The 57671-nt window shown below is 42.6% G+C and carries 51 protein-coding genes, 3 tRNA genes and 1 pseudogene (2 of these 55 running past the window's edge); 29 read left to right on the forward strand and 26 right to left on the reverse strand.

The genetic code is table 11. The features are described 5' to 3' along the window. The 4 genes from U5J89_RS03375 to U5J89_RS03390 all read right to left on the reverse strand — a co-directional run. Positions 1-250, reverse strand: partial view of a copper chaperone PCu(A)C gene (locus U5J89_RS03375; protein ID WP_322574196.1) — the 5' portion only. It extends 233 nt beyond the left edge of the window; only the first 250 of its 483 coding nucleotides appear in the window; the start codon lies at positions 248-250; its stop codon lies off the left edge, out of view. Continuing rightward, positions 247-834 (reverse strand): SCO family protein, encoded by a 588-nt coding sequence (locus U5J89_RS03380; protein WP_322574197.1) that lies wholly within the window; start codon positions 832-834, stop codon positions 247-249. Before U5J89_RS03380 ends, U5J89_RS03375 begins: the two co-directional genes overlap by 4 nt. Before the next feature lie 17 nt (positions 835-851). After that, a complete protein-coding gene (locus U5J89_RS03385; protein ID WP_322574198.1) occupies positions 852-1766 on the reverse strand; it encodes a cation diffusion facilitator family transporter in 915 nt (304 codons plus the stop codon). 220 nt (positions 1767-1986) lie between these two features. Then, positions 1987-3252 (reverse strand): M14 family metallopeptidase, encoded by a 1266-nt coding sequence (locus U5J89_RS03390; RefSeq protein ID WP_322574199.1) that lies wholly within the window; start codon positions 3250-3252, stop codon positions 1987-1989. A gap of 188 nt (positions 3253-3440) precedes the next feature. Between U5J89_RS03390 and U5J89_RS03395 the strand changes: the two genes are divergently transcribed. The 5 genes from U5J89_RS03395 to U5J89_RS03415 all read left to right on the forward strand — a co-directional run bounded on the left by U5J89_RS03395 (position 3441) and on the right by U5J89_RS03415 (position 12772). Beyond that, the gene (locus U5J89_RS03395) at positions 3441-5366 is read left to right on the forward strand and encodes a BamA/OMP85 family outer membrane protein (RefSeq protein WP_322574200.1); all 1926 of its coding nucleotides are present in this window, start codon (positions 3441-3443) and stop codon (positions 5364-5366) included. 86 nt (positions 5367-5452) lie between these two features. Next, the gene (locus tag U5J89_RS03400) at positions 5453-8077 is read left to right on the forward strand and encodes a hypothetical protein (protein ID WP_416208495.1); all 2625 of its coding nucleotides are present in this window, start codon (positions 5453-5455) and stop codon (positions 8075-8077) included. Continuing rightward, a complete protein-coding gene (locus U5J89_RS03405; RefSeq protein ID WP_322574202.1) occupies positions 8067-9830 on the forward strand; it encodes a translocation/assembly module TamB domain-containing protein in 1764 nt (587 codons plus the stop codon). Before U5J89_RS03400 ends, U5J89_RS03405 begins: the two co-directional genes overlap by 11 nt. A gap of 213 nt (positions 9831-10043) precedes the next feature. Then, entirely contained in the window at positions 10044-11144 is a 1101-nt protein-coding gene (locus tag U5J89_RS03410) for an aminopeptidase (protein ID WP_322574203.1), read from the forward strand. A 137-nt stretch (positions 11145-11281) separates the two neighbouring features. After that, complete coding sequence (locus U5J89_RS03415; protein WP_322574204.1) at positions 11282-12772, forward strand: N-acetylmuramoyl-L-alanine amidase; 1491 nt, start codon at positions 11282-11284, stop codon at positions 12770-12772. A 92-nt stretch (positions 12773-12864) separates the two neighbouring features. On the opposite strand, the gene clpB is transcribed toward U5J89_RS03415, so the two are convergent. From clpB to U5J89_RS03430, 3 genes are all read right to left on the reverse strand, one after another. Next, the gene (gene clpB, locus U5J89_RS03420; protein WP_322574205.1) at positions 12865-15498 is read right to left on the reverse strand and encodes an ATP-dependent chaperone ClpB; all 2634 of its coding nucleotides are present in this window, start codon (positions 15496-15498) and stop codon (positions 12865-12867) included. 284 nt (positions 15499-15782) lie between these two features. After that, a complete protein-coding gene (locus U5J89_RS03425) occupies positions 15783-16172 on the reverse strand; it encodes a type II toxin-antitoxin system VapC family toxin (protein WP_322574206.1) in 390 nt (129 codons plus the stop codon). Next, positions 16169-16426: an AbrB/MazE/SpoVT family DNA-binding domain-containing protein gene (locus U5J89_RS03430; RefSeq protein ID WP_322574207.1), complete on the reverse strand. Its 258-nt coding sequence runs from the start codon at positions 16424-16426 to the stop codon at positions 16169-16171. Before U5J89_RS03430 ends, U5J89_RS03425 begins: the two co-directional genes overlap by 4 nt. Before the next feature lie 109 nt (positions 16427-16535). Between U5J89_RS03430 and U5J89_RS03435 the strand changes: the two genes are divergently transcribed. Further along, positions 16536-17072, forward strand: a complete 537-nt coding sequence (locus U5J89_RS03435; RefSeq protein WP_322574208.1) for a macro domain-containing protein — start codon at positions 16536-16538, stop codon at positions 17070-17072. An 84-nt stretch (positions 17073-17156) separates the two neighbouring features. Here the strand turns inward: U5J89_RS03435 and U5J89_RS03440 are convergent, their stop codons facing one another. After that, entirely contained in the window at positions 17157-17936 is a 780-nt protein-coding gene (locus U5J89_RS03440) for a S1/P1 nuclease (protein WP_322574209.1), read from the reverse strand. A 101-nt stretch (positions 17937-18037) separates the two neighbouring features. Between U5J89_RS03440 and U5J89_RS03445 the strand changes: the two genes are divergently transcribed. Then, positions 18038-18418, forward strand: coding sequence for a DUF2784 domain-containing protein (locus U5J89_RS03445; protein ID WP_322574210.1), 381 nt, complete (start codon positions 18038-18040; stop codon positions 18416-18418). 84 nt (positions 18419-18502) lie between these two features. Here U5J89_RS03445 and U5J89_RS03450 read toward each other — a convergent pair whose 3' ends face one another. The 6 genes from U5J89_RS03450 to U5J89_RS03475 form a co-directional block, all read right to left on the reverse strand. After that, positions 18503-19525, reverse strand: coding sequence for a DnaJ C-terminal domain-containing protein (locus tag U5J89_RS03450; RefSeq protein WP_322574211.1), 1023 nt, complete (start codon positions 19523-19525; stop codon positions 18503-18505). Positions 19526-19701: 176 nt separating this feature from the next. Beyond that, complete coding sequence (locus U5J89_RS03455) at positions 19702-21207, reverse strand: Do family serine endopeptidase (protein WP_322574212.1); 1506 nt, start codon at positions 21205-21207, stop codon at positions 19702-19704. 157 nt (positions 21208-21364) lie between these two features. Then, positions 21365-21784 carry an Hsp20/alpha crystallin family protein gene (locus tag U5J89_RS03460; RefSeq protein WP_322574213.1) on the reverse strand — a complete coding sequence of 140 codons (420 nt, stop codon included), beginning with the start codon at positions 21782-21784 and terminating at the stop codon, positions 21365-21367. A gap of 433 nt (positions 21785-22217) precedes the next feature. Further along, on the reverse strand, positions 22218-23603 hold the full coding sequence (locus tag U5J89_RS03465; RefSeq protein ID WP_322574214.1) for a 3-deoxy-7-phosphoheptulonate synthase class II: 1386 nt from the start codon (positions 23601-23603) through the stop codon (positions 22218-22220). 123 nt (positions 23604-23726) lie between these two features. Then, positions 23727-24776: a WG repeat-containing protein gene (locus tag U5J89_RS03470; RefSeq protein WP_322574215.1), complete on the reverse strand. Its 1050-nt coding sequence runs from the start codon at positions 24774-24776 to the stop codon at positions 23727-23729. 92 nt (positions 24777-24868) lie between these two features. After that, entirely contained in the window at positions 24869-25522 is a 654-nt protein-coding gene (locus U5J89_RS03475; RefSeq protein ID WP_322574216.1) for a hypothetical protein, read from the reverse strand. A 140-nt stretch (positions 25523-25662) separates the two neighbouring features. On the opposite strand from U5J89_RS03475, the gene uvrA reads away from it, so the two are divergent. The 8 genes from uvrA to U5J89_RS03515 all read left to right on the forward strand — a co-directional run bounded on the left by uvrA (position 25663) and on the right by U5J89_RS03515 (position 34650). Beyond that, positions 25663-28521, forward strand: coding sequence for an excinuclease ABC subunit UvrA (gene uvrA / locus U5J89_RS03480; protein ID WP_322574217.1), 2859 nt, complete (start codon positions 25663-25665; stop codon positions 28519-28521). 416 nt (positions 28522-28937) lie between these two features. Then, the gene (locus tag U5J89_RS03485; protein ID WP_322574218.1) at positions 28938-29486 is read left to right on the forward strand and encodes a hypothetical protein; all 549 of its coding nucleotides are present in this window, start codon (positions 28938-28940) and stop codon (positions 29484-29486) included. 74 nt (positions 29487-29560) lie between these two features. Beyond that, a complete protein-coding gene (secD, locus tag U5J89_RS03490) occupies positions 29561-31378 on the forward strand; it encodes a protein translocase subunit SecD (protein WP_322574219.1) in 1818 nt (605 codons plus the stop codon). A 40-nt stretch (positions 31379-31418) separates the two neighbouring features. Next, positions 31419-32330, forward strand: coding sequence for a protein translocase subunit SecF (gene secF, locus U5J89_RS03495; RefSeq protein ID WP_322574220.1), 912 nt, complete (start codon positions 31419-31421; stop codon positions 32328-32330). A 43-nt stretch (positions 32331-32373) separates the two neighbouring features. Further along, entirely contained in the window at positions 32374-32730 is a 357-nt protein-coding gene (locus U5J89_RS03500) for an STAS domain-containing protein (protein ID WP_322574221.1), read from the forward strand. A 66-nt stretch (positions 32731-32796) separates the two neighbouring features. Further along, the gene (locus U5J89_RS03505) at positions 32797-34071 is read left to right on the forward strand and encodes an adenylosuccinate synthase (RefSeq protein ID WP_322574222.1); all 1275 of its coding nucleotides are present in this window, start codon (positions 32797-32799) and stop codon (positions 34069-34071) included. A gap of 160 nt (positions 34072-34231) precedes the next feature. Further along, a tRNA-Gly gene (locus U5J89_RS03510) sits at positions 34232-34303 on the forward strand. An 83-nt stretch (positions 34304-34386) separates the two neighbouring features. Next, positions 34387-34650 carry a GIY-YIG nuclease family protein gene (locus tag U5J89_RS03515; protein WP_322574223.1) on the forward strand — a complete coding sequence of 88 codons (264 nt, stop codon included), beginning with the start codon at positions 34387-34389 and terminating at the stop codon, positions 34648-34650. 168 nt (positions 34651-34818) lie between these two features. On the opposite strand, the gene U5J89_RS03520 is transcribed toward U5J89_RS03515, so the two are convergent. After that, positions 34819-36744 (reverse strand): potassium transporter Kup, encoded by a 1926-nt coding sequence (locus U5J89_RS03520; protein WP_322574224.1) that lies wholly within the window; start codon positions 36742-36744, stop codon positions 34819-34821. 425 nt (positions 36745-37169) lie between these two features. Between U5J89_RS03520 and U5J89_RS03525 the strand changes: the two genes are divergently transcribed. The 5 genes from U5J89_RS03525 (at position 37170) to U5J89_RS03545 (ending at position 40803) form a co-directional block, all read left to right on the forward strand. Further along, positions 37170-38048 (forward strand): mechanosensitive ion channel family protein, encoded by an 879-nt coding sequence (locus U5J89_RS03525; RefSeq protein ID WP_322574225.1) that lies wholly within the window; start codon positions 37170-37172, stop codon positions 38046-38048. Between the two features lie 79 nt (positions 38049-38127). Then, positions 38128-39630: an amidophosphoribosyltransferase gene (gene purF / locus U5J89_RS03530; protein ID WP_322574226.1), complete on the forward strand. Its 1503-nt coding sequence runs from the start codon at positions 38128-38130 to the stop codon at positions 39628-39630. Continuing rightward, complete coding sequence (yihA, locus tag U5J89_RS03535) at positions 39630-40220, forward strand: ribosome biogenesis GTP-binding protein YihA/YsxC (protein ID WP_322574227.1); 591 nt, start codon at positions 39630-39632, stop codon at positions 40218-40220. The genes purF and yihA overlap by 1 nt, the downstream gene beginning before the upstream one ends. A 21-nt stretch (positions 40221-40241) precedes the next feature. Next, positions 40242-40643, forward strand: a complete 402-nt coding sequence (mce, locus tag U5J89_RS03540) for a methylmalonyl-CoA epimerase (RefSeq protein WP_322574228.1) — start codon at positions 40242-40244, stop codon at positions 40641-40643. Positions 40644-40729: 86 nt separating this feature from the next. After that, positions 40730-40803 (forward strand) — tRNA-Pro (locus U5J89_RS03545). Positions 40804-41310: 507 nt separating this feature from the next. On the opposite strand, the gene U5J89_RS03550 is transcribed toward U5J89_RS03545, so the two are convergent. After that, positions 41311-41469 carry a zinc ribbon domain-containing protein gene (locus U5J89_RS03550; RefSeq protein ID WP_322574229.1) on the reverse strand — a complete coding sequence of 53 codons (159 nt, stop codon included), beginning with the start codon at positions 41467-41469 and terminating at the stop codon, positions 41311-41313. 69 nt (positions 41470-41538) lie between these two features. On the opposite strand from U5J89_RS03550, the gene U5J89_RS03555 reads away from it, so the two are divergent. Beyond that, positions 41539-41886 (forward strand): hypothetical protein, encoded by a 348-nt coding sequence (locus U5J89_RS03555; RefSeq protein WP_322574230.1) that lies wholly within the window; start codon positions 41539-41541, stop codon positions 41884-41886. Here U5J89_RS03555 and U5J89_RS03560 read toward each other — a convergent pair. Next, positions 41883-42710, reverse strand: coding sequence for a tetratricopeptide repeat protein (locus U5J89_RS03560; RefSeq protein WP_322574231.1), 828 nt, complete (start codon positions 42708-42710; stop codon positions 41883-41885). The two genes, U5J89_RS03555 and U5J89_RS03560, sit on opposite strands and share 4 nt — an antisense overlap. Before the next feature lie 214 nt (positions 42711-42924). Between U5J89_RS03560 and U5J89_RS03565 the strand changes: the two genes are divergently transcribed. Continuing rightward, complete coding sequence (locus tag U5J89_RS03565) at positions 42925-43431, forward strand: hypothetical protein (protein ID WP_322574232.1); 507 nt, start codon at positions 42925-42927, stop codon at positions 43429-43431. Here the strand turns inward: U5J89_RS03565 and U5J89_RS03570 are convergent. Then, positions 43423-44274, reverse strand: a complete 852-nt coding sequence (locus U5J89_RS03570) for an SDR family oxidoreductase (protein ID WP_322574233.1) — start codon at positions 44272-44274, stop codon at positions 43423-43425. The genes U5J89_RS03565 and U5J89_RS03570 overlap by 9 nt on opposite strands. 104 nt (positions 44275-44378) lie before the next feature. On the opposite strand from U5J89_RS03570, the pseudogene U5J89_RS03575 reads away from it, so the two are divergent. After that, positions 44379-44751: pseudogene (locus U5J89_RS03575) on the forward strand (co-chaperone GroES). Between the two features lie 249 nt (positions 44752-45000). Beyond that, complete coding sequence (locus tag U5J89_RS03580) at positions 45001-45897, forward strand: MBL fold metallo-hydrolase (protein WP_322574235.1); 897 nt, start codon at positions 45001-45003, stop codon at positions 45895-45897. A 176-nt stretch (positions 45898-46073) separates the two neighbouring features. Here the strand turns inward: U5J89_RS03580 and U5J89_RS03585 are convergent, their stop codons facing one another. Next, positions 46074-46706, reverse strand: a complete 633-nt coding sequence (locus U5J89_RS03585) for an ABC transporter ATP-binding protein (protein WP_322574236.1) — start codon at positions 46704-46706, stop codon at positions 46074-46076. A 175-nt stretch (positions 46707-46881) separates the two neighbouring features. Here U5J89_RS03585 and U5J89_RS03590 point away from each other — a divergent pair, with 175 nt between their 5' ends. Both U5J89_RS03590 and U5J89_RS03595 read left to right on the forward strand, forming a co-directional pair. After that, positions 46882-48456 (forward strand): hypothetical protein, encoded by a 1575-nt coding sequence (locus U5J89_RS03590; RefSeq protein ID WP_322574237.1) that lies wholly within the window; start codon positions 46882-46884, stop codon positions 48454-48456. Continuing rightward, on the forward strand, positions 48457-50007 hold the full coding sequence (locus U5J89_RS03595) for an acyl-CoA carboxylase subunit beta (protein WP_322574238.1): 1551 nt from the start codon (positions 48457-48459) through the stop codon (positions 50005-50007). It abuts the gene before it with no gap. Between the two features lie 59 nt (positions 50008-50066). Here U5J89_RS03595 and U5J89_RS03600 read toward each other — a convergent pair whose 3' ends face one another. The 3 genes from U5J89_RS03600 to U5J89_RS03610 form a co-directional block, all read right to left on the reverse strand. Beyond that, positions 50067-51548, reverse strand: coding sequence for a phytoene desaturase (locus U5J89_RS03600; protein WP_322574239.1), 1482 nt, complete (start codon positions 51546-51548; stop codon positions 50067-50069). Between the two features lie 86 nt (positions 51549-51634). Then, positions 51635-52297, reverse strand: a complete 663-nt coding sequence (locus U5J89_RS03605) for a septal ring lytic transglycosylase RlpA family protein (RefSeq protein ID WP_322574240.1) — start codon at positions 52295-52297, stop codon at positions 51635-51637. Positions 52298-52503: 206 nt separating this feature from the next. Then, positions 52504-52575: transfer RNA gene (locus U5J89_RS03610), tRNA-Thr, on the reverse strand. Positions 52576-52691: 116 nt separating this feature from the next. Between U5J89_RS03610 and U5J89_RS03615 the strand changes: the two genes are divergently transcribed. Then, entirely contained in the window at positions 52692-53309 is a 618-nt protein-coding gene (locus U5J89_RS03615) for a rhomboid family intramembrane serine protease (protein ID WP_322574241.1), read from the forward strand. A gap of 13 nt (positions 53310-53322) precedes the next feature. On the opposite strand, the gene serC is transcribed toward U5J89_RS03615, so the two are convergent. Both serC and U5J89_RS03625 read right to left on the reverse strand, forming a co-directional pair. Next, the gene (serC, locus tag U5J89_RS03620) at positions 53323-54402 is read right to left on the reverse strand and encodes a 3-phosphoserine/phosphohydroxythreonine transaminase (protein WP_322574242.1); all 1080 of its coding nucleotides are present in this window, start codon (positions 54400-54402) and stop codon (positions 53323-53325) included. Between the two features lie 26 nt (positions 54403-54428). Beyond that, positions 54429-55637: a DUF1015 domain-containing protein gene (locus U5J89_RS03625; protein WP_322574243.1), complete on the reverse strand. Its 1209-nt coding sequence runs from the start codon at positions 55635-55637 to the stop codon at positions 54429-54431. A gap of 165 nt (positions 55638-55802) precedes the next feature. Between U5J89_RS03625 and U5J89_RS03630 the strand changes: the two genes are divergently transcribed. Then, entirely contained in the window at positions 55803-56126 is a 324-nt protein-coding gene (locus tag U5J89_RS03630; protein ID WP_322574244.1) for a DUF1844 domain-containing protein, read from the forward strand. Beyond that, the gene (locus U5J89_RS03635) at positions 56126-56572 is read left to right on the forward strand and encodes an NUDIX hydrolase (protein WP_322574245.1); all 447 of its coding nucleotides are present in this window, start codon (positions 56126-56128) and stop codon (positions 56570-56572) included. The genes U5J89_RS03630 and U5J89_RS03635 overlap by 1 nt, the downstream gene beginning before the upstream one ends. Before the next feature lie 97 nt (positions 56573-56669). Here U5J89_RS03635 and U5J89_RS03640 read toward each other — a convergent pair whose 3' ends face one another. Together U5J89_RS03640 and U5J89_RS03645 are read right to left on the reverse strand one after the other, a co-directional pair. Then, on the reverse strand, positions 56670-57320 hold the full coding sequence (locus U5J89_RS03640; RefSeq protein WP_322574246.1) for an energy transducer TonB: 651 nt from the start codon (positions 57318-57320) through the stop codon (positions 56670-56672). A gap of 174 nt (positions 57321-57494) precedes the next feature. Then, on the reverse strand, positions 57495-57671 hold the 3' portion of the coding sequence (locus tag U5J89_RS03645) for a VanZ family protein (RefSeq protein WP_322574247.1). 228 nt of this gene lie beyond the right edge of the window; 177 of the gene's 405 nt are visible here — the last part of the coding sequence; its start codon lies off the right edge, out of view; it ends in the stop codon at positions 57495-57497.

A 57671-nucleotide genomic window follows, 5' to 3' on the forward strand; every position in this document is an offset into this window, starting at 1 on the left:
TTTCGGCGGCTTCACTACTGAATGAGAGTAACGTGTCGGTGGAGGCGGTGCCGTTGGAAATGCGCAGGTATGCAGCGCTTTTCCCTTGTTGTGAACCGGGACGTGCCCAGGCGTTGTCGAGGGTAATTTTTCCGAGAACGACTTCTTTTGTAGAGCCGGATTCGTCGGATGAATTCGACTCAGAACCACATCCTAAAAAAAGGAAGCAGCATGATAGAAAAATTGGCAATAGGTGTTTGATAGGTTTCATTCTGATCTGAGGTAATTAATGTCGTCTTTAACGTGTTCGGGTTTTACGCGGTGTGCAGGATATTCGGCTCGGATGTAGCCTTCGCGGTCCATGAGGTAGAGGGTATTGGAGTGGCGCATGGCGTAGTTGGTGCTGTCGTAACCGAGGGAGTCGATAATGGTTTTTTCGGCAACGATGTCGAGCTTGTTGAGCAGAGTGTCGCTGTCACGTGGGTGACTGGTGAGCATGGTGAATTGCTCGTTGAGCCCGTATAGATTCCGGTACTCTTTGAGGACAGAAGGCGTATCACGCTCGGGATCGAAGGTGATTTCGATGAAGTTAACGCCGGTGGTGTCGTCGAGCTTGCGCTGGATGTTGGTCATGTTGGCGGTGATAACGGGACACACGTCGGGGCAGTTGGTGTAGATAAATGTAACGAGCGAGATGTCTCCTTTAAAGTCGCCCGGAAAATTGACTAAGGTGCTGTCGGAGTCTCGGAGCTGGTAGGTATCTCCGCTTAGATCATAGAGGGCATCAGGTCCGCATGCTGTAAGGCCGGCGATTATGAAAAGTGAGACAAGTAGTGATTTGAGGGTTGAGCTCATAGTTGGTTGAGTCGGGTTTAGTTGCAGGGACTTTCGTGATATTCTTCGCAGGGTTCAAATTCGAATTCGAGAGTAGAATGGTGGATATTAAAATTGGTGCTCAGCAGATCTTTGAGCGATGATTTAATGGTTTCCATTTGGTTCATATTGTCTTCGTCAATAACAACATGGCTTTCTAACAAGATATTGTCTTCGTCGAGCCGCCAAACGTGCAGGTGATGGATATCGAGTACGCCGTTGACTTCTGCCATGGCTTGTTGCACGTTTGGGATCTGGATATCCGCCGGGGTGCTTTCCATCAAAATATTGATCGTCTGTCGCAGCATATAGTAGCTTTGCCAGAGAATGTACCCGGCAATGATGAGGGTGAGGATGGTGTCAATGATGTAAAGTTTGTACCAGAGAATTAAAACACCTGCAATAATGACACCTACTGATGAAAAGGCATCCGATAAAATGTGGATGTAGGCACTGCGAAGATTTAGATTTTCGGTGGAATCGCGGTACAGTAGAATAGCGGTGATAACGTTGCCAAGCAGACCGATGACGGCCACGATAAACATGACCATACCGTCGATGGGTTGGGGATCGTAGAACCGCTCAACGCCTTCTTTGATTAAGAAGAGGGCGATAATAACAAGCGTTACCAGGTTGATAAAGGCACCGATGATTTCGGCGCGCTTGTAGCCGAACGTTTTATCGCGGTTGGCTTCTTTTTTGGAAATTTTGCGAGCTACTAAGCTAATACCAAGCGAGGTGGTATCGTTTAGATTATGGAGCGCATCAGAGAGCAGGGCAAGACTGCCGGAGATGATACCGCCAATAAATTCCGCAGCAGTGATTATGAAGTTGAGAATGATGGAAATCCACAGACGTCCTTCGGTCTGATCTTTGCCGTGGTGGTGATGTCCGTGGTCGTGCGAATGTGCCATCAGTTTAAAAAAAGCTCGGTTGGGTTAAAGGGATTGAACTCCCGGAATGTATTGAAGCCTTGGCTTACAGGGAGTTCTACTCCCGATGCCGTTATATGAAGCTGATTATAGCAATCGAAGATAAAGAAATCATGAATAAATTTATTCGATTATTTGATAATGCTGGAAGGTAATGACACAACCCGCCGTGTGATTACTACAAATAATCTATCACATTAATTTACTTTTCTTGCTTTTTAAGTAGTTGTCGCATTATTATACGAGCACTTTCGCGGGTTACTGTTTCCATACTATCCCGAGGAGCAGTATCACTAATTTCATAGGTCACGGCATCGGCGCCGAAGGTATGGAAAATCCAGTTTTTAGTGATTGGCGAATTAGGCGGAAAGGGTTCCACTTCAATGGGATAGTCGGGGAACTCCTGTTTTAAAGTATCGATCCACTGGTAAGTGAAATCATCGGGAAACGTTTCAATTTCTCGATTAATGGGATAAAAAAGGTTTTCATCCGTAGAGTGGAAATCAATGCCATAATATACTTTGCGAAGGCTGTCATTTTTGAGAGCAAGTAAATCATTTCGGATAGCTCGCGGTTCCGGCTGGTTGAAATGCTCCCAGTCGCGATTAAGATCTACGCCGCGAGCATTATAGCGCCAGTGTCCCTGCTGCACGCCGTCGGGGTTAGCATAGGGATAGGCCCAAACTTCAAAGTTATTTCTGAAATCGCGAGCAAGTTCGGTATCAGAGGTGAGTTCATTGATAAATACCTCAGCGCCAAGAGCTCCGGTTACTTCAGGTGGATGAAGGCGACTGGTAATAATCATGACACCGCGCGGATGATCAGGATTTGCTTCGGAAATATGCAGCTTCAAAATTGGGCGGTTGTTATGAGAAAATCCTACGGTATCCTGTGAAACAAATGGTTTTTCTGTCAGTGAGTCGACCCATGTTTTATAATCATCCCAGGTAAAAAGCTCTTGGGCCGATACCCAAAGAGGTTTTCGCTCGAGATTAAGAGTTAGGGTAGCTGTACCCCGGGTAGTATCTGCGGAATAATTTGTGCTGTCGATACGCTGCCAATGTCGACTGTCTTTGCTGAGCTTCGGAATGTATCGGTGATCTCCGTGCTCATAATCCAGCTGTAACTTGATGGTATCCGGTTCAACGCTCCAGATCTGAAAAGCATACCAAGGACTGTTGTTGATGGCATCGCGTTCCGGTTTTATGGTGACGCGGTACAGTGAGTCGTTGACTTGATAAAAGTCGTTCATTCGCGCACCGGGAAAATCGTTGCTCACCCATATTTTACCGTCATTAACGCCAATAGCTCGTGTATAATGAGGATTCGTTTCTTTATCAGTAGTTTCGGTAACATCTTCGGGATCATAAGAGTAACCTGAAAACTCTTCAGAGGTTGAGCATCCCAAAAGGATCAACATGAGCAAGAAAACAGGGATCAAATAAGTTCCGTAAATAGGATTTGTCATAGTAAACGGGTTGTTATTGACTTTTGTACAGGGTCGAAAGTACTATTCAAAATAGTTAAAATCATTATTTGGTATTTAGTAAACGCTTAAAAGTGCTTTGTTAATCGTTAGATGAATTTTATTATTGATTAGCTTTTTTTGATCATATCTTCAGACTTAAAATTAAAATCCTCAAAAACTGGATTTGCGTGCGGCTACCTGGTCTATTGAAATATGTATTTTTGGCTGTGTTGATGATATTTTTATGTATTGAATCAGCTGCAGCCCAGGATATGTCGGATGATTCTGAGAGAGTGCCCCAGGTATGGAATGTTTCTTTTGAAGGAAATATCACTTATTCCGGGATGGTGCTTAAAAACCAGATTGCGACAGAAGCTCCGGGGTTTGGAGAGAAGCTAAAATTCTGGGATAAAACAGGTTTTGAGTTAAATGAGAAGGATATTAAGCGAGATGTAATTCGCATTCGCAATTATTATCAACGACGAGGATTTATAAATGTTGAGGTGGGATATCGTATTGAAACAACAAATAAAGAGTGGAAAAAAGAGGTATTTTTTACGATAAAGGAAAACAATCCCATCCGAATACATGATGTTGAGTATAAAATTAAGGGAGATGATAAAAATGTAAGGCAGGTTTGGGATAGCCGTGCTTTTTCTCGGGCACAAAACCAACATTCCTACCAGCGGGGGAATCGGTATGAAATGATAAAAGAACCTGAGGTCGTGGGGAAGTTTTCTGATGTGATCAAAAACCTTGGATACGCATATGTGGATGTTAATATTGATGCAGCTATAGATACCTCGGCACTTTCTGCTGATCTATCTATTGAAGCCGAGTTAGGTCCACGAACGTATATCGATTCTATAAAAGTAGAGGGTATCGAGACAGTTGATAAGGATTATGTGCTGCGCGAAGCCTCATTGGAACGGGGCAAAAAATATAGCCTTAATAAACTGCAGAAAGCGCAAAAAGAACTTTTTAATCATCACTTGTTTCGATTTGCTACAATTAGTATTCCCGACCAGCCGCAAGATTCAACACTAAACTTGCTAATGCGTATACGCGAAAAAGAACAGCGCTCAGTTGAGTTACTTGCAGGGTTTGGAACTGAGGATAAATTACGTGGCCAAGCCAGCTGGACTCATCGAAATGTTGCCCGTCGTGGTCATCGCTTTAGTGTAACTGCCCGAGGTTCATTTATTGAGCAGTACGTAAATATGAGCTATCAATTTCCCTATGTTTTTAATACCAAAAGCAGTTTTATCATATCTCCTTTTGGGCAACATTTGTTGGAGAGCAATTATGAACTGTTGCGGGCGGGTATTACCAACAGTTTTATTTATCAATATAGTCAAAATCTAACGGCCTCGGCCTCGTACGAATTTACCAAAAACCAAGAGCTTTCAAGGCAAAGAGATATTAGCTTGCCCGATACAACACTGGAATACGATCTGTCATCACTACAATTAACTGGCTATTACAGTCAGGGTTATGGTCGACAGCAGGAAGGATGGGTAATACAACCTTACCTTGAATCTTCGGGATTTTTTGGATTTGCTACCTTTAGCTTTCAAAAACTGTCTGCGGATATTCGTCGTTTTACGAGGCTTACGAGTTCAACAATGTTGGCCATGCGGGTGCAGGGGGGCGGATTGTTCCAGACTTCTTCAGATTCTTTGCCCAGTAACATCCGATTTTACCTGGGCGGAACGAATTCGGTTCGGGGTTGGTATCGCCATGAGTTGGGACCGAAGAGAGTGCAGGTCGACAGTACCGGTTTCAATGATTACATTCCACTGGGAGGCAGAGCTATGTTTGGTTTTAATGTAGAGATTCGTCAGGAATTGGGATTTTTAATTAACGGACTTGGAATGGCCGCTTTTTTGGACGGTGGACAAATCTGGGAAACTTTTGCACGTGCACCGCGGCGTCCGTTGCAATTTGGAATAGGCGGCGGACTTCGTTATAAGTCACCGCTGGGCCCGGTTAGGGTCGATATTGGATACAAGCTTAATCCTACCAATCAGGATTTAGATATATATCAGGGCACGAATCACGGCAGTGCGTGGAATCGTATTGGTATTCACTTTAGCATAGGGCAGGCCTTTTAATGGATAAGCCGAACAACAAATATAGCACCATAAAACGTTGGGGAAAGCGTTTGCTTTGGTTTTGCTTATCAGTTTTCGTAATGGGATTGATTCTGCGTTTATCCCTAAAGACGGCGTTTGTTCAGGATCGGGTTCGAAGTGCCCTCGTATCAACAGCAAATGAACAGCTCAACGCACAGCTGTCTATAGAAAAGTTGTCAGGGGATTTATGGAAAGACATAACGTTATCCCAAATTATTTTAACCCAAGGCGATGATACTATTGCACAAATCGATTCTGTACACACTACGTACAATATCTGGGCTTTATTGGGAGGAAAAATTGACGTAACTAATTTGAGTATTTATCAGCCTTCGCTGAATCTCCGGCAGGATACCGAAGGTTGGAATGTTAATCAATTGGTGGCCGAATCGTCTGATACAACGGAATCAGCAATGATGCCTTTCCGCATTTCAAAATTTGTATTAGATAACGGGGCTGTTTCTGTTGAATCCGATAGTTTGTCGCTGGGATCGAGTTATGAGATTAGGAAAATGAATATTGCCAGCAGCATTGGGTATGATGGCAAGATCTTCGAGCTCGATCTGCGTGACTTCTCTTTAAATGTAACCGAAAATGATCTGGATCAATCTCTGGACGTTCAAGCTTCGGCTTCGGCAAAAAATCGAAAACTGACTCTTGAAAAACTGGTTTTAGCAACGGGGCAGTCAGTAATTGAAGCCAGCGGATATACTAATATGGCTGATACGACTCTGCAGCTTGGAGTTGCTTCAACGCCGGTTTATTGGTCAGATATTGCAGGGATTATAGAAGAGTATCCCGTTCGGGAAAACGTGGATGTAACGTTTTCAGTTCGGGGAAATCCAGAGCAGTTCGACCTCGGACTTTTCATGGAGGGAGAGGGGATACGATCATTCGAAATGAACAGTCGCGTTGTTTGGCAATCTGAGCTAATCGTAGAGCGGGTTACAACCTCAGCCAAGTTAATAGATCTGGAGACACTATTAGCTAACACGACCTATCCGCGGTTACAAAACTTAGATCTTACCTTTAATGGTCAGGCAAATATTTTCGATTTGTCAAAAACGGCCGGTAAGCTTTCATTTTCGGCAGCCGATATTGAAAGCAGTCCCTATGGCTTACAAAAATTATCAGCTAAGGGTAAAATCGAAGATCAGTCTCTTGCATTAACGGTAGAAGCTGTTGAAGGTCAGCAAAGAATGGCAGTTGATTTATCGGCCCGGGATATTTGGTCGGAACAACCTTTGCTAAAAGGTAATGTTCTGGGTGAAAATATTAATCCGGGGTACTGGATGCAGGATACAACCTATGGCGGCAACCTGGCTTTTAATTTGACGTTTGAGGGCAGGAATTGGTATCCCCAGAAGGAGCCATGGGATTATACTTTGAGCATGCCGAAGGGGACGATATTGGGACATAATATCACAGATACTGAAGTGAATGGCCTTATTGGCAGCAATGATTTTACGGCAGATGGGGCAATGAATTTTCACGATGGACGTATTGAATTGGCAACATCATTGCAGGAGATCACAACAACGCCATCGTATGAATACCGGTTAAAAACTGAAGAATTAGATCTGGGTACTTTATTAGAAGGAGAGAATTTCAGCACGTCACTGAATGGGCTTATTACCGGAAAGGGAACGGGATTCGACCCTGCAAGCATGCAGCTACGGTCAACGGTGGAGGTTGATTCTTCTATCATAAATGGGGAGAAGGTTGATACTATATTTGCTGATTTTTCGATACGCGATAGTGTTGTAACCGTTGACAGTGCCCGGTTGCAAAGTGGTATTTCCGACGGTGTATTTAATGTTCGACTGAATATGCTGGATCCATATAAAGTGGAAAATGAATTATTTTTGGATCTGGTACTCAAAGATTTATCGTCGCTGGCTCCCTTGGCAAATGCTGATGAGTTACAGGCGGAGGGCGATATTATGGGGACATTAAGTCCGTATGAGAATAATGGTCTTCGATTTCTTGGGAAATTAGACATTCATGATATAGCGTATGACTCACTTTTTATCGCTGATCGTGCTCAGGGATCGGTGGATATCAATGTTGGAGATACGCTTTTTTACCTTACTGATTTGAATTTGCAGGAGCCGGTATTTTCGGGAATTCGGCTTCAGAATTTAAGTCTTAAAACAAAAGGTGATTACAGGGATGGAATTGCTAAAGGACAGTACGACTTTCAATTTACAAGTTCTACAGAGGGACGTATTGAACAGTCTGGAACGTATCATGTAGCAACAGATTCCATCAGGATAAAAACCAGTGAATTAAACCTGATCAGTGATTATCGAACTTTGACACTCGAGGAGTCTTTTGAATTGCGGTATCAGAATGATAGCCTCCGCATGGATACACTGCGCATTTCATCCGGGGACGGATCGTTTCTGGAAGTGGGATTACCGATAATCAGTACGGATGAACAGCGGGGTTTTGTAAAAGGGAATGATCTGAACACGGCTGTAATTCAAAGCAGCTTATTGGGAGAAACCTTTTTTGAGGGAATGCTATCGGGACAATTTAACATCGATCGCCGGGGTACCGACTTGCAGGCAACGGGCGATATGGTGTTATCAGAGATAAATTTTGAGGGTGCCGATTTTGACTCATTAACAATTTCTGCTGATATTGCCGAGGAGCGAATGGAGGGAGCTTTATCTCTTGAAGGATGATGGGGATGAGCTGATTAGCGGGCATACCCAGTTGCCTTTTAAGCTGGGTGATCCCGAGACGTTTGAAAAAGCCTTCTTTGAAGAGCCGGTATCGGGCGAATTGAGAGTATGGGATATTTCTATCGAGCGTTTTCAGTCATTTTTCGATGAGGTAGAAGATACTGAAACGAGCGGTGTCTTTTCGTTTTGGGGAACAATCGGTGGTACGGCAGGCGATCCCGAGTTTGATGCCGATGTGACCTTGAAAAATGCTATGCTCTCGGGCGTTGCCATCGATTCCATAACGGCAGGTGCGAATTACCGGCACGCTGATGAGGAGCTCACGCTGGATGCTTCCGTTATGTCTCTGAAGCAACGTGCTGCAAAAATTAGTGCTCGCTTTCCTTTGTTTATCGATATGAAAACATTTCAAGTAGATTTGCCGGAACAGAAAGATCATATTGCTGTCGATATTGAGACGGATGAGTTTAACTTAAGGGCGCTCAATGATTTTATTGATCCGTTGCTGTTAAGAGAGGTAAGAGGGAGTCTTGACGGTTCTGTGCAGGTTAAAGGAGCAGTGCAGGATTTAAAAACAGATGGATATCTGGAACTGAAAGGAGGGCAGTTCCGTCTGGTGCCGGCCGGAATTATGGTGAATAATATTGCCTCAACAATTAACTTTACTCCTAACCAAATCCGGCTTTCAAAATTTTCAGCTCAAAGCGGAGGCGGTGATATTCAGGCGAATGGTACAATTGAGCTGAATGAACTGATTCCCGGAGCCATGGATATCAAGATAAATGCTCAGAACTTTCGGGCGGCCAACACCTCTGAGTATAATGCAGTTATAAATCTTAATGCCCGAACGCAGGGAACAGTTACAAGTCCGGATATATCTGGAAGCCTCGATTTTCTGAGTGGTTTTATTAAACTGGATAACTTCGGTGAAAAGTCGGTTGAAAGTGTGCAGTTGGATACTGAGGGTCAGGAATCATCTTCGTTTAGTGTGTATGATTCTTTAGCCTTGGATATGGATATTGGATTTAATAGGCGGTTTTTTATCCGAAATGAGCGCTACCTCGAAATGGAGCTTGAATTGGATGGGGTATTGGATTTGGTTAAAAAAAGTGGAAGTGATCTGGAGCTTTTTGGAGATATGACCGCTCCGAATGGATATGCACGTCCCTTTGGGAAACGATTTGATCTTGAGGAAGGCGTTGTAACGTTCAGCGGTAATCCTGAAAATCCGCAGCTTCAGATTAGAACTAAATATGAGCCCCCACAAACTCAGGAAGATATTGTAATCTGGTACATCATTGAAGGTACCGTTGAGAAACCTCAATTTAGATATGAGAGTCAGCCACCGATGGAGCTCGAAAATATTATAAGCTATACGCTGTTTGGACAGCCTTTTTATGCACTGGACTCCTGGAAACAGGTCGTAGCGAGTTCCGGAAGTAATACTACGGCCGCAGATGTTGCCCTGGATGTTCTTTTGGATAGGGTGGAAGCACTGGCAACACAGCGGCTGGGCATCGATGTGGTGAAAATTAATAACACTCGGTCTGGTGGAGAAACAGGAACTTCTATAACTACCGGCTGGTATTTGAATCCTAAAGTATTCTTTGCTATCCAGAACGTTATTACGGGTTCAACGCCGGATACGGGTTTCTTGTTGGAGTATATGCTGCGTGAAGATCTGAAATTGATTCTGCGACAGGGAAATAATATTCGCCAGGGTGTGGATATAAGATGGAATTATGATTATTAGGTTTAGTAGTGAGTAGTGAGTTAAGACTGCTATTTTAATATTTGTGTCATCCTGAACTCGTTTCAGGATCTTTAAATAACAGGGTATATTAAGTTAAAATAGATTTTTTCATGATACCTTGCGTTTCTCTATGTAACTATGTGGAAAGGCTTTGGAAACCACGAAATACTTATAAAATAAGAGCTATTAATTTTTTGAGACTATAAATAAACCATGTATTCAAACGAAGACCGTCAATTAGCGAAAAAGATTTTAGAGTTCAGCTGTGAGCTGGAAAAGGGACAGAATGTGATGCTACAGCTTGTGGGGCTGAATGGCATTGGCCTGCTGCGGGCGCTGGTGGAGCACGCCCGTGAGATGGATGCTAATCCCTTTGTACAAATTGAAGACACTGAAATTCGCCGCATGCTTGTAGAAACCGGGGACAAAGAATTTTGGAAAGGGCAGGCAGAAAATGATCAGCTTCCCCTTATGAAGCATATGGATGCCTTTGTAGGTATTCGTGCAGCCCTTAATATTTATGAGCAGGCAGATGTAAGTAAGGAGGCAAACAAAGCCTATGCTGATCATTTTGTAGATCCCGTGCATTATAAAGAACGTGTCAATAATACCAATTGGGTAGTGTTGCGCTATCCTTCTGAAGCTTTTGCCATGAATGCCAAGATGCCCACCCAGCGCTTTAGGGAGTTTTATTATAAAGCATGTCTGCTGGATTATACCGAGCTGGCCGAAGCAATGAAGCCATTGCAAACACGGCTCGAAGAAACGGATATGATTCGGCTCGAAGGAGAGGGCACTGACATCGAATTTTCGGTCAAAGATCAAACCTGGATACCCTGCTTTGGGAAGCGAAACATTCCTGACGGAGAGCTTTTTTCATCTCCGATTTTGTCTTCTGTAAACGGGCATATTACCTATGCTCCCAGCGTATACCAGGGCAAGCCATTTGAGTACGTCAAGCTGGAAGTACGCGACGGCGTGGTTATTGATTCGGATTCATCAAACAATGAAGCACTTGAGGAAATCTTGGATACGGATGCCGGTGCGCGTCAGTTTGGTGAATTTAGTTTTGGATTGAATCCCATTATCGATGAGCCGATGTATGATATCCTTTTTGATGAGAAAATATACGGTTCGAATCACCTAACGCTTGGCAATGATTATGAGATTGCTCCCAACGGCAACGAGAGTAATATTCACTGGGATCTGGTGTGTATCGGTGCGGATGTATATTTAGACGGAGAAAAAATTCGCGAGGGCCGCAAGTTTGTTACCGATGATTTGAAAGGATTGAATCCCGAAAACTTGCTTTAAATAACAATATCCTGGGAATAAATTTCTGCGTTATAAATGCCTTTTTAATGACTGGTGATCTGAGGGAACTTATAATTGGATATCCCCTTAAAAATGTTTCAGTTTGGTATGGGCAATTACAATAGATATCCCAATCTATGAATTCGGTACAACATGTTTTCGGCTGTTTTTTGCTATTCTTATTTATAGCTTCGTCAGCGAATGGACAACAGAAAAATTCCAATAAATCCGGTTGGAAGGGGGATTCTTCAAAGATAAAGACCGAATATATCAGCTTCGATTTCAGTACTACGGAAAAGCTGAAAGCAGTTGATAATGCCACTCAAACTCCAAAAGGTATCCGGATAGAAAAAACGGATAAGCAGGGTACGCTTCTGTCTGATGAAATTGCAGTTCCTGTAGACAGTATTGCTCCTTTTTTGGCTGTTGGCAGCCGTTTGGTGCAACGGTCATCAGGAGAGGAATCACAAAATATTCAATTGCAAATTCGACATACGGCTGACCGGCAGCAATGGTCGGAATGGCAAACCATTGAAAAAGATGATCATCTTACTACCAGCCCGGATACGTTGGTTGGGAGACTGCAATTTTTGCCGGATTCAACCCGGTTATTGCAATTTAGAGTCGTTTTAGGGCAGGCTCAGAGACCAACGACGCTGCAATCGCTGAAGCTTTCATTTACTAGTCCGGGTGCTACTTCAACGGCGGTACTCCAAGAGCTAAAGAAGCAGGCTGCTAAACAGTCTGCAAGGCAGAAATCACAACTCAATGAGAATCAGGATTATCCGATGCCGGAATATGTGACTCGTACCGAATGGGATTGCCCTGATGGACAGGAACCAAGCGGTTCGGTATCTGCAACGGATGTAACTCATCAGATTATTCATCATTCCGCTGGGACGAACTCTTCATCTGATTGGCCGGCCGTAGTGCGAAGTATCTGGGATTATCACGTCAACACCAATGGCTGGAACGATATCGGTTATAACTGGCTGATTGATCCCAATGGAATTATTTACCAGGGACGTGGATGGATTAATGGAAACGATGAGGTACAGGGAGCTCATTTCTGTGGCACCAATTCGAATACAATGGGGGTTTGCCTGCTGGGAAATTTTGAAGAAGTACAGCCTTCTACAAATGCCTTGAATAATCTTGAAGAGCTGCTGGCATGGAAATCCGACGAGAAAAATATCGATCCGACCGAACGGAGTTTTCATGCGTCAAGTGGATTTCGTTTGTATACAATAAGCGGTCATCGAGATGGATGCAGCACTTTGTGTCCGGGCGAAAATTTATATGTACGCCTGCCCGAAATTCGTGATAATGTGTATATGAAGATTGGTGAAACTGCCGACACAGAAACCGATATAGCTTTGCAATATAATTATCCCAACCCGTTTTCAGAATCGACAACGATTAATTTTAGCCTTGAGAGGTCGGGAAAAGTGCGAATAACTATCTGGGATGTGGCCGGTCGAATGGTGGATGAGGTTACAGATCAATTTTATGAGGCCGACAGTCATGCTGAAATCTGGGATGCGTCAGCTTATGCCTCAGGCGTTTATTTCTGCAGGATGCAATTTGAAGACCAATTGCTTGTACAAAAAATGGTTTTAGTTAAATAATCGCCTTTTATGGCGAAACGTTGATAAAAATAAAATAGCGCGGGAACTAGTTCCCGCGCTATTGATCATTGTAACTGCTAACTATCAACTGTTTATTCTGCCCAGGCTTCGGCATCTTCATAAACTTCCGCAAACTCGATGCGTTCTCCGTCGTCACTTATGGTGGCCTCGAAGTGTGTTTCGCTCTCTTCTTCACGCTTGAGCAGTTCAGTAGCCAGCTCATCGATAATTTTCGTCTGGATCAGCCGCTTGAGTGGACGTGCGCCATAAACGGGATCGTATCCGCGTTCGGCCAGCCAGTCTTTGACATTATCAGAAACCGAAAGCTTGATGTCTTTTTTGTCGAGCATCTTGTGTACACGTCGCAACTGGATATCCACAATTTCGCGGATGTGTTCTTTCTCCAGCGGATGGAATACAATGACATCATCCACTCGGTTTAGGAACTCCGGACGAATCTGTTTCTTCAATTGATCCATCAATTGATCCTGCAGCTTATTATAAACTTCATCAGTAAATTCGCCACCGGTTTCTTCGATTTTATCCGAAATAAGGTGCGAACCGATGTTGCTGGTCATGATGATAATCGTATTGGTAAAGTCGACCGTGACGCCTTTGTTGTCGGTCAGGCGACCTTCGTCGAGTACCTGCAGCAACATATTAAAGACATCGGCATGGGCCTTCTCAATTTCATCAAGCAAGATTACCGAATACGGTTTGCGTCGCACCGCTTCGGTAAGTTGACCGCCTTCGTCATAGCCCACATATCCCGGAGGAGCACCAACTAATCGACTGACGCTGTGGCGCTCCATATACTCACTCATGTCGATGCGAACCATGGCGTCTTCATCATTGAAGAGAAAATCTGCCAGCGATCGGGCAAGTTCCGTTTTACCCACGCCCGTAGATCCGAGGAAGAAGAACGAACCAATCGGACGTTGTGCGTCCTGCAGCCCGGCGCGTGAACGACGTACTGCATTCGAAACTGTTTGTACAGCTGGATCTTGTCCGACGACACGCTTGTGTAGTTCTTCTTCGAGATTGATGAGCTTTTCACGCTCGCTTTGCAGCATCTTGCGAACCGGAATCCCGGTCCAACGCGAGACGATATCGGCAATATCCTCGTATTCTACTTCCTCTTTCAGCATCGCGCGGCCTTCCTGCACTTCCTCGAGCTTTTCCTGGGTGTCTTCCAGATCTTTTTCAAGCTGATTGATGGTGCCGTATCGCAGCTCAGCAACTTTCTCATACTTGCCTTCGCGTTCGGCTTTTTCGGCTTCATTACGAGCCGTTTCAATAGCTTGCTTTAGATCGCGCGTTTTCTTGATAAGATCCCGTTCGGTATCCCATTGATTGCGCATCGTGTTGCGCTTTTCTTCGAGATCCGCGAGCTCTTTCTCAATATTCTCGATTTTTTCCTCGTTTTGATCGCGTTTGAGTCCCTCGCGTTCAATTTCGAGCTGACGAATTTGTCGCTCAACCTGGTCGAGTTCTTCCGGCATCGAATCAATTTCCAGTCGCAAGCGTGAAGCTGACTCGTCGATAAGGTCAATTGCCTTATCCGGCAGGAATCGCTCGCTTATGTAACGGTGTGAGAGTTCAGCCGCAGCAACCAACGCCTCATCCCGGAGTTTTACCCCGTGATGGAGCTCATATCGTTCTTGGAGTCCGCGCAATATCGAAACCGTATCTTCAACGGATGGCTCATTGATCAAGACTTTCTGCATTCGTCGCTCGAGTGCACGGTCTTTTTCAATATGCTTGCGATATTCATCAAGCGTTGTGGCACCAATGGCATGCAGTTCGCCACGAGCCAGCGAAGGCTTCAAAATGTTGGCCGCGTCCATGGCGCCTTCTGTGGCACCGGCTCCTACAAGGGTATGAATCTCATCAATAAAGAGAATAATTTCTCCTTCCGATTCTTGAACCTCGTTGACGATGGCTTTGAGTCGTTCTTCGAATTCCCCGCGGAATTTGGTTCCGGCCATCAGCGCGCCCATATCAAGAGCTACAATGCGCTTGGTCTTAAGACTTTCGGGCACATCACCTTTGTTGATGCGCAGAGCCAGTCCCTCGGCAATAGCCGTCTTACCAACACCGGCTTCACCAATCAGAACGGGATTATTCTTGGTACGCCGCGATAGAATCTGCATAATTCGGCGGATTTCCTGATCACGACCGATCACCGGATCCAGCTTGTTTTTTTCGGCCAGTTCATTAAGGTCGCGTCCATACTTTTTTAGGGCATTGTATCGACTTTCGGCATTGGGATCGTCCACTTTTTGCGATCCACGAACATCTTCAAGCACTTTGAGGACATCGTCCTTTTTGACACCGTTTTCTTTCAACAGGCTGCCGGCTTCGCTCTTGGATTCCAGCATCCCGATAAGGACGTGCTCGGAGCTAATATATTCGTCGCCAAGACTGTCGGCCGAATTTTGGGCGTTATCGAATACCTCTTTCGAATCATTAGACAAGTATTGCCCGGAAACCGAAGCTCCTTTAACAACGGGCAGTTTATCGATGCGCTTCTCAAGTTCTGTTTTTAATTGCGGAATCCGCACGCCAAGTTTATTTAAAATGGTGTTGATGACGTTGTCGGTATCTGATAGAAAAGCCATGAGCAGGTGCGTTGGGCTCACCGCCTGGTGATTATTGCTGGAGGCCAGATCTACCGCTGCCTGCACAGCCTCCTGTGCTTTGAGTGTAAGTTTATCTAAGTTCATAATAGATCAATACTTAGTGAAAATTTCTTTTTGATTATTTCACTAATATTGGTGCCAATATCATACCGAATCTAAAAATATGTCTAAATTGCAGTGTTTGGAGGGGATCACTGACGGTTTGGGACTACAACTGTAATATTGAAGCGCAAACTGCCATTTCTGTGCAATAGGGAGTCGCATTGGCAGTTTGGAGCATTTAAATTGAGATAATGTATATAATGATCTAAAGCTCTTATTCTAAAATCCTGTTTGGGAGTCTATTTGAGGATTAAGATGCTAATCATTTATTGGAGCAATGAGAATGATCCTAACTGGGAGGCTTTCTTATCGAAGGTATAAGTAGAATCACATTTATTGGAAGTACCTAAAACCCCTATCAAACAATCAGAGAAGTCTGCTGAATTATTTTTAAAGAGGGTAATGGCTTCTTTTAGGTTATTAGCGTTTTCAAAATGAAAATGTTTGGTGTCCAATAACTCATCAAGAACAAAAATGATTTGCTGTTTGTTGAAATTGTATCCTCTTTCAAGAACCCAAACCAGCTCTACAAGAACGGGATAAGAAATAAAAAAGGTCAAATCTTGCTGAGAAAATAATTGGAAGACTTGTTCAAATTGTTCTTGGTCATCTTTTGTAAAGAAACGAACCAGAATATTTGTATCTAACCCTTTCATGAGTCCTTTTTATACTTTTCGGCTACGGCCTCTTTTACAGCTTGATTCATTTCTTCAACTGTTAATTTTTTTTGATTTGGTCGATGTAAAATCCCGGCTAATCTAAGGATGGATTTTTTATTGGATTTTATTATCCATTCTCCCTCTTCATTTTCTTTAAAAGTGAGTTTATCACCGGGATTTATATTTAGTTTCTCCCGAATTTTCTTGGGGATAGTAATTTGTCCTTTGCTTGTTACTTTTGCTTCTTCCATAATGTAGTGCTTTATTTAATTCCTTACTGCAAGTAAGAAATATGTTTTGAATTATACAACATCCTTTTTCGGTTATTATTATTGAATCGGGAGTAAAAAATATTTAGTGATGAAGAAAATAGAAGTTTCAGATATTACCATTGAACTTAAAAGAGGAGATATTGCCCATCAGCCTGATGTACAAGCGGTTGTGAATGCTGCCAATGCTGAATTACGCATTGGTGGTGGAGTGGCCGGCGCTATTCACCGTGCGGCAGGACCGGAATTGACTGCTGAAACGCGGTCTATGGCACCTATACAGCCGGGCGAAGCTGTTATTTCGGGCGGACATCGCTTGCCCAATGAATACATTATTCACTGCTTGGGACCGGTATACGGCCGGGACGAACCCGCTGAAGAACTGTTAGGTAACTGTTATTCTAATGCACTAGATTTAGCCGAAGAACACCAAATTGAAAAGATAGCATTTCCAGCTATATCAACGGGAGCATTTGGCTATCCGATGAAAGCGGCCGCCCGTGTGGCTCTGGGAACTATCAATAGTAAAATTGATAGGCTGGAATATGTTTCACTCGTTCGATTTGTGCTGTGGAGCAACGATGCGCTTAAGATTCATGATGAAGTGATGGACGAAGTTTTTGGATGATTTAGCAGAAAACCCGCAAGGTTTCCAGAGGGTTAACTGTGAAAAATCTATTAGATATTGAATAAAACCTTGCGGGTTAAAAAATTACGATCCATAAATCTCATTAATCACTCCGGCCAATCTCACTCCACCCTTGAGTAATTGGCGATCCAGCAGATCACGATTTTCGTACTGGTATTTATAGCCAATTTCGCGATCCTCCGGCAGGTCATATACCTGGTCACGTAGTTCCATCGCCTCATTGGCCCAGTCGATAACGTCCGTGTCTTGCCAGGTTTCTATTTGTTTCTTAGAAGGATGGTTTATCGCTGTAGAAAATTCGGTATAGCTCAATTGCGTGTCGTCAATCATTTCGCTGTCCCACACGCGGTGAAGACTTGAATCATCATAAAACCACTCAACTTCGACCTCATTACCACCGCGATCTTCTCCATTACCTACATGCAGGGGTTGGTGGATATCCCCAACAAGGTGAATGAGCATGCGCAGCTTTTTCTTTTCTTCCTCAGCGGACAGGCTTCCGCTTTTGAGTTCTTCAATAAACGTTCGTATAGAATTGATGAGGTCGCCATTGGGATTTTTTTCCGTCTCTTTGTAGCTCATTCCATCGGGAATAGTGACCCAGTGCCAGTCATGCGTGTGATCATAAGCGGGATCAGACTTTATTTTGTCCATCCAGGTGCTGGCGATAGCCATCGATTCGTGTCCAAGCACGCGATCAATCTCTTCCCGGGCCTTGGGCGTCAGGTAATCGGCAGCAATGTCGCCCACGATGCGATGGCCGTTTTGTCCCCAAAAATTATTCTCAGCAAAATCGTTAGAGGGGATAAACAAGAGGGTCGAAATCAATAAAATGAAAACCATAATGGTGAGCAGTTGTATTAAAGTTTTATAGGCAGATGAATATCACTACTTTTTAGAAGAAAGGTAAATGCTTTTGGGACTTTTAACATCATTTTATTGAGATGTATATTTTGCTCGATATTGGTTTTATCGTCTTCCACACGGTATTTATCCTGTTTAATCTTTTTGGATGGATGTGGAAGGCGACTCGTCCATGGAACCTTGCCACATTACTGCTTACGGCGTTTTCCTGGTTTATTCTGGGGATATGGTACGGATTCGGATATTGTCCGTGTACCGATTGGCACTGGCAGGTGCGGCAAGAGTTGGGATATACCGATATGCCCACTTCCTATATTGAGTTTTTGGCCGAACTGTTGACGGGGTTGGATTTTAGTACTGCCTTAGTGGATTCCACAACAGCAATATTATTTTTTGCGGCGTTGCTTGTTTCAATCTATGTCAACTTTCGAGATTTTGAGAAGAAGAGAATTGTCTCCTAAAGGTCTACAAAAGACACACAAAATAACAATGGTCCGAGCAGTTGCCCGAACCATTATATGTTATATGTGAAAACCTTTTTGATACTATTTATTAGCCAGTTGTTTAAATAGCTTTTCTTCTTCCTCGGAGAGTTCCTCGGGCACCTGTATCTGGATGCGTACAAATAAATCCCCCTTGTTAGATGAATTTTTAAATTCAGGCATGCCCATATCACTCAATCGAAACAGCTTGCCTCCCGAAGTGCCTGCGGGAATATTCAGTTTAGCTTTACCTGCCAGCGTATTCACCACCGTTTCTCCTCCGAGAACAGCGGTGTAAAGATCAATGGCATGGTCATAGTAAATATTATTACCTTTGCGCTCGTATCCTTCCGGCATATCAATGTTTACGGTCAGATAAAGGTCGCCCCGAGCACCTCGGGAAAGTTTGCTCCGTCCTTTGCCTTTAAGTTTCAAGCGTTGACCGTCTTTAATACCGGCGGGAATTTTAACTTTCATCTTTTCGCCACCTACGCGCAGTGTTCGGGATGTGCCTTCATAGGCTTCTTTCAATGAAATGGAAATACTGGCTTTAGTATTTTGTTTACCGTTGCGCTTTTGTTGTCGGGCTCGAGTTTGGTAGCGACGTCCCTGACTTTGTTGCTGTTGGGCTTGTTGAAAAGGATTGCCACCGCCTCCGAAAATGGTTTCAAAGAAGCTTGAAAATCCACCGCCCATGCCGCCGCCACCTTTTCCGCGGCTACGGGCACCACCGCCAAACAAGTCATTTAAATCAAAATTGGTTTGATAACTCTGTTGGCCACCAAAACCACCTCGGCCTTGACTTTGACGGGCATAATCTTGCCAGTTGAAGTCGTCGGCAGATCCACCTGCTCGCTGGTATTTTTTCCAGTCCTTACCAACTTTATCATACAGCTTACGTTTTTCAGGATCTTTAAGGACCTCATAAGCTTCCCCGACCTCTTTAAACTTGTCTTCCGCCGAGGGATCGTCAGGGTTTTTATCAGGGTGATATTTTGCGGCCTTCTTACGGTATGCCTTCTTTATTTCATCCTGAGAGGCATTTTTGCTGACACCGAGTATGTCGTAATAGTTTTTATATTCCATAATGAAATTGTGCCATTATAGAGCTCTTTCTTCAATTTCATTAATAATAGAGCAAATAAGGTGCCACAATCCAAAAGCTAACGTTTTGTCAAAAACTAGGATAAAACTCGTCAGCTTGTCATAAAAAAAGCCCTCCGGCAAACCGAAGGGCTTTTATCAGGGATTGTTCTAACCTGTTAGAGCTCAAAAGCTACGAGCTGACTGTTGCCACCGGGGGTAGTCACACGAAGCAATGCGACATCTTTGCCTCCTTCAACAAGTTGACTCATAGCCCGGTTGAATTCCCGGACATTGGAAATTTCCTGACGGTCAACTTCAGTAATAACAAAACCACGACGTAACCCTTGTTGATAGGCCTCGCTCTGTCGCGAAATTTGGGTAACAACAACACCGTCCTGGTTCTCACTGAGTTCCAGTTCTTGGGCTATACGTGGCGTAAGTTCCTCAACTTTAAAGCCAAGTTTCTTTTCAATATCGGGTTCGGATGAATTACCCGGCTGCATGGCAGTCATCATGTCTTCGGGTTGTTGTCCCAGTGTAACTGTGATAGTTTGTTTGTCTCCATCCCTAATGATACCAAGTTCTACTTCGGTGCCTGGGGGAGAGGTACCAATAGAAGTACGCAGCGAGCCCCAGCTTCGAACCGGTTCGCCATTAATTGTCTGAATAATATCATCTGCTTGAAGTCCAGCTTCTGCTGCAGGACCATCTTCGGGTACGCTTCCTACTATAATACCATAAGCTTCATCAAGGCCCAGAGCTTTTGCCATAGTAGCATCCACTTCACCGCCCATTTGAATACCAAGATATCCACGCACAACACTTCCATTTTCAATAATGGACTTCATTACATTTTTTGCAATGTCAATGGGTACGGCAAAGCCAATACCATCACTGCCGCCAGAACGTGAAGCAATGGCTGTATTAATGCCAATGAGTTCGCCATCCATGTCTACAAGGGCACCACCGGAATTTCCGGGATTAATGGCAGCATCGGTTTGTATAAAGTTTTCGTAGCCAGCTCCTTGTTCGATAATGCCAATTGAGCGGCCTTTGGCAGATACAATTCCCATGGATACGGAGTGTGCTAAGCTTGCCTGGAGTGGACTACCGATAGCTAATACCATTTCACCCACTCGTAGCTTTTCACTGTTTCCAAGTTTTACAACATTCAGGTCATTTAGCTCTTGCGCATCAATTTTCAGTACAGCTATATCAGTAAGTGGGTCAGTACCAATGACTTTGGCATCATATCTTTTGTCATTGAGAAGCTGTACTTCTACCTCACTGGCATTTTCTACAACGTGATTGTTTGTCAAGATATATCCTTTATCAGAAACAATAACACCAGAACCTTGTCCACGTCGCTGGTATTCCTGAGGTTGTTGACGCGGATTACCAAAAAATTGGCTCAGTGGATTTGGTCTCGCTTCTACCGTTTGTGTTACCTTAACTGTTACTACTGCCTGTTTTGTTTTGTCAGCGATATCAACAATGGCATCATTCAGTTCGCCAATGGTTTTGGATGGTGGTTTCTCTGATTGTTCAACTTTTTCATCAGAAGAGAACCCAGGCAGCGAAAGCACCGATGCATTGTTTGTCTGTAAATCAACGGTATAGAAACCGACAACCAATACAGCTACAAAAGCCCACAATAAATTAGATGAACGAATTTTTTCCATAATGAACTCAGTTTAGATCGAGATTAATAATTTTGAATTTCTGACAGATAAATAAACAATCGGGAATGGTAAATTATTGTGCATGCTGGCAGAAAAAGAAACGGGAGCTACGGTTCAAGGCAGCTCCCGCGGATTGGGAATCAATTATTAGCTGAGGTTAGCTAATTTCAATTTGTTTCTTCACTTTGTCTTCGCTCTTGTCAATGCTGATGTTCAGCAATCCATTTTCGTAGGTTGCTGAAATGCTTTCTTCATCAACATTATCCGGTAGTTGGAAAGAGCGTTCGAAAGAACCGTACTTCGTCTCGACGCGATGGTATGTTTTACCCTTTTCCTCATTCTCGAAACTACGCTCACCGCTAATGGCAAGGCGTCCGTTTTCCAGGCTGATGTCAATATCATCTTTTTTCATGCCTGGAAGTTCAGCAGATATTTGAAACTGTTCGTCAGTTTCAGAAATATCAATGCTGGGCACAAAATTGCCGCGCCGATCGTTAACAACATCATTGAAGAATTCATCCATGATGTCTGAAAAGTTCTTGTCTAATGCATTTCTGTTGGGGTTGGAATATCTCATTAAAGTCATAATAAACACCTCGTAAGTGAATTTTTATTGGAAATATTTGTTGAATCAAACTCACTTTTATAGCTGCAAGAGCTGTACCAACGGCCTTTAGAAAGCAAAAGTCTGCCATTCAGCCATAGGTAGGACGCGAAATTTTCAGAGGTGACAGCAGGTGAGAATAAAATGTCACTGTCCGATTGGTCAAACCGTCAGTTTCGCTGTATTTGTGACAGATGAAGGCAATGTATCAGTGAACAGTATACAGTTGAGTATTGCGGCGGTTTATTTTAGACTTAATCCTTGATATAAAAAGTAGAATTTGTCAGCCTGCTAACCCCACTACGCTAAAGCTTCGTAGGGCAAGCTTGAAACTGCCTGTTCTCCAAAGCGCTACGTCGCTAAAGCTATGAAGCGTCGGCACTCTTGCGCGTAGGAGAAATAACTGCTAACTGCCGTAACTTTGATTCCACTCCTTGGCGATAAGGAAAGCCATCTCTAAGCTCTGCTGATAATTAAGGCGCGGATCGCAATAGGTTTCATAGTTTTTATGGAGTTGTCCCTCGTGCAGACCGTTGGCACCGCCCAGACATTCGGTAACATTATCACCGGTAAGTTCCAGGTGTACCCCGCCCAGATAGCTGCCCAGATCGCGGTGAATGGCAAAAGTTTTGCGGATTTCAGAAATGATTGCATCAAAATTACGAGTTTTGACGTCATCATCCGTCTTGAACGTATTGCCGTGCATGGGATCGCAGCTCCATACCACCGGCATGCCCTCATGTTTAACATTTTTGATAAGATCGGGTAGCCCGTTTTCTACCTCGTCTTTTCCAAAGCGGGTAATAAGTACAATTTTTCCTTGTTCGTGGATTGGATTCAGGTGTTCAATCAATTTCAGGGTGTGGTCCAGATCATAGTTTGGGCCAATTTTTATGCCAATAGGATTGCGAATGCCCCGCAAGTATTCCACATGGGCGCCGTCCAGATCACGTGTTCTATTTCCAAGCCACACCATATGGGCACTTAGATTGTACCAGCCCTCTCGACGAGGAACCTGCTGTGTTTGGGCCGAATCGTAATATAAGTTCAATCCCTCGTGCGATGTGTAAATATTAATTTTTTGGGTCGTGCTAAATTCATTGGGCGTAATGGTCTCCATAAAGTTTACCGCTTTCTGGATGGAGTTCACCATCGCCTCGTACTCTTTGTAGTACTCGTTTTCTTTCATGAAGTCGAGTTCCCAGTATTCAGGGTGGTGCAGGTCTGCAAACCCTTCATCCGAGAGAGCACGTAAGAAGTTGAGCGTAAGCGCCGCCTTGTTATACCCCTCAATTAATCGTTTGGGATCTGGCTTGCGCGCTTCTTCAGTAGGAGTAATGCTATTGATTAAATCACCGCGGTAGTTGTGGATTTTTTCTCCGTCAACAATTTCGTAGTCTCGTGATCGGGGCTTTGCATATTGACCCGCGATACGTCCTACCCGAATAACAGAGGTCTCCATTTCGTGGATAAGGATAAAACTCATCTGCAGTAAAACCTTAAGCAGGTTCACGATTTTGGGGGACTTGCAATCCGCAAAACTCTCGGCACAATCGCCTCCTTGAAGCAAAAAGCTGTTGCCGGCACTAACATTGGCCAGCTTTTTCTTCAGGGCTTCCACTTCCCATGAAGTAATTAAGGGAGGATTACCTTGTAATTCATTATAGGCCTGCTCCAGTGCTGCCTGGTCCGGATATTTTGGAAGCTGCTTAACCGGAAATTGTTTCCAGGATTGGGGAGACCAGTCTTTGGGATTTGCTACTTCAGAAGCCACTGATTTTTTGGAATACATTAAATTCTTGAGCGATTATTTGTCCTTCTAGTAAAGCCCTAAGGTTACCGAAAATTACGGATAGGAGCAATCATCAGAAGTTATAGCATGTTAAAATGTTGCGACGTGTCAAAAACCATACTATTAGCTGATTGGTTCCATTGCAAAGACACCATTTTTATTAATATAGCCGTACTTTTCTCCCAGTTTAACCATGGCAAAACCACCCTTGTAACTCCAGGCGTTATCATAGATGGGATCCGCAATTAACTGGCCGCGTTCATTAATAAATCCATATTTGCCGTTTTGTTTGATTTTTGCTCTGCCCTCATGAAATGAAAAGGCCTTTTCGTAAGTCGGTTCAATGATTATTTCGCCTTGCCTGTTGATGTATCCATATTTTTTCTGTTCCAGATTTTCCTTGTCTATGGGCATGGCAATAACTGCTTTTCCCTCAGAGAAGGGTTCGGCTTCTAAAAATTTTGAATCTATGATAATGGCACCGTTTTTATTGATGTATCCCCACTGTTTATATCCCAGCTGTACAGGGGCTAGCCCCTCGGAAAATGATTTTGCCTGCTGATATTTCGCGGGTATCACCATTTCTCCTGAGGTATTGATGTATCCCCATTCCTTGTGTTCTGATGTCTGAACAAGCGCTAATCCTTCACTAAAAGGGACTGCCATTTCGAATTGGGGTTGGATTTCAAAATCCCCTTTTTGATTGATATATCCCCAGCTACTGCTTTTGTGCTGTTGTACGGGTGCCAGACCGTTACTGAAACTTCCTGCATTATGATATTGAGGCTCAACAAGGAAATCACCATCCCGGTTGATAAATCCGTATTGTCCGTGATCCAGAACCAAGGCTGTGCCATTTTTGAAGTTTTGGGCATAATCAAACTGCGGTTCGATGGCAATATTTCCCTGCTGGTCAATGTAGCCTATTGTTCCCAGAAAATTTATTGCTGATAGCCCCTCAGAAAAGGTGTAGGGCCATATTCTGTTGCTTACAAACTTGAACTGTGGATTAATTTCTTTGTCAAGGGTGCTGTTTAAAAAGCCTACTTGCTGATCTTCCAGATAGGGATACAGAAAATCATCCGTAGAGCCGGCCGGTTCGGATGATTTGCAAGATGTTAAGAAGAGGGCAATTCCGGCTACGATAATGGCTTTCCAAATTACTCTTGGCATAGTAAAACTGTGCTGATTGATCTTTTGGGGTTAACTATTGTGTTTTTTTTACCCTGATATGGAAGCTATGTTCCTATCATATCAGCTAGCCATCAGATTTGATAAGAGTCGGCGGGTATGGAGTCTGATTCTTCTTTTAAGCTTCTGTATATAACGGCGGTAGCCATGGTTGTCAGAGGATAGGTGAAAATAACCCCCACTCCCAACAGCAAGGCTCCGATCAGGTTTAGAAATACTACTGCAACTCCGAACACAAAGAGTTCCAGGAGAAGGTCTTGTGACAAATTAAAACTCTTCTGCAGGGCGGTAAATGAAGAATCACCGTTTTCGATGATAAAATAAGGGAAGAATTGAAATCGTATGGCAATCCAGATACCGGGAGCTATGAGTAAGAGTAATCCCACAGAAACGGCTAAACCGTATATGAAGCTGGCAACAAAATAGCTGAAAAAGATGCGAAAGTTGTTGAACATGTCGGCAACAGTCACATAGGCATCCTGCACCAGCAGCAGCATCAACTTGGTAAAGCCGAGGCTTAAGAAAATTTGCAGGGCAGTTAATAGAAAAGAAATGAATTGTGTTTTTAAGGTAGGGTTCTCAGGAGCCTGCATCATAAAATAGATTTGAGGGACAACGGCCAAAACGATAAAAGTGAGAACGGCTCCAACAATAAAGGAGGCATAGGATTTATACTGCTGAATACTAAACTTAAAAAGAGCTGCCAAATTGATAGAAAGCTGTTGCATAACTATTGAATGAAACGCCGATATTTTCCGTTATTTTCCCTGATTTCGATAGGGAAAATCAGTTTTAATTATAGGCTTCAAAAGATACGATTTATCCTTATCTTTTAAAGTTTTATTGAACTTCAAAACCTGAATTACCTTTGCGAGAAAATATAGTCATCCGCGGCGCCCGCGAACACAATCTGCAAAACTTAGACGTTAACATTCCCCGAGAGAAGCTCGTTGTAATGACCGGAATATCCGGATCGGGAAAATCGTCGCTGGCTTTTGATACCATTTATGCCGAAGGTCAGCGCCGATTTTTGGAATCGCTTTCTGCTTACGCTCGGCAGTTTTTAGGGATGATGGAGCGTCCCGAAGTTGATTTTATTGACGGACTTTCACCGGTTATCTCTATCGATCAGAAAACGACGAACAGAAATCCCCGCTCTACGGTTGGTACCGTTACTGAAATTTATGATTTCCTGCGGCTGCTTTATGCCCGCGTTGGTGTACCTTATTCCTGGAAATCGGGTAACAAGATGGAAAAGCAGACGGCTGATCAGGTGGTCTCTACGATTATGGATATGCCCGAAGGCACTAAAGCGTATTGCCTGGCGCCGGTGGTACGGGGACGAAAAGGGCATTATCGGGAGCTATTCGAACAAACGATGAAGCAGGGCTTTGTACAGGTGCGTGTGGATGGGGAATTCATAGACCTGGAAGAAGATATGAAAGTGGAACGCTATGAGAAGCACGATATTGAGGTCGTAGTTGATCGTTTCGTGATTAATGAAAAGAGTGAAAAACGCATCGCTGAAAGCGTGCGGCTGGCACTTGAGATGGCTGAGGGAAATGTGATTTTGGCTATTCCCAAAGAAGAGGATGGGGAGGTTGAATTTGAAGATCATCTGTATTCACAGAATCTTTTTGATCCCGAAAGCGGATTAGCATACGAAGATCCCGCTCCCAATATGTTTTCATTTAACTCTCCATATGGTGCCTGCCAGCATTGCGACGGGCTTGGCTATACCTACGATGTAAATCGGGATCTGGTGATACCCAATAAAGAACAAACTATTGAGGAAGGGGCCATTCGTTATTTGGGAGAACCCCGCGATATTTTTGCTTTTAAGCAGATTAAAGCGGTGCTCGATTCGGTGGGACTCGATTTTGAAACGCCGATCAAAGAGTTTACGGAAGAGCAAATGGATCTGCTTTTTGAGGGCGGCGGCAATACCAAGTATGATGTCAGTTACGATTTTCGTGATGATAATGTAACGTACAAGCACTCCTTTAAGGGATTGCGCGATATGATCTATGAAAAGTACGAGGAGAGCAATTCCAATAAACAGCGCGAAAAGGCCAAGGCGTTTATGAGTAAAATTGATTGTCCCGAATGTGGGGGTGGTCGGCTTAACAAGGAGGCACTTTCATATCGTATCGACGGCTATACGATTGATGAGCTAGTTCAGATGGATATTACTATGCTGCGAAATACGATTAACAATCTTGATCTTACCGAGCGGCAGCAGAAGATAGGCAGCCAGGTATTAAAAGAAGTGCGTGATCGCGTGGATTTTCTACTTAATGTTGGATTGGATTACCTGACCTTGGATCGCGAAGCACAGTCGCTAAGTGGAGGGGAAGCGCAACGTATTCGACTTGCAACACAAATAGGCACACAGCTGGTAGGCGTGCTTTATATCCTGGATGAGCCCAGCATTGGCCTCCATCAGCGGGATAATATTAAGCTGATTAATTCGCTTGAAACGCTGCGCGATCTGGGCAACAGCGTAATTGTGGTGGAACATGATCGCGAAACTATTGAAAAGGCTGATTATGTAATTGATATGGGGCCGGGAGCCGGCGAACACGGCGGAGAAATTGTGACTGAGGGCAGGCCCGAAGAGCTCGATCCCGATTCGATGACTGCTAAGTTTTTAAAGGATGAGGAAGTGATTCCCTATCCCGATGAGCGGCGCGAGGGAAATGGAAAATCAGTTCGGCTCGAAGGAGCGCGCGGGCACAACCTTAAAGAGGTGGATGTTGATATTCCACTTGGAAAATTTATTTGTGTTACCGGCGTAAGCGGTAGTGGTAAAAGTTCGCTCATCAATCAGACGTTGGAGCCTATCCTTTCGTCGGAGTTTTATAACTCGAAATCGGTGCCGCTCCCGTTTGATGAAGTGCATGGCATCGATAATCTGGATAAGATTATTTCAGTAGATCAGAGCCCCATCGGACGCACGCCCCGCTCAAATCCCGGGACTTACACCAAGGTTTTCGATCATATCCGAAAGCTTTTTGCGGAGCTGCCGGAGTCCAAAATTCGCGGTTACGACCAGGGACGATTTTCATTTAATGTAAAGGGCGGCCGTTGCGAAGCATGCAATGGCGACGGCGTTCGAAAAATTGAGATGAACTTTCTGCCGGATGTGTATGTGGATTGTGAAACATGCAACGGCAAACGCTATAATCGAGAAACGCTCGAAATTTATTACAAAGGCAAGAATATATCCGACGTGTTAAATATGTCGGTCAATGAAGCGCATGAGTTCTTTGATTCCGTGCCTGCTATCAATCGAATATTAGGAACACTCGTTGATGTTGGACTCGGCTATCTGCGACTGGGTCAGCCCAGTACTACGCTCTCCGGCGGTGAAGCACAGCGCATAAAACTTGCTCGCGAACTTGCCAAAGTAGGCACCGGCGATACATTATATATCTTGGATGAACCCACCACAGGCTTGCATTTCCAGGATGTTCGTATGCTGGTGGATGTGGTACAGCAGCTGGTGGATAAAGGAAATACCGTAATTATAATAGAGCATAATCTCGATCTCATTAAAGCAGCAGATTGGATTATCGACCTTGGTCCCGAAGGCGGTGATGAAGGTGGACAGATTATTGCTGAGGGAACGCCCGAAAAAGTAGCTCAGATGGAGGACAGTTATACGGGGCAATATCTGAAGGAAGAATTTGACCGCGAGGAGCAAAAAACGGTTACAGCCTCTTAGAAGTATATCGAAGAAAGGTTTTGGAGTTTTTATCCGCCAATATTTGCCAGGTTGAATTACTTTCGTCATTATAGCATATATCCTTCTAACAAAAATCGGAGGTTTATATGAGTTTTTTTGCAAAATGTTTATCAGTATGTGTTGTGCTAACTGTGTTAATAACAGTACTTTTTGAAAGTGTGTTATATTCACAGATGCCTCTTTCGAGCAATATTTTGTTTGCTTCGTTTGCCGCATTGATGATCACCATTTTTTATGGTTGGATTGACGATATGTTTTTTCGGAAACATCAACCGGGGCTGGAAGAGTAATTTTTGTGGAGTTAAAATTTCCCTGTAAGTTTTTTTAAGAACAGATGTTAGGAAAGCAGAAAAAGGTTTGTCCCGTTCTTACATTCTCCCTATTTTCTGCCACTGATGAATCGACTCCGCACATATATAATTCGTCTATCTGTAATTGCTGTGATTTGTACGGGCTTTGGCTTGTATATGGTGCAGCAAGTTCAGGTAAACCATTCTTCAAAGGTTTTTGCAAACTGGTTAAGTACAAAGGTAGAAGCTTCTGATGATGTTTCCTTGCAAAAAGAGTTGGAAGATCTTCGAAAGTCAGCCAATAGTTTAGATGAATTCGTAAAAGAAGCTTCTCAGTTTGTAAAAAGTAACAACGAAAGCTTTGGTTTTTCTTTTGCCGAATCAACAGCTTCAATGCACTTCTATCAGCTGTTGCTTATAGAATGGAGTCAAATTCAAACCGGTAATGCAATGGCCGGGATTCCCATTCCGTCAGTTACAAAAGCTTTCTTTTCTATTGTATTGGATCAAAAGGGAGCAATAGGATCAGCTGCTGGCCTGTCGCTCATTTCTGAATATTTGTGGTGTGTTGAGAGTTATAGGCTGGACTTTGACGAATATTTTGTTACGGCAATGCAACCAATGACGGAAGGCATTGCCATTGGAGCACCATAGGTGAAGTAGGAATATTCTATTAATCTAGGTCTCTGTAAACGAATTTCTATTCTTAATTTTTAAAATGAATTATTATGAAAGGTAATGGAACTAAAATAGGATTTATTGTCGCCTTTCTGGCACTTACCATCTATTATTTGTGGCCGACGGTAGTACATACGTTGGAGCAGAATTATATTGAGGATTTGCCGGAAGCAGAGCGCGCTGAGTACGTTGAGGAAAATGCACAGCGCCTGCAAGAATTACGTCAGAATTCACTGTCGCTGGGGCTTGACCTGCAGGGCGGTATGCACGTTACATTGGAAGTTGGGACCTCGCAATTCCTAAAAGAACTGGCGGGTGATAATATTGATTCAACACTGACCAATGTTATTAACGATGCAAAGCAACGTGCTTCTTCAAATGATACTGATTTTATTAATGAGATGGTTCAACTGTTTGAAGAGCGTTATCCCGATGGACGGTTGAGTCGTTATTACCGCTCTGATACCGAAAATATCACGCGTCGATCAACAAACGAAGAAATTCAGAGTTATTTAGAAAAGCAGCGAAATTCTGCAGTAGATCGGGCGATGGAAATTATTCGCTCGCGTGTTGACCGGTACGGTGTAACCGAACCGGCTATATTTAAGCAGGGTAATAACCGCGTAGTGGTTGAGCTTCCGGGCGTTTCAAATAAACAGCGTATTCGTGATCTTTTGAAAGGAACAGCTCGTCTAGAGTTTCGATTAGTGGCACAACCAGATCAGATTAGTAGTGCAAAAGATCGTATCGTAAATTATTATGATCAGGTTTCTTCGGATACTTCAGATACCGTAGAACAGGGTGCAGTCCAGAATCCGCTGCTTGAAGTTTTAAATCCACGCGGCCGCAATCCTTATTCTTTTGGATACTCTACTGGTAGAGATACTGCTCGCGTAAATGAACTATTGCAGCGTCCTGAAGTGCAGGAGTTGATGCCTCGAAATGTTGAGTTAATGTGGGGGGCTTCTCCTTTTACAGAAACCGATCAGGGACAAGAACTTTATGAACTTATCGGGGTTCGTTCCGAAATTGAGCTAACAGGAGATGTTATTTCTGAGGCTAGTGTTAATTTCGATCAGGCGACTAATCAGCCTCGTGTATCAATGAATATGAACGCCGAAGGTGCCCGTCGTTGGGCACGAATTACCGGAGCTAATATCGGTAAACCCATTGCAATTGTTCTTGATGGCTACGTGTACTCCTATCCCAATGTAGAGACTAAAATTTCTAATGGTCGGTCTTCTATTTCCGGATTGGAAAGCGTGCAAGAGGCTGAAGATCTTGTTAATATCTTACTCTCTGGTGCGCTACCTGCTCCGCTTGAAATTGTAGAGGAGCGTACGGTTGGGGCTACCCTTGGTGAAGATTCCATTCAGGCAGGATTTTATTCCACAATTATTGGATTAATAATTGTTGCTATATTTATGATGGTCTATTATCGGACCGGTGGAGCTATAGCCGACCTTGCATTGTTGCTAAATATCATTTTTATACTGGGTATTTTAGCGGCCTTTAAAGCGACACTTACATTACCCGGTATCGCCGGTATTGTGCTTACTATTGGTATGGCCGTTGATGCCAACGTGCTAATTTTTGACAGGATCAGAGAGGAGCAGCGATCCGGAAAAACAATCCGTGCCGCTATTGAGGGCGGTTATTCCAACGCTATGAGTGCTATTATGGATGCCAATATTACCACATTCTTTGTAGGTATCATTCTTTATAGTTTTGGCGTTGGGCCTATCAAAGGGTTCGCAGTTACGCTGATGGCCGGTATTGTGGCATCATTGTTTAGCGCAATTGTGATTACCCGCGTTATTGTGGATTACCTGACACGGGACAAATCCGCGGAAATAAGCTTCGGTTAATAACAAAGAAATTCAATATTTATAAAAAGGGACTTTAATTATGAGATGGTTTGAAAATCCTGATTTTAACTTTCTAAAAGGTCACAAGATTGCCTATTACGTTTCCGGTATTTTGCTTGTGGCTTCAATTTTTGGAATCCTAACTAAAGGGTTACAATACGGTATTGACTTTAAGGGTGGTAAGGAGTTTGTTCTTGAATTTGAGCAGCCGGTAGAAGTAACTGAAATCCGTTCAGCACTCACAGAACCACTGGACGGCACGCCGGTCGTAAAACTTTTTGGATCTCCGCAAGAAGTATTGATCCGAACGGATAATCCGAAAGATATTTCGGAGGTACAGAAATTAATTACGAATGCAATGTCTGAGTTGTATCCCGATAATCCTTCAACGGTTATTAAGACCTATATTGTGGGGGCACGCTTTGCCGAGGATCTGAAACGAGGGGCGTTAAATGCGATTATATTTGCCCTCATCGTGATCTTTATCTATATCCTGATCCGCTTTAAAGACTGGACCTATTCTGCTGGCGCGGTGGCAGCATTATTTCACGATGTATTAATTGTGGTAGGAGTATTTACCTTCCTTGCTGATGTTGTACCGTTTAGTTTACAAATGGATCAGTCGATAATTGCCGCCTTTTTAACGATTGTCGGTTATTCACTAAACGATACGGTGGTCGTGTTCGACCGCATTAGGGAAAATAGCCTGCTGTATAAAACGATGGATCATGATGAGATGGTTAACAGAAGTTTAAACGATACGCTAAGTCGTACCGTAATTACCTCTGTGACTACCTTTTTTGTGGTAACCATTCTATTTATATTTGGCGGTGAAGTGCTCAAAGGCTTTTCCTTTGCACTGATGCTTGGTGTCATTATTGGTACTTACAGCTCGTTGTTCATAGCAAGTTCAGCGGTTGTGGAAATTGAGCGCTATAAAGAAAAAGCTTAACTATTATATTAACTCCTAACACTAACCAGCGGGGAGCAAACAAATGAAATTTAATGTATCAGAACGATATAATTGTGTTGTAATTGAATTTAAGGGTAATGTGATGGGTGGTCCTGATGCCGTTAAACTAAACGAAAAGCTTCACGAGCTGATCGAGGAGGACCGAACGAATGTTGTAGCCGATTTGAGCAAAGTTAAGTTTATGAACTCCTCGGGCTTGGGGATGTTAATTGGCGGACTTACAACGATGCGTAAAGCAGGCGGTGACTTACGTATCGCAAATGCCACGGACAAAATCGAAAGTCTTCTGGTTGTTACCAAGTTGATTACGGTCTTTAAGCACTTTAAGTCGCTTGAAGAAGCAGTTAAATCATACGGCAATTCCAAAGAGGAAGAGTAATATATTTTAAGTTTAATTTAGAAAAGGGGTGAAAGTTCACCCCTTTTTTTATGTCAAATTGATATTATGGCCATTCGTGTTGTTGTAGGAGCCCAGTGGGGCGATGAGGGAAAAGGAAAAATTGTAGATTTGCTTAGCAAAGATGCCGATTACGTTGTTCGGTATCAGGGAGGTGCTAATGCGGGACATACCATTAAGTTTGATGACAAAAAGATTGTGTTGCATCTCATTCCATCTGGTATTTTCAATGGAGATGCAACCTGCATAATCGGTAATGGAGTCGTAATAGACCCATTCGCATTACTTGAAGAGATCAAAGAAGTGGAAGCTATTGGAGGCGATATTAAAAATCGGCTAAAGATCAGCAGTTCCGCTCATGTAATACTACCGTATCACCAGCTGCTTGATCAGGTTAAGGAAGAGCACCGTGGTGACGATGCCATTGGTACTACCGGACGAGGTATTGGTCCGGCCTATGTGAGCAAAGTATCGCGAGTGGGCATTCGCATGTCAGATCTTGCCCATCCCAAGGCACTACGCAAAAAGGTGCAAGATAATATCGTGGATATTAACGAGGCTTTACAGCATGTGTATAAACACGATCCTATTGAGGCTGAGCCTATTATTGAGGATCTAATGGAAGCTGCCGATACATTGCAGCCGTATATTTCCAACACTTCTGCCTTGCTGCATGATGCTATAGAAAAAGGCGATGAAATTTTGCTGGAAGGTGCCCAGGGGAGTTTGCTGGATGTTGATCATGGCACTTATCCGTTTGTGACTTCTTCCTGTCCCACATCAGGCGGAGCATGTACCGGTTCAGCCATTCCACCTACAGCTATTAACAAAGTGATGGGTATTACCAAAGCGTATTGTACCCGTGTTGGTAATGGGCCGTTTCCAACTGAATTGACTAATGATGCCGGTGAAAAATTGCGTGAAGCGGGGCAGGAATTTGGAGCTACTACGGGACGTCCCCGCCGCTGCGGCTGGATTGATCTGGTTGCTCTCAAATATGCGGTTCGTCTAAATGGAATGAATGAGATTACGCTAACCAAGCTCGATATTCTGGATGATTTTGAAGAGATCAAACTGTGTACTTCTTATCGTATAGATGGGGAAGAAACTGATGTTTTTCCGCTCGATCTACCTGATATTGATAATATCGAGCCCGTGTATAAGACCATGCCCGGCTGGAACGAGTCCCTGGATAACTGTGATACCGTTGGGGAATTCCCGAAAGAAGCAAAAGAATATTTACAATTTATAGAAGATTATTTGGGGATAGAGCTTACTATTTTATCCAAAGGACCCAAGCGATCAGAGACTATTGTTCTTTAGGTTTGTTGTCCTAAAAGTTTTGTAGAAAATGACTAATTGTTCTTGATATATATAGGGTGAATACCTTATATTTGGGACTCTTTGAAAAGCGGGAATCCTTGTGTGACAAATTTAGTGAGGCCCTAGTCTTTAAAAGCATTTTGAAGAATTTGACGTATAAGCGGGAGTAGCTCAGCGGTAGAGCATCTCGTTGCCAACGAGAAGGTCGCCGGTTCGACTCCGGTCTCCCGCTCAACTACGCTCATGTGAGCTTCGTTGAGCGGACTCAATTTTAAAGCTCTTGCAGTTATCTGCAGGAGCTTTTTTATTTTTAGTATGTTTTATACCTACATATTATATAGCGAATCACTTGATCAATATTATACGGGTTATACCTCTGTAGGTGTTAAAGAACGTCTGAGGAAGCATAACAAGGGAGGAAATAGATCTACGAAATCAGGTATCCCCTGGAAGATAGTCTATGTTAAAAGTTTTGCTACGAAGACCGAGGCCATCAAATGGGAAAATTTTATTAAACGGCAAAAGAGCAGCGTATTTATCGAAAAGCTTATGGAATCCGATGGAAATGAGTGGGAATAGTTAGTCGCAGAATATCTCGTTGCCAACGGAGAAGGGCGTCCCGATGCTTCGGGATCTCCCGCTCAACTACGCTCATGTGAGCATTCGTTGAGCGGACTCAATTTTAAAGCTCTTGCAGTTATCTGCAGGAGCTTTTTTTATTTTGAATAGTAACTTACAGCTTATCGGTTACATTTTAATCTGAGTACCCACTTCTACCACACGATCAGCCGGTAGATTAAAGTAGGCTGTTGCCCGCTGTTCATTTCTGATCATAATGCTAAATAGCCAGTCTCTCCATTTGGACATAGCTGAATATCTTTTGTCGGTAGGTAGGATTTTCTCTTTACCAAGGAAGAATGTGGTCTCTTCCATATTGAATGAAATTTTGTAATCTTCCCGACTTATTTTATTCAAGGATTTCGGAATATCCACATTTTCAGCAAATCCGCTTTTTATTATTATTCTAAAAAATTTACCTGAAAGTTTTTCAACCGTAATTTTTTCTTCTTCTGGAACATAAGGTTGCTCGTTGGTATGTTCGACACTGAGTAGGACAATGTTTTTATGCAGTACCTTATTGAATTTAATATTGTTCAACAGGGCAGGAGGGGTACCTTTGGGATTCGAGTACATATATATTGCCGTTCCTGTCACTTCTTTAATATTTTCCTCCTTGGTATCAGCGTATTCTACTATATTATCAATAAAATCTTGTAGCGGAAGTTCGCTGCTTTTGAGATGTTCGGCCAAGATAGTTCGGCCTTTTTTCCAGGTTGTCATCAAAGTAAATACGACAGCAGCTATCACCAGAGGGAACCAACCACCATCGGGAACCTTTATGATATTTGCCCCCCAGAAGGCAAGATCGATGATTAGGAATAGCGCTGTAATGCCGATGGTCGTGGCTATTGACCAATTCCATCGAACAATAAGTACAACCGCAAAGAGCAATGTCGTGAAAACCATATCTGTGGTCACTCCCACACCGTAAGCTGCGGCAAGATTACTGGAGGATCCGAAACCAAGAACAAGGCCGATACAGGCAATCATTAGGGTCCAGTTAATTGCAGGGAGATAAACTTGTCCAACTTCTTCGGCTGAGGTCTGTTTAATTTTCATACGAGGTACATAACCCAATTGTATGGCTTGTCTGGTAAGTGAAAAAGCCCCGGATATTACAGCCTGGGAAGCGATAATAGTAGCGGCTGTTGCAATAATAACTATGGGATAAAGCGCCCAATCAGGACCCATCAAGAAAAAAGGATTGTGCACTGCTTCCGGATGTTGTAAAAGCAATGCACCCTGGCCAAAATAATTCAAAAGAAGTGAGGGTAAAACGATTCCAAACCAAGTTAGCCGGATGGGTAGGAGACCGAAATGGCCGATATCGGCATATAGGGCTTCACCTCCGGTTACTACAAGAAAAACGGATCCCAATACAAGAAAGCCGGAAGTTCCATTACGGAGAAAGAACTCTAAACCATAAGCTGGATTAAGCGCGCGAAATACTTCAGGGGATAATAATATTTGACTAATTCCTAATGCTGCTAGTGTAAGGAACCAAATAGTGGTGATAGGACCGAACACTTTGCCAATACCAGCCGTACCGTGACTTTGCACAAGAAAGAGTCCAATCAGAATTCCAAGCGTTATCGGAATGATATAGGGTTCGAATATGGGAGTCGCGACCTGTAACCCTTCTATGGCACTAAGGACTGAAATAGCAGGGGTAATCATGCTGTCTCCATAGAGAAGTGCAGCTCCGAAAAGTCCTGTCAGTACTAGCCAATGTCTATACCTCTTGTTAGACTTTTTGGGCGTAATGAGTGCTGTTAAAGCGATAATACCACCTTCGCCTTTATTGTCTGCCCGTAAGATAAAAGCGAGATATTTTATAGAGATTACCAAAATAAGTGCCCAGAAGATAAGTGAAAGCACTCCCAAAATATTAGCTGAAGAGGTGGCTATGCCATAATCTTCATGAAAACTTTCTCTAAAAGCGTATAGTGGACTTGTACCAATATCACCGAAAACAATACCTATTGCAGCCAGTGAAAGTCCTGCAATTTGTTTAACTCCCTTTTGCTCTTCATCTGATTTATTATGTGACATCGATCAATCTATTTTAATAAAAGCTTTTTGTGTAAGTACGTTTTTATTTGAATAGAAACAAGACTTTACAGTAATTGAAGTGTTATTAATACTATTTCGTTTGTGTTGAGTAAACATTTATAGTCGATACTTCGCTATGTAAAGAATACATACATGGATTGATGAGCCTTATGATTATTCCCTCCTGTTTTTAATCAAAAAAATAAGTTTTCATACTTAAAACTTTTCTCTTTCTTAGAAGAGGTCATGTAAAACCTGATGTCATTTCGAATCCCGATTTACCGGGATGAGAAATCTATGTTTAAGAAATATTTGCCATTTAAACACTCATAACAAAGATCTCTCTCTGACGGTCGTGATGATAGTTTGAGATTTAGAGGGTTTTCGAAGGTCTTTGAACCTTGTTCAAGAAATAATAAACGATTATGGAAATTTTATACAGCCGCTTTGAAGAACTTTTTGAACAATTTTTGGAAAAGCTTCCCGAACTCCTTTTTGCTTTAATAGTTCTTATTCTTTTTCACTTCTTGGCAAGAGGTGGCCGAAAGATTTACAAAAATCTATTGGATAAAACCCCTCTGACATCGTCGAATATAAATTTCTTCGGGAAGTTAATTTATGTTTTCATTTTTCTTATCGGAATTCTTATAGCGCTCAATATTTTGGGATTATCGGGCATCGCAACCAGTATTTTAGCCAGCGGTGGTATTACTGCTGTTATTTTGGGTTTTGCTTTTAAAGATATTGGCGAAAATTTTCTGGCGGGATTCTTTATGGCTTTTAGTCGTCCTTTTACCAATGGTGATCTCATAGAGACTGAGGGAGTCGTCGGTCGGGTACAGAATATTGAATTACGGCACACCCATGTTCGCATGGCCAATGGATGCGATGTGTTTGTACCGAGTTCGCAGCTGCTTGCAAAGCCGTTGTATAATTATACGCGGGATGGACTCAGGCGTGGATCATTTTCGATTGGGATTGATTATCGAGATGATGCCCAAAAAGCCTGTCAAATCCTTTTGGAGGTAATAAAGGCAAATGAACAAGCTATTGATAAACCTGAGCCAATGGTACAAACCACGGGCTTTACCCCAAACTTTGTAGAATTAACCGGTTACTTCTGGATTAAAGTGGATGTTACCAAACAAGAGATTTTTCTGGCAAATATTAAGTCCGAGCTGATGGATGAGGCCCGAGAGGCATTAGTTCAAAACGACTTCACGTTTAGTTCCGAAGTTACTACTGCGGTAGATATGAGCGAAGTTAATGTCAGGCTGGATGATACTTCTAAACCACCAAAATAATTAATCATTCGGTTCCACATACTGCGCTATTTTTATTAAATTCCTAATCACTGGAAACCAATTCTTATCAATTAGCTTAATGATCGACAAGCCACGCGATTATTGCGGCATTTTTGGGATGCAAAACCATCCTGACGCAGCCTTTCTCACCTATTATGGACTGCACGCGCTGCAACATCGGGGACAGGAATCAGCGGGAATTGTGACTTCTTATTACGATGAAGATCAAAACCGTTGGGTAATGCCTGCGCACCGCGATTTTGGTTTAGTGCTTCAGGTTTTTGATGACCAAAAGATCTTTGAAAAAGAACTTGAAGGAACAGCGGCGATTGGTCATAACCGATATTCAACAACAGGAGCTTCTAAAAATCCGGCTAATATACAGCCGTTTCGGGTCCATTATCGCAGCGGAAATATTGCGATCGGACATAACGGAAATTTGGCAAATGCCAAGCAGTTACGTGAGCGTTTCAGGGAAGAAGGCGTGCTTTTTCAGAGTACCTCAGACACCGAGCTTATCTTGCATCTGATATCACACAGCAAAAAAGAAACACAGCTGGAACAGGTTTTAGATGCCCTTGAGCAGGTTGAGGGAGCTTATAGCCTGGTGATGCTGACTGACGATAAGTTGATTGCAGTTCGCGATCCCAATGGATTTCGTCCGTTGGCGTTGGGTAAAGTTGACGGTTCGTATTGCGTGGCAAGCGAAACCTGCGCGTTTGATATTATTGATGCCGAATTTATCCGCGACATTGAGCCCGGAGAAGTGCTGGTAATGGATCAGGAAGCAACAGCGGATTCTGAGCCGGAATCGTACCAACTGGATGCGGAGTATGGTACTGACACCAGTCAATGCATTTTTGAGTATGTGTATTTCTCACGGCCCGACAGTAAGATATTTGGCGAAAATGTTGATAAAGTCCGTCGCAATTTGGGGAAGTACCTGGCTAAAGAGCATCCAATTAACGAAGTCATTAAAAAAGCACCGCCCGATAAGAAGCCGATTGTCATTTCGGTGCCCGATTCCAGCAATACGGCAGCGTTGGGATATGTGCATGAAAATCAGAAATTAGGACACCAGTGCAAGTTTGAAATCGGATTGATTCGTAACCACTATGTGGGACGTACCTTCATCTCACCGGGGCAGGAATCCCGCAATCAAAAAGTGCGCACTAAGTTTAATACAGTACAGGGAGTCATTGAAGGTCGTTCGGTTATTATTGTGGATGATTCGATTGTACGCGGAACGACATCGCGCTATTTGGTTAATATGATCAGACAGGATAATCCTGCCGAAGTTCACTTTATGGTAAGTTCTCCGCCTATCATCAGTCCATGTTATTATGGGATGGACTTTCCAACTCCTGAGGAATTAATGGCCAATCGTTTCGATCAAGATATTGAAGCTATGGCCAAAGAAATTGGAGTGGATAGCCTCAGGTATTTGTCGCCTGATGGGCTGGTTAATGCGGTAAAAGAAGCAAACGTATCACCAAAGGGATACTGCACGGCCTGCTTTACAGAAGAATATCCGGTACCGGTTAACTTTGGCATCGAAAAAGAGGAAAACGAAATTATATAATGCCTTTCAAAAAAGCTGACTTCGTCACGAGTGCTCCTTCGCTGGATGTTTGTCCGGATCCCTATTTTCCCGAGATCTGTTTTGCAGGTCGTTCTAATGTAGGAAAATCATCATTGATCAACGCTTTAGTTGATCACAAGGGATTGGCGCGTACCAGTAATGTGCCCGGGAAAACGCAGCAGATGAATTATTATCAGGTCAATGACAAGGTGTACCTGGTTGATCTGCCCGGATTTGGCTATGCCCAGGTATCCAAAGAAGAACGAGAGCGCTGGGGACGAGATATTCGTGACTACCTGTTGGAAAGATCGACGCTTCGCTTAGTTCTTCATTTGGTGGATATCCGCCATGAGCCCAGTGACCTTGATGAGGAGTTTTTCTACTGGCTGGGAATGAATCGACTGCCTTTTGCAGTGGTACTATCGAAGGCCGATAAACTTTCCTACAATAAACAGCAGCAATCCAAATTTCGGTTACAACGAATTTTGGATGAAATGAATATTGAAGTACCTATTATTGTGAGTTCTACCAAAGACAAGAAAGGCATTACAGAAACAAAGGAAATAATTACCGAATTTGCAGAATTTTAAACGGAATATAATTCCATTATTATGCATATTGATCATATCGGCATAGCGGTTGATGATTTGGAGGAAGCGGTAAAAACCTACGAGAGGCTTCTGGATGGAGAATGCTATAAGCGCGAAGTCGTAGAAGATCAAAAAGTAGAAACGGCTTTTTTCCGTACTGGTGAATCAAAAGTTGAGTTGCTGGGTGCTACAGATCCGGATTCCGTGATTGCAAAATATGTTGCTAAAAAAGGCGAAGGTATGCACCATATGGCTTTTGAGGTGGATGATATCCATGCTGAACTGGAACGGCTGCGTGAAGAGGGATTTACGGTGCTGAATGATGAGCCCAGTCGCGGGGCGGATAATAAACTGGTGGCTTTTGTCCATCCCAAAGATAACCACGGGGTATTGGTGGAGTTGTGTCAGAGTATAGAAGATTAGGTTGAGTTTTGGCGGTTACAGTCCTATCTTTAGCAACTCTAATTTGCGAACTGATTTAGTTCTTTTTTAATATTGTGATACCGAATCGGGACGTGGCTCAGCCAGGTAGAGCACTCGACTGGGGGTCGAGGGGTCGCTGGTTCAAATCCAGTCGTCCCGACAGTGGAGTTTACAGGAGCGTTATTAACTAGCGCTCCTGTTTTTATTTTACATAGGAAATCAAGATGAGTTACTATGCCTACATGCTTCGGTCGGAATCAGGGGGGCAAGTCACTATTGTCACCATGTGTCTTTAATTTTGACTTTCTCATGCTCCTATTTTGACCCACCCTCATTCCCTCCCTTAAATTGTACAGACTTGGGACATCCTTTACATAAATTAGGGAGGGGAGCTCTTTCGGTATAAATTAAAGGGCTTGCTTAAAGAGTTTTTCTCTCTGCGCAGTAGGGAGAAAACAAAAGAGGGTCAGCCTCTGAAAAGGTCAACGCTGTTTATGACACTTTGCGGTTGGGTATTATATTCTCTGCTAAATTTATAACACCTGTCTGTTTGACCGAAAGAAGAGATCTTTTCAAGGTAACTTGAATTAGATATAAAATAGCTCGTTAAGATCATTCAAAGCACAATATTTTCTCAGTGTAATTGTATGATTAATCGTTGTGAGCTCTAAAAAACCACCCAATATAGCAGCAGTAGAATTATCATAATACACGCTGCAATTTGAATACTTAGCGGTTGGCTAGGGAATTCATATCCACAAATGGGACATACCTCGGCTTCGGCATCCACTTCTACCGCACAACCGGGACATTCTTTCTTATCCATAGCATTTCTAAAAGATCATCATCTTGCCTATTATTAAATTGAAATTAAGTAATACAAGATAGTAATAAAATGAAAATTCAGACGTCTGCCGAAGTAACCTCATTACAATGGGATGGAAAAGTTATTGACCTTAATGAACATCATAACATAGACCTGGAGTTTTCGGCCATTGATACCGGCGGCGGATTTAAAGATCCCATGCTCGATTTTTCGATACCTTTAAAAAATTCGATCGAATGGAGTGCGGATCAGCCTAATATTAGTCTTACACTGGCTGACCCAAACAATAAAGAAAAACAGGTTAGTTTCTCATTTAGTGGAGAAGTAACCGTTTCAGATCAGCAGATTAATGGACGTATCAAAGAAGATGAGCTCGGCAGAGAAGTTATTGGATTCGTCTTAAACCTGTTGCGCTAATTGAAGTGCTCGTCGTATAGCTTTTGGCTGCGATATTGAAGGTAGCGATCTTCAACTTTGTGTGAGGAGCGGGGAGTCATTCGCCTGATTTGATGGAGTAGTTTTTTTGCTTCTTCATCTCGATCAAATTCAAGCAATATATTAGCATACAGCATTTTGTTCGTGGGATTTTCCGGGGCAATCTCCAAAGCTTCCTGAACAAGCTCCAACGCCTTGTCTTTTGATGGCCAGCTCATCAAAATAGGAATGTTGGGCGAATAAAAGTGCACTTGGGCTAAAATGCGATAACCACCACCATCTTGGTATCCGGGATCTTTTTCAATGATATCTTTACAAATTCCCCGCAATTGTTTTGATATGCCACTGGTAGCTGCTCGGGCAAAACTATGTACATCTGCCCATCGCCCGATGTTGGCAGCATACCAGAATTTAATGGGTACTGAATTGGGATAGCGTTCAATCATTTTCTCGCCCAAATTGCGGCCTTTTTCATAAATATCCTTTTGCTGGTCTTCGCTAAGTCCGGTAAACATGGCTTTGAAATAGTACGACCGCAAGAGATAAGCCGCTGACTCTTCGGGATTAATGCCTTGCTCCAGGGCAGATTTAAATAGATCAATAGCCCGATTTATATTGGTAGGATCTGCTTTAAAGGAATCGGCATTGGCATCTCGCTGTTGATAGAACTTTTTTCCACGATCAAAGGTGGATTGTCCCATCGTATCAGTGAAAGAAATTGCCAAAAATAATCCACATGAGATTAATGTAGCAATGGATATTTGTCTGTTTCGGGAGTAAGGGCTTTGATAAAATCTGGTTGCCATCAATAGATTTAATTAATTGAAGGTGATGGGGATCAAACAGGGTTACAAAATGAAGTATGAGGTATTCTTTGACGGAATGCAATCAATAGAACTAAAGATAATAAAAGCATTGCTGGAACAAATCATATAATATTTTGTACATAAAGGTGGAGTTATTTGAATCTATATTAAGTTGGCTAGGGATAAAATCCTGAATCTTAAAAGAATTGACCTCATGTATATTATTGATCACGACAAGCAGGTTGCTCTCATAAATGAGATGAAACAATTGCGAAAGGACAGCAAAAATTATGAGGTTTATTACCATCATCCCTATACAAACCAGATGTGGAAAAGCTTTTTCCCGCGCGCAAACGGAGAAGAACTGGGACCTAAATTATTGCGTCATGAGCCTGTACCCTCTGATATTGATGAACGGCTAAATATTTGTTTAAGCGAAGATGCTCCGGAAAATGCTATTGGTTTAGGTATAGAATGGTCGGCACGACCCGAAATTTGGCCCGATATTATTCAGGCGTTAGAAAATCGCTATTCGCATTTCGATCGTAACCAGCTGAAACTTTTTCTGGATAACCTCCATCTGGATGAAGCCAAAGAAAAAATGCCTGCTGAGGGTTCAGTAGACGATACCAAGGAAAACAAAATTACCGAAGATAAAGTCGGTAATTTGATCTGGCGATCCCGAAAAATTCGGGTGAAGCGATTTTTTGTATTAGGGTAATTGCGTTAGCTTTTCACTTTTTTCCCACAGCTGGGGTGTTAGATCGTCATCAAAAGCAATAGCTGAGGGTTCTACTACCTTTTTATTCTTGAAATATTTGCCATTCATTGATGTTACTTCATCAGATGTAGCCAAGTAAATAGTCGTTTGAGCACCCGACTTTGGCGATCGCATAAATGGCTTGCCAATCCAGTAAAAAAGCTTCATTGCCCATCCTGCTTCTTCAGCCAGCTGCGTACGTACTACCCCGGGATGCAAGCTATAGGTTGTAATAGAAGTATCACTGCAGCGCTTAGCCAGTTCATGGGTAAACATGATGTTGCACAATTTTGAAACTCCGTAGGCTTTCATGGCTGAATAATTGTTAGCAATCTGCAGATCGTCCAGATCGAAAGCGTTGGCTCCCATCCGATGCACTTCCGATGAAACATTGATAACTCTAGCATCCTTTGATTGTTGAAGGTGATCCCAAAGCAGGTTCGTTAGCAAAAATGGGGCTAAATGATTTACCGCCAGCGTTTTCTCGATGCCATCAATGGTTTCTTCGCGTTTATTGGCAATGAGTCCGGCATTATTGACGAGCACATCAATTTGATCAAATTCCTGTTTTATCTGGTCGGCTGCAGATCGTACATCATGTTGAATAGCTAAATCAGCTAACACAATTTCAATGCCTGTATTGCCCGTATCGTTAATGAGTTCTTGACGGGCAGCTTTGGCGCGTTTCTCATTCCGACAGATCATAATTACAAAGGCTCCATCGGCGGCAAAGCTACGAGCCGTTTCTTTACCGATACCCGAATTGGCCCCGGTTACAATACATAGCTTGTTTTTTAAATCCATGATTTTATAAAATTATGGAGGGAATCTTTTGTTCAGATTGTTATACAAACACGTTAACTTTGGGCGTTTATACAATCGTAGATTTTTTAAGGTAAATCATTGTGATGATTCAAGAATATCTAAATTCAGTAGAAAATTTTATAGTTGTTGGCGATCGCGTTCTCATTAAACCGCGAGACATGGAAACAACAACTAAAAAGTGGACTCGTATTGCCGGCAACCGTCAAGGAAAAGGCAGATATCCACAGTGGCTATGTGGTTAAGACGGGTCCCGGTTATCCTATTCCTTCTAACGAAGTGGATGAAGCCTGGAAAGAAACGAGTCAGACGCAGTATATTGGTATGCAAGCCGAAGAAGGGGATTTGGCTATCTTTTTAAAAGATAAAGCCCATGAAATTGAATTTGAAAATGAGAAATATCTCATTTGTCCGCATGCTGCTATTCTGTTGCTAATACGCGAGGATATGGCAATTTGATTTGAATGGGTATAGCTTTGATGTAATGATGAATATTCTGCCTACCGATGCTTAAACTCATTCAAATTCTGAGGATGAATCATCAGGCTATGGTTATTAAAGCTCACTTGAAGTTAGCTTATTATTGTAGTCCAGAGATCCATCTGTAGGCAAAAAGAAAATTTGATTGATATTAGGTTAAGGAATGATTTGATGACCAATAGGTTTATTAATTTCGTATCCTTTTACTTTTAACCAAATCACTTAATTATGAATCGACGTCAATTCCTGCTTCGCTCTTCTTTGCTGGCAGCCGGTGCTGCACTTCCGTTTAAAACTTTGTTTGCCAACAACCAGGGTAGTTTTACTACGCTTCGCCGTAATGTGGGCTATTTTACAGAGCGGGGTGGCACGATCGGTTGGCTGGCATCGCGGGATGCGATGGCGGTTATAGATTCTCAATATCCCAAGACTGCTAAAAACTGTCTGAACGGGCTTCGTGAGAAAACCGATCAACCGTTAAATCTGCTTATTAATACACATCACCATGGCGATCATACCGGTGGAAATCCGACTTTTAAAGGAGTGGCTGAAAAGATGGTAGCCCATGAAAACGTGCCGAAACTCATGAAGAAAGCAAACGAAGAAAGTGAGGGTGAAGGGAATACTGCTTTTCCGAAGACTACCTATTCTGAGAGTTGGAAAATGGATCTGGGAGATGAAACTATTCATGCCAAATACTTTGGCCCCGGACACACGAGCGGTGATTCGGTGATCTATTTTGAGAAAGCCAATGTCGTGCACATGGGAGATTTGGTGTTCAATCGGATGAATCCCTATACCGATCGCCCGTCAGGAGCTTCGATGCAAAATTGGACTAAGATTTTATCAACGGTTGCGGAAGAGTATCCTTCCGATGCTATGTATATTTTTGGTCATGCCAAGCCCGAATATGGCGTTACCGGTAAGAAAGAAGATCTTGGGGTAATGGAAGATTATCTTTCAGCTATATTAAACTATGTTCAAAAAGGGATTGATCAGGGGTTGAGTAAAGATGAGATCACCAATAAGAAATCACTCGAAAAATTTGACCATTTTTTATATGCTGATTTCTGGACCCTCTCTGATAATCTTGGCGTAGCATATGAGGAACTAACACAATCGTAATTATGGCTGACCTGAATAGATCCACGAGAGAAAAAAGATCAGAAGAAGTCCCGGCAGTGTACGTATTGTGGGGCTAAAGCTCCGCTGGTTTGGGTGCACGGGCATGGTCAATGTGCCAATTGTGGTATTAATGTGCAGGAGTGTTGCCAGGGTGAAACCTGTCAGATGGACTAACGCTATTTGACAAAAGCTTCTTTTTCAATAGAAAAGATTCGCTCACAAAGACTTAGCTCATCGGGATTATTGGAAGCAATAATAATCACCTTTTCAGGGGTATCAAAGGCTGTAACAATTTCTGTGATAAGGTTTCGTCCCTCTTCATCCAGGTTTGATCCCGGTTCATCTAAAAGTAAAATATCAGGGTCATGAAACAAGGCCGAGGCCAGTCGCAGCCGTTGCTGTTGTCCCGTTGATAGTTTCCCAAACGGTTGATCAAGGGCATGCTTTAGCCCTACCTTGGAGATCCACAAATCAATAGTTTTAACATAATTTGACTGGTGCCGCATCTTTGAAATGAATTCCAGGTTTTCGCGACAGCTTAGCTCATTGTAAAGATTGATGTACGGAGCAGCATATCCCAATTTGTTTTTAAGAGCTGTTTTATTGAGTGCAGTTCCATTATCTTTCCAAGCGATATCTCCCGAACTTGGGGGCAAAAGTCCACCGATACATTTTAGGAAAGTTGATTTTCCTGAACCGTTAGATCCGGCGATGCCAAGGGCAGTTGACTGGTGATCGAAGGAAACGTCCGAAAAAATAATATTCGGACCAAAAGACTTTTTCAGCTGTTTAACAGATAGCGTAATCATAGGCCAAAGGTAATAAGGTGTCATCAAATCCTAAATGAAAACTTTGGGTTGGATACATTTTTAAACTTATTACTCATTAATGGAAAGGAAATTTCAAAAGATTCTCAGGATTTAACATATTGAGCCATTCTAAGGTTGTTTTGCCTTTCGCTAGACGATATATTTCCCAAAAATTATGAAACAAACCATACAGCAAATAACGCAAAGATTAATTGATCGTTTACCCGAAAACGATCAGTATTATACAGTTGAAGAACTTCGTTCGTGGGAGTTCCCTTCTTTTATTGTTCGCCGCATCAGCGTGGAATTAAGACGTAATCTTTCTGATTCGATGAACATCCCCAAAACAGATTGGGCCAACACCGGTGCTGATGCTGTGCTCGATGCCTGGCAAAAATTTATTGAGGCTATTCAAGATGAAGCCCGTCTGCCGGCTAGTTATGCGCAGGCTGTTATTGAAACTGCAGTTTCGGATGTCATAGAAATGCTGGTTCAACCTCGAAAGAATGTACCGGACGTTATTTTTGGAGCCAAGGATGAGCTTTCGGTAGAGCAGTTGCACCAGCGATTAGAGGCAGTTGTCATTTATCGGCATTTTGCTGTTGTGCTTTACAGGTATATGCAGAAGAAGGATTTAGAATCACTGAGTAAAGAGCGCTGCTCAACTATTATTGCTCAGGCTGATGAGAAATTAACTTCCCGGTATTCTCCATTGAATTGGGCCCAGATGTTGGAGCCTCTTTTTCAGCTGCAGGAGGATGGTATCGATACTAATTTGTTGCGACTATTTTTTGAGGATAAAAAGATGCCGCGGATTGCTCGAAAGTTCGACTTGATGAATACAGTACTTAGTAGAGCCGAATTTATCGAAGTACTCTCATCACCGGAATTGCTGGACTTTGATGGGTACGAAGATGATCAGTCATCACTGTTTGAGGATCAATCGCCTGCAAAAAAAGAAAAAGGTGATAATAATTCTCAGACTGTTTTGCCAAAAGAAGAGGATGAAGAATTACAACAAACCGAAGGTAATGAGCTGAAGGAATCTGAAGATCAACTGGTAAAACCTGATGAAACAGAAGAAATAGAAGATGCAGAGGATGGTTCTTTAAATGGAGCTTTTAAGGAAGAATCTGAACAAGAAGAGGATGAGGAAGTAACATCAGAAAATGAGGAAGATGAAAAACAAGATTTTAAGGAGGAAACTGAAAAGAAAGATGATTTCGAAGAGATAGAAGAAGAGGAGCAAGAGCATTCTATACCAGAAAAAGTCCCTTCATCTACAGAGGAACAAGAAGAATCGGAAACAGACACAGAAGTCTCCTCCGAATCTGAAGAGACCCCTATGTGGATGCGGTACATGAGTGACGAGGAGATCGAGGAGTATAAAAAGGAGCATGGAGCTGAAGCAGATGAGGAAGTTGATGAGGATGGATTTATTGATGAACCTATTATTGACTTGACAAAAGAAGATGCTTCGGATGAAGAGATCAAGAACCTCCGTGACATGCTATCGGATGACGAGGAGTTGTTTGTGGAGGAGATTTTTCGCGGTTCCGATCGTGCTTTTGATCAGGCGATTGAGGATATTGCTGTCTATGATAGCTGGCGCGATGTTAGTAAGTATATTGAAAAAGATATTTTTAAACGCAACTTGGTTGATATGTACTCTGAGGCAGCGGTGGATTTTACCGATCGGCTGCAGAGTTATTTTTTGGAGAAACAAAATCGCAATAAACAAGAAAATTAGATGGCTTCGGATAAAAAGGTAGAGCGGCTAAAACAAAAACGTAAAGATGCGCAAAAGGGCGGAGGTGAAGAACGAATTCAAAAGCAGCATGACAAGGGAAAGCTGACTGCGCGCGAACGTATTGATATTTTACTGGACAAGGGATCATTTGAAGAAATCGATCCCTATGTAAAACATCGCAGTCACAAATTTGGTCTCGAAGACAAAAGAATAGACGGCGATGGAGTGGTTACCGGATTTGGAAAGATTCACGGTCGACCAATCTACGTATTTAGCCAGGATTTTACTGTCTTTGGAGGATCACTGTCGGAGACCCATGCCGAAAAGATCTGTAAGGTTATGGATATGGCTATGAAAAATGGCGTGCCCATCATCGGACTTAATGACTCGGGCGGTGCGCGGATTCAAGAAGGCGTATCCTCGCTGGGTGGTTATGCTGAAGTTTTTTGGCGTAATAGTATGGCATCGGGTGTAGTGCCCCAGTTTTCGGCCGTGATGGGTCCTTGTGCAGGCGGTGCGGTCTATAGTCCGGCCCTGACCGATTTTGTGTTTATGGTTAAAAATACCAGCTACATGTTTGTTACCGGTCCAAATGTAGTCAAGACCGTAACGCATGAAGAGGTCACATCTGAAGAATTGGGTGGGGCAAGCGCTCATGGATCAAAATCAGGTGTCGCACATTTTACGGAAGAGAACGATGCCATATGTTTGCAGGAGCTTCGAAAGCTGTTGACGTATGTACCCCAGAACTGTGAGGAGAAACCTCCGCGAGAAGAATCTAAAGCACCGGATTCTGCCAAGGCTAAAAAGCTGGATGACATCGTCCCCGACAATGCCAATAAACCTTATGATATAAAGGAAGTTATTGAGGGTATTGTGGATAAAGATTCGTTCATGGAAGTCCATGAGCATTATGCCACAAACATTGTAGTAGGTTTTGCCCGAATTGACGGACGCAGTGTAGGCATTGTTGCCAATCAGCCTCTGTCACTGGCCGGGGTGCTTGATATCGATGCGTCGCTTAAAGGTGCTCGCTTTGTCCGTTTTTGTGATGCATTTAATATTCCATTGATAACATTTGAAGATGTGCCCGGATTTTTGCCCGGTACTGATCAGGAGTGGGGCGGAATCATTAAACACGGTGCCAAGCTGTTGTACGCTTTTTGCGAGGCAACGGTGCCCAAGATGACGGTTATTACCCGGAAGGCGTACGGTGGAGCTTATGACGTGATGAATTCCAAGCATATCCGTGCGGATTATAACGTGGCGTGGCCTACGGCCGAAATTGCAGTTATGGGACCAAAAGGAGCGGTGGAGATTATCTTCCGAAAAGAGATTGAGGCTGCCGACGATCCTGAAGCCAAAGAGCAGGAACTGATCGATTATTATAAAGAAGAGTTTGCGCATCCATATAAGGCTGCCGAACGTGGATTTATTGATAACGTAATTCTGCCCAGCGAAACGCGTGAAAAGTTGATCCGAGCTTTGGATGTTTCCGAAAATAAGGTAGATCAAGTTCCTCAGAAGAAGCACGATAATCTGCCTTTATAAACGTAAAGTAGGTGCTTACTAAGTCTCGTGCACTCTAGAAGTGTGCGAGACTTTTTTGTTTACTGGTTTTTACAGATTAAATCTTCAGCTATTTTTGCAGATGAAAGTACGCCCGGAAGACCCGCTCCTGGATGAGTGCCCGCTCCAACAAAAAACAGGTCATCTACATCTTCGGATTTGTTATGCGGTCGAAACCAGGCTGACTGGGTAAGAATAGGTTCTACCGAGAAGGCTGATCCCTTGTAACTGTTAAGCGTATTTTGGAAATGCAGGGGATCAATGTGGTGTTCGACAATGATATTTTCTTCGAGGTCCGGCAGATAGTTTTCTTCCAAAAACGAAATGATGGCATCGCGGTATGGTTTGGCTTTTTCAGTCCAGTCGGTACCGCTGTCTAAATGGGGGACGGGAGAAAGTACATAAAATCCTTCACAGCCTTCGGGTGCCAAAGAAGGGTCTGTTTTTGTAGGCATGTGCAGGTACAGAGAAAAATCCTCAGCCAGCTTTTTATCATGGAATATATCGGAGAGCAGCTCTTGGTATCGTTCACCCAAAATAATATTGTGGTGTTCGAGTTCAGAATCCAAGTACCTCTTTTTTGTCCCAAAATAGATTACGAAGAGTGACATGCTGTACTTGGTACGCTCAATCTTACGATTTGTCCACGTTGTTCGTTCTTGTTCGGGGATCATATTGCGATAAGTGAAAGCCACATCCGCATTTGATACTACCTGATCAGCCGAATGTTCGCTCCCGTCGCTAAGTCGAATACCATCTGCTTTTCCATTGGTGATTGTAATTTCATCTACCTCAGCATTGTAATGTATGTTACCGCCTTGCTCTTCAATCAATTGAGTCAAAGCATTTACGATGGAGCCGGTTCCACCCATAGCATAATGCACGCCCCATTCGCGCTCTAAATAGTGTATCATGGCATAGATGGATGTGGTATCAAAGGGATTGCCACCTACCAGCAGGGGATGAAAAGAGAAAACCTTGCGCAGGAAATCATTTTCAATGTATTGTGCAATATATTTGTAAACTGTTTTGTGAGACTGTAGCCTGATAAGGTCGGGCACTACTTTGATCATGTCCCACAGACTTAAAAAAGGCTTATCGGCAAGTTCAACAAAACCCTTGTTAAAAATGGCTTTGGTTGTTTTGAGAAACTTGGTATACCCTTCTTTATCGTCAGGATTCCATTGCTCAATCTCGTTTAAAACAAACTCGTGATCTCCGTTGTAGTCGAATTTTTGGCCTTCGGCATTGAATATCCGGTAAAAGGGGTCGCAGGGGACGAGTTCAAAATAGTCCTCTCGTTTCTTCCCGGCTGCCTCGAAAATTTCATCAAATAAAAAGGGAGCGGTAATTACCGTGGGGCCCCCGTCAAATTTAAAGCCGTCCATCTCATAGACGTATGCGCGTCCGCCTGGCTTGTCGCGTTTTTCAAAAACTTCGACTTCGTGTCCTCGTGATAATAGTCGTGATGCTGTTGCTAGTCCGCCAAAGCCGCTTCCAATGACAATTATTTTTTTCTTCATCTGTAAATGATATATGGGATTAATGCAGATGCTACAACCACAAAATGGGTTCAATACATTCCGACAGATAGAGAAATTTATAAAAATTAATTTTCTATCTGTTTTACATAACCACTAAAGCCCTGCCTTTTAAGCTGGCGCTGTTTTTTACGGGCGTTATTTTTATCGGTATAAATACCGTGGTACACACGGTATACTGTTTTGTTGCCCATTTTTATCTTTTCAACTCGGGCGCCGCGTATTTTTTTTGCGTGAGCTCGGGCTTGATGCTCACGATTAAATGAAGCGAGTTGTACCGTGTAGGTAGGTACTTTTAGATTAGTTACTCTTGAATTTTTGAGGTCTCCCTCTAACAGAATTAATTCTACAGGGGCAGTACCGGGCCCAAGCATATCTATTTTATCAGCGGCTTTTTTAGACAAGTCGATAACACGGTTTTTAGCATAGGGGCCTCGATCGTTGATGCGAACCGCTACGGATTTTCCATTATTCAGATTCTTAACCTTAACTACAGTATTGAAAGGAAGAGTCCGGTGTGCAGCCGTAAGACCGTACATGTCGTAAGTTTCACCGTTGGCTGTTAATTTGCCATCGAAATTGGGACCATACCAACTTGCTACTCCTTCCTCAATTTTTTCGCCCGCCTCATGGGATTTGGGAGCATCATCAGTTTTTCCGAAGCGTGAGCTGGTCCCACAAGAACTAATAAATAAACTGATTGCTATGATAAATATGGGAAGATATCGCAAGATAATTACGTCTGAAGTTTAAAGGATGTTGTAATATATTTTTACAGGATATAAAAATCCACAGTACATATAGTAAAACTAAATCAAGTTTTTAGTAATTAAATGTGGTTCATTTTGTTTCGTACTGAAGATAAAAGGAAGGGAATTATTGAGCTGATCATCCAGATACTTCGAGATGATCATTCTTTATTATCAGTGGATATGAGAGCCGATGGTGAGATTCGAACTCACGACCTATTCTTTACGAGAGAATCGCTCTACCCCTGAGCTACATCGGCTTAAACAGGTGATCAAATATAACTACTATACTGCTTTGATAGCAAGCCTAAGAGAAAAATTAAATTGGAGATCGAACAAGCTCTTGTCTATCTTCGATGATCAATTATAAAAGCATATGGAAGATTATATAGCAAGCTATCCCGTTACATTTTATTTAGTGGTTGCCAACGTAATTGTATCGCTGGGTGCCCTGTATCTATATCCCAAATTTATTGAGAAAGGGTATTTAAAACCCTATCGGACCGTCAGAGAAAACAGTTGGTATGAGATGCTCACGTCAGGGTTTTTGCATGCTAATTTGGGTCATCTTTTTGTGAACATGTTTACCCTGTACTTTTTTGGACCTATAATGGAACGGATATTAGGCGGCGGTTACTTTTTGGGATTATATCTTACGGGGCTTATTGTGGCCGGTATACCGTCAGTCATAAAATTTAAAGATGATCCTAACTATGCTACGTTGGGGGCCTCGGGAGCAGTAGGATCAGTTCTTTTTGCCTTTATTTTTCTATTTCCGATGGAAAAAATTTACCTGATGCTGATACCTGTCCCAATTCCCGCCTTTGTTTTTGCTATCCTTTATTTAATCTACAGCATGTACGCCAGTAAACAGGAGCGCGGAAAGATAAATCACGAGGCTCATCTGGCAGGAGCCCTTTGGGGTATTTTATACCTGGTGATTTTTGTTCCAAATACCATTGATCATTTTCTAACTGTATTTAAACTGATCTGATTTTAGAAACTGTTTAACCGTTCTCTTTTCTAAAAGTTTTCATGAAATTGACCAGTGCTTCTACGCTTTCCATTGGACATGCATTATACATGCTGGCACGGATTCCACCCACACTGCGATGTCCTTTTAATGCATATAGGTCCTGTTCTTCGGCTTCTGATAAGAACTTGGATTCGAGTTCTTTGGAAGGAAGTCGAAAAGTGGCATTCATCAGTGAACGAGAATCTTTTTCTACGGCACCGCGATAAAAATCATCCCGATCAATTTCGTCATAAAGCAGTTCGGCTTTCTCTTTATTGAAGGATTTAAAGTATTCCAGGCCACCCTTGTCTTGAATCCACTCCAATACCAGATTCACCATATACACATTGAAAACCGGAGGAGTATTGAAAATTTTTTCCGCATGTGTTTGATATTGTAAAATAGTTGGTACACCGTTGGTATTTGCTTTCTGCAGAAAATCTTTACGAATAATAACAACAGTTACTCCTGCAGGACCAATGTTTTTCTGAGCACCTGCATAAATTATTCCATATCGGGATACATCAATAGGTTTGGATAGGAAATCTGAAGAGGCATCACAAACTAATGGAATTCCATTGGTTTCGGGTTCTTTCGGAAATTGAGTGCCTGCAACTGTGTTATTTGAAGTAAAATGGACATAAGCGGGATTATCACTAAAGTTCAGCTCATCATCCGTTGGCACTCGATCGTAACCGGTTTCGCTGCTGCTGTAAGGACGATGAACATCACCAAAAATTTTAGCTTCCTTGATGGCTTTATTCGACCATCGACCGGTGTCAATGTAATCGGCTGTCTGATGCTCATCCAAAAAGTTAAAAGGAACCATCATAAACTGTGAGCTAGCCCCGCCTTGCAGGAACATAATTTTAAAATCATCCCCAAGATTTAGCAGGTCACGAATACGCGCTTTTGCCTGACGGTCAATCTCGGTGTATTGGGCGGTTCGGTGGCTGATTTCCATCACCGATCGTCCCATATTTTGAAAGTTAGTAAGTTCTTGTTGGGCTTTTTCTAATACTTCAAGCGGAAGTGTTGCTGGTCCTGCACTAAAGTTGTGAACGTGTTTCATAAGTGAATAACATAGAATGTTAACAATTAAAAAGTGTGGACAAGTAGTCCCGATCGCAGTTTTGGTTCAAACCAAGTTGACTTGGGTGGCATGAGTCGGCCTTCATCAGATACTTCTACTAATTCTTCTATGCTTGTAGCGTACATACTGATAGCCAGTTCGGCTGTTCCATTATCTACAAGTTTTTCTAATTCTTCTGTACCTCGTATTCCTCCGACAAATGAAATGTTTTCGTTACGACGAGGATCATCGATATCAAGCAATGGAGAAAGGACAAACTCTTGCAGTCGATGTACATCGAGTTTTTGTACGCTGTTGGGATTGTTAGCCAAAGGTAGTTCCATGCTGTACCAGTCTCCATCAATATAAATACGAATGGTTCCTTTTTCGGATGGTTGGGGATTAGCATCTGGAGTGAGGCTGAATTTATGCTTCAGTGTGTTTAAAAAATTATTGGGGATAGTATGAACAACTCGATTGTACGGTAGAATATTCATATTAGACATCGGAAAAATCACTGCCGGGAAGAAGTTGTATTCTTCGTTGCCGGTATGAACCGAATTGTTCTTACGTTTCTGTTTAGCTGCCCGAGAGGCACTTTTACACCGGTGGTGGCCATCGGCTATATACAAATGAGAGATTGATTTAAATGCATTAACAAATGCTTCGGTTTTGTCGGCTCGCCACAATTTATGGATGACACCGTCAGAAGCTTCGAATTCAAAAAGAGGTTCTCCCTCAGTCGTTTTTTTGATGAGGTTTTCGGTTGCCTGATCATCTTTATACGTCAACATGACCGGTTCGGCGTGAGCCTGCTGGGTGAGAATGTGTCGCGTACGGTCATCCTCTTTGTCGGGTCGTGTCAGTTCGTGCTTTAGTATTACTTTATTGTCATAATCTTCTACCGAAACGCAGGCAAAAATACCGGTTTGAGGGCGCCCGTTTCTTATTAATCGATATACATATAGCTGTGGTTGCTTTTCTTGTTGAAGGATGCCGTTTCCCAGAAATTTATTTAGGTTTTCGGCTCCCATGTCATATACTTCATCATCATGCGGATCGGTTCCCTCCGGCAAATCAATTTCTGGTCGAACAACATGAAGAAAACTTTTGGGATTGCCTTTGGCAATTGAACGTGCTTCTTTAACGCTTACAACATCGTAGGGAACACACGCAATTTGTTCCACGTTTTTGGGATCCGGATGCCAGGCTTTAAATGGTTTTAGAATGGCCATGAAACGGAATTGCTATTTATTATTTGTTTTGTATTGAGCCCTCTAAAGTACTTGGATGTTGACAATATTTAAAGAGTTTTTTAAAGATATATATAGGTTAAAGAAGTTAATTCTTTATCATAAAGAACTTATTTTAAGATCAATTTTGAACAAAAATTATTAGATATGGATAAGACAAATTATAACGGAGATAATTTATCCGAAGACGAACAGCAGCAGTTACTTTTTATGATGTTAGTTCAACAACATCAGCAGATTGCCATGATGGGAATGGGAAAGTTAGAAAATCCTCAAACAGGAAGTACAGAAAGGGATCTGAAGTCAGCTAAATTTGCTATTGATACCCTGCTTATGCTCGAAGAATTTACAGAGGGGAATTTGCCCGATCAGTTGAAAAGTTATTTGACAGAGACACTTAATAATCTGCGTATGAATTACGCTGATGAGAAAGAAAAAGATAATGAGGAATCCGGGGATCAAGAGGAATAATGACTATTGTTGAACCTGTTACAGCGGCAGGAGGGGTTGTTTTTAAACCTAAGGACAACAGTAATCCAGCCGTACTGTTAATATTCCGCCGTGGGGTGTGGGATCTGCCTAAAGGAAAACTAGAAGAAGGGGAGACCGTCAAAGAATGTTCGGTTCGTGAAGTTGCGGAAGAAGTGGGAGTGTCAGTTTTGCCTGAGATTGTTTTTCAACTTCCTGAAACCTATCACGAATATGAACAGGGTGGTAAACATTATGGTAAAACAACGTATTGGTTCGGGATGCGATTTCCTGATGATGCGGAACTTACTTTTACTCCACAAACCGAAGAGGATATACAAAAGGTGAGTTGGATATCACTGAAAAAAGCTCAGTCACTGGTTGGCTATCAAAACTTGTCGGAAGTACTTAAAGCATTTAAACAAAAATACCGGCAGTATATTTCCTGAAGGGTAAACCAATTGCCGTTAGTAAAGTAGTTATTTAATAAAAAAGGCCTGCTGAAAAGCAGGCCTTTTTTGCTAATTTATTGTTAAAGAGAAGTTCTTAATTTTGCAGTTTGAACGTAATAGGCAAGCTGTACTGTACTCGAACAGGGTTTCCACGCTGACGACCAGGCTCAAATTCTGCTTGTTTTACAACTCGCAGTGCTTCTTTATCACAACCACCGCCAATTCCTCGAATTACTCTGGGATTTTCAACTTCTCCCTTTTCATTTACAATAAACTGAATAATAACTCGTCCTTCAATACCCGCTTTTCGGGCCATATCAGGGTAGTTAATCTTTTGTTGCAAAGCACCTAAACCTCCTTTCAATTCAGGCATGTTTTCTACTGCAACAAAGAAGTCTTCCTCTTCTTCCTGTTGCGGTTCTTCCGGCTCTGGAAGAGGTTCATCCATATTTATCTCGGCATCAATGTTAATTTCTTGATCCTCGATAATTTCATCATTTGGTACTTCAACAGGTACCTGAGGACGTGGAGGGGGTGGTGGTTTCTCTTCCTGTTTTGTTTGTGTTACTTCCTCCATTTCCACGACTTCCTGCTCTTGGGTAAGGTCTACATTCTGTTTTTCTGCTACAAATTGTACTTTCATAGCGGTAATGAAAATTAACAGAACGACAACCATTCCCAGCTGCAGAAAGATTGTGTAGTATTTTCTAAGATCAGCCTGTGGCTTTTTTCTGTCAGAACCCATAATGCTATAATCTCCGCGTTAAATTGATATAAATTTATTAGGAATTGTAAGTAAACAAATTATTCTACTTAATCTCCACTTAAATAACAGGAAAAGAGGGGAAATTATTCCATTATTTTTCCAAATTGTGAAATAATATAGAAAAACACCGGTTAGAAGGGTTTCTAAAGGATATTACGATTTAGTTTCATTCGGTAATATTGTTTTTAAAACCCAAATAGCTATGAGACATCCCAGCACATCAAACAAAAAATCAATAGGATCTCCTTGCCGATTTACCGGGAGGGTATGTTGCAAGATTTCGATTAGTAATCCAAAAGTGGTACCGCTGGCAAATATAATCCAGAGTTT

The sequence above is a fragment of the Fodinibius sp. genome (assembly GCF_034521915.1).
Lineage (GTDB): Bacteria > Bacteroidota > Rhodothermia > Balneolales > Balneolaceae > Fodinibius.

What these genes read in the sequence shown, in the direction of transcription:
- serC (WP_322574242.1), bottom strand. Translation starts at nt 54,402, where the DNA reads ATGAAACACGTTCACAACTTTAGTGCAGGACCAGCAACACTTCCGCTT.
- U5J89_RS03415 (WP_322574204.1), top strand. Translation starts at nt 11,282, where the DNA reads ATGAATTCGGTACAACATGTTTTCGGCTGTTTTTTGCTATTCTTATTT.
- clpB (WP_322574205.1), bottom strand. Translation starts at nt 15,498, where the DNA reads ATGAACTTAGATAAACTTACACTCAAAGCACAGGAGGCTGTGCAGGCA.
- U5J89_RS03555 (WP_322574230.1), top strand. Translation starts at nt 41,539, where the DNA reads ATGAAAATTCAGACGTCTGCCGAAGTAACCTCATTACAATGGGATGGA.
- secD (WP_322574219.1), top strand. Translation starts at nt 29,561, where the DNA reads ATGAAAGGTAATGGAACTAAAATAGGATTTATTGTCGCCTTTCTGGCA.
- U5J89_RS03475 (WP_322574216.1), bottom strand. Translation starts at nt 25,522, where the DNA reads ATGCAACAGCTTTCTATCAATTTGGCAGCTCTTTTTAAGTTTAGTATT.
- U5J89_RS03410 (WP_322574203.1), top strand. Translation starts at nt 10,044, where the DNA reads ATGTATTCAAACGAAGACCGTCAATTAGCGAAAAAGATTTTAGAGTTC.
- U5J89_RS03500 (WP_322574221.1), top strand. Translation starts at nt 32,374, where the DNA reads ATGAAATTTAATGTATCAGAACGATATAATTGTGTTGTAATTGAATTT.
- U5J89_RS03580 (WP_322574235.1), top strand. Translation starts at nt 45,001, where the DNA reads ATGAATCGACGTCAATTCCTGCTTCGCTCTTCTTTGCTGGCAGCCGGT.
- U5J89_RS03520 (WP_322574224.1), bottom strand. Translation starts at nt 36,744, where the DNA reads ATGTCACATAATAAATCAGATGAAGAGCAAAAGGGAGTTAAACAAATT.
- U5J89_RS03435 (WP_322574208.1), top strand. Translation starts at nt 16,536, where the DNA reads ATGAAGAAAATAGAAGTTTCAGATATTACCATTGAACTTAAAAGAGGA.
- U5J89_RS03585 (WP_322574236.1), bottom strand. Translation starts at nt 46,706, where the DNA reads ATGATTACGCTATCTGTTAAACAGCTGAAAAAGTCTTTTGGTCCGAAT.
- purF (WP_322574226.1), top strand. Translation starts at nt 38,128, where the DNA reads ATGATCGACAAGCCACGCGATTATTGCGGCATTTTTGGGATGCAAAAC.
- U5J89_RS03465 (WP_322574214.1), bottom strand. Translation starts at nt 23,603, where the DNA reads ATGTATTCCAAAAAATCAGTGGCTTCTGAAGTAGCAAATCCCAAAGAC.
- U5J89_RS03565 (WP_322574232.1), top strand. Translation starts at nt 42,925, where the DNA reads ATGTATATTATTGATCACGACAAGCAGGTTGCTCTCATAAATGAGATG.
- U5J89_RS03425 (WP_322574206.1), bottom strand. Translation starts at nt 16,172, where the DNA reads ATGAAAGGGTTAGATACAAATATTCTGGTTCGTTTCTTTACAAAAGAT.
- U5J89_RS03630 (WP_322574244.1), top strand. Translation starts at nt 55,803, where the DNA reads ATGGATAAGACAAATTATAACGGAGATAATTTATCCGAAGACGAACAG.
- U5J89_RS03460 (WP_322574213.1), bottom strand. Translation starts at nt 21,784, where the DNA reads ATGAGATATTCCAACCCCAACAGAAATGCATTAGACAAGAACTTTTCA.
- U5J89_RS03470 (WP_322574215.1), bottom strand. Translation starts at nt 24,776, where the DNA reads ATGCCAAGAGTAATTTGGAAAGCCATTATCGTAGCCGGAATTGCCCTC.
- secF (WP_322574220.1), top strand. Translation starts at nt 31,419, where the DNA reads ATGAGATGGTTTGAAAATCCTGATTTTAACTTTCTAAAAGGTCACAAG.
- U5J89_RS03390 (WP_322574199.1), bottom strand. Translation starts at nt 3,252, where the DNA reads ATGACAAATCCTATTTACGGAACTTATTTGATCCCTGTTTTCTTGCTC.
- U5J89_RS03525 (WP_322574225.1), top strand. Translation starts at nt 37,170, where the DNA reads ATGGAAATTTTATACAGCCGCTTTGAAGAACTTTTTGAACAATTTTTG.
- U5J89_RS03440 (WP_322574209.1), bottom strand. Translation starts at nt 17,936, where the DNA reads ATGGTTTTCATTTTATTGATTTCGACCCTCTTGTTTATCCCCTCTAAC.
- U5J89_RS03635 (WP_322574245.1), top strand. Translation starts at nt 56,126, where the DNA reads ATGACTATTGTTGAACCTGTTACAGCGGCAGGAGGGGTTGTTTTTAAA.
- mce (WP_322574228.1), top strand. Translation starts at nt 40,242, where the DNA reads ATGCATATTGATCATATCGGCATAGCGGTTGATGATTTGGAGGAAGCG.
- U5J89_RS03640 (WP_322574246.1), bottom strand. Translation starts at nt 57,320, where the DNA reads ATGGGTTCTGACAGAAAAAAGCCACAGGCTGATCTTAGAAAATACTAC.
- U5J89_RS03455 (WP_322574212.1), bottom strand. Translation starts at nt 21,207, where the DNA reads ATGGAAAAAATTCGTTCATCTAATTTATTGTGGGCTTTTGTAGCTGTA.
- U5J89_RS03590 (WP_322574237.1), top strand. Translation starts at nt 46,882, where the DNA reads ATGAAACAAACCATACAGCAAATAACGCAAAGATTAATTGATCGTTTA.
- U5J89_RS03505 (WP_322574222.1), top strand. Translation starts at nt 32,797, where the DNA reads ATGGCCATTCGTGTTGTTGTAGGAGCCCAGTGGGGCGATGAGGGAAAA.
- U5J89_RS03380 (WP_322574197.1), bottom strand. Translation starts at nt 834, where the DNA reads ATGAGCTCAACCCTCAAATCACTACTTGTCTCACTTTTCATAATCGCC.
- U5J89_RS03485 (WP_322574218.1), top strand. Translation starts at nt 28,938, where the DNA reads ATGAATCGACTCCGCACATATATAATTCGTCTATCTGTAATTGCTGTG.
- U5J89_RS03550 (WP_322574229.1), bottom strand. Translation starts at nt 41,469, where the DNA reads ATGGATAAGAAAGAATGTCCCGGTTGTGCGGTAGAAGTGGATGCCGAA.
- U5J89_RS03615 (WP_322574241.1), top strand. Translation starts at nt 52,692, where the DNA reads ATGGAAGATTATATAGCAAGCTATCCCGTTACATTTTATTTAGTGGTT.
- yihA (WP_322574227.1), top strand. Translation starts at nt 39,630, where the DNA reads ATGCCTTTCAAAAAAGCTGACTTCGTCACGAGTGCTCCTTCGCTGGAT.
- U5J89_RS03450 (WP_322574211.1), bottom strand. Translation starts at nt 19,525, where the DNA reads ATGGAATATAAAAACTATTACGACATACTCGGTGTCAGCAAAAATGCC.
- U5J89_RS03445 (WP_322574210.1), top strand. Translation starts at nt 18,038, where the DNA reads ATGTATATTTTGCTCGATATTGGTTTTATCGTCTTCCACACGGTATTT.
- U5J89_RS03430 (WP_322574207.1), bottom strand. Translation starts at nt 16,426, where the DNA reads ATGGAAGAAGCAAAAGTAACAAGCAAAGGACAAATTACTATCCCCAAG.
- U5J89_RS03560 (WP_322574231.1), bottom strand. Translation starts at nt 42,710, where the DNA reads ATGGCAACCAGATTTTATCAAAGCCCTTACTCCCGAAACAGACAAATA.
- U5J89_RS03570 (WP_322574233.1), bottom strand. Translation starts at nt 44,274, where the DNA reads ATGGATTTAAAAAACAAGCTATGTATTGTAACCGGGGCCAATTCGGGT.
- U5J89_RS03595 (WP_322574238.1), top strand. Translation starts at nt 48,457, where the DNA reads ATGGCTTCGGATAAAAAGGTAGAGCGGCTAAAACAAAAACGTAAAGAT.
- U5J89_RS03515 (WP_322574223.1), top strand. Translation starts at nt 34,387, where the DNA reads ATGTTTTATACCTACATATTATATAGCGAATCACTTGATCAATATTAT.
- U5J89_RS03385 (WP_322574198.1), bottom strand. Translation starts at nt 1,766, where the DNA reads ATGGCACATTCGCACGACCACGGACATCACCACCACGGCAAAGATCAG.
- U5J89_RS03625 (WP_322574243.1), bottom strand. Translation starts at nt 55,637, where the DNA reads ATGGCCATTCTAAAACCATTTAAAGCCTGGCATCCGGATCCCAAAAAC.
- U5J89_RS03600 (WP_322574239.1), bottom strand. Translation starts at nt 51,548, where the DNA reads ATGAAGAAAAAAATAATTGTCATTGGAAGCGGCTTTGGCGGACTAGCA.